Genomic DNA, 57,671 nt, shown 5'->3' on the forward strand with positions numbered 1-57,671 from the left:
CGATCTACAAAAGACGCAAGGAGACGGTCGAGCGTTCCTTTGCCGATGCCAAGCAGCTGCACGGCCATCGCTACGCCCGCTTCCGAAGTCTCATCAAAGTCCGATGCCAGTGCCTGATGGCCGCCGCAGCCCAGAACATCAAGAAGATCGCGATGGCGCTCACAAAGACACCCAAACCGAGCCTCGCATGAATCACAGGAGCAGGACCGATCTCCCTTCAATGCCGCAACCCAGGAAACAAACACACCAGAAATACAAAACCCCGCCAAAATTTGACGGGGTTTGTCAGCAGTCTGACGGCCGGATCGTGAGATCCGGCCGTTTCTGTCCAGAAAGGTTTAGCCGTTCTGAGTGATCGGTGCGATCTGGATCTCCACGCGGCGGTTCTGCGCGCGACCGGCCTCGGTGGCATTGGATGCGACCGGCTGCGACGGACCGAAGCCGATGGCCGACATGCGGCGCTGATCGATACCCTGGCTGCCGAGGTAGGAGGCAACCGATCCGGCGCGGCGCTCGGACAGATCCTGGTTATGCTGCAGGCTGCCGGTCGAATCCGTATGACCGTTGACGTCGATCAGCGTGCGGTTGAACTTGCGCAGAACGATCGCGACGGAATTGAGCGTCGGGAAGAATTCCGGCTTGATCGCATCCTGGTCGATATCGAAGGTGATTGCCGACGGCATGTTGAGGATGATGCGGTCGCCGACGCGGGTCACCGAAACGCCGGTGCCCTGCAGCTGCGCACGCAGCTCGGATTCCTGCTGGTCCATGTAATTGCCGATACCGGCGCCTGCGAGCGCACCGACGCCGGCGCCGATCAGCGCAGCATTGCGGCGCGAGGCCGGCGAATGACCGATCAGAAGACCGGCAACGGCGCCGACACCGGCACCGATCGCTGCACCGCCTGCGGTATTCGATACCTTCTGCTCACCCGTATAAGGGTCGGTGGTCGTGCATGCGTTCAAAAAGGCTGCCGCTAGGGCAAGAATGGCAATTTTCTTGATCATGGAATCGTCGCTCTCCGGTTCGATGGCCGCAGCAGATATGAAGCATTACGGCAATATCATGAAGAGGAATCTTAATCGGGACTTTGTCCCCTGTGCATAGAGCGGCAATGACGCTTTCGATGAAGCTGATTGAAATCCGGATGTGAGGAGCCGTCCATCAACACGGCTCCTCAGACCCCATAGGAGATCAAAAGCTCTTGAGGAGCTGCAGAACCGTATTGTAGCTCGCATTGGCAATCGAGAGCGATTGCAATCCAAGCTGCTGCTGCGCCTGCAGCGCCAGAACCTTGCTCGACTGCTGCTCCATATCGGCATCCACGAGCTTGCCGACACCGCTGGTCAGGGAATCACTCAGATTCTTGGCGAACTCGGTCTGGAGATTGACGCGCGATTCCAAAGAGCCGAAGGCGGATCCGATCGTCTTGAGCTGGTTCAGCATTCCCGTCACGGTATTGACCATGTCGACGACGGCGCCTTGCGTCGTATTCGCATCGAGCGAGATCTCCGCCTGGCCGGTGGTATTGCCGTTCTTGCTGTTGAGCAGCACATAATTTTGCGCGGCACCGGCCGCGGTTGCGAAAGCAGTCGAAGTCAGAACACCATAACCGCCGGCGCCGCTTGACTGATCGTCTATCAGATAACGCGCATCGCTCGAGGTGATGGGGCCGGTCGTCGAGCTTACGCCTTCATAACTCAGCATGCCGATCGTGACGGTTCCGTTCGCACCACGAATAAGGGATCCAGGGATCTCATGTGGCGCAGTGGGATCCGCGCCGTCCTGCAGCACGGTCCAGTTCACGCCGTTGAAGGTCGCCGATTCCCCGATGCTGCGCAGTTGCTCTTTCAGCTGGGTAAGTTCGTCGTTGAGCTTCGTCTTGTCGACACTGGTTTCATAGGCGCTGACAAGCTTGGTCCTGATTTCCGTTACGACGTCGATTGCACTGCTGACGCCCGTGGAGGCGGTGCTGACGGTCGAGACGGCGAGACCGAGCGCATCTTGAACCGACGAAATCGCGCCGATGTCGGTATGCGTCAAAGTCGAGATCTTCCAGTATGTGGCGTTATCTTCCGCCGACTGCACCCGCAGGCCTGACGACATCTGGCGTTGGGCATTGCCCAGCTTGGTCTGGGTGTCCCTCAGCACTTCCAGCGCTGTGTTCACAGAGGGACTGACCCTGATGAAGGTCGAAAAAATACTCACGGCACATGAACTCCGGACGCAACAATACGCAACAGATACAAGGAGACATCGGAACCTTGCCGCGAGCGCTCATGCGCGCGGGCCGAGCGTGTCGGCGAACGGGGAGCAAGGCAAAAACAACACCTTCGCTCCAGCGGTTACAATCGCCATGATTAGCAAACATGCTTAAAAAAACGCTAAGCGAAACGCCTGATTTACCATAATGGGCACAACCTACCTGTCCCGGCCTATTCCGCCGCGCGAAGGTTGGTCAGCTTCGAGCGCAACGCCGCGTCGGACATTTCGTCGTGCAGACGCTGCTCCTCATGCGTCTGCGGTTTTGCAAAACGGGCGATCAGCAGATAGGCGACCGGCGTGATGTAAAGCGTGACGAGAGTCGCGAAACCAAGGCCGCCGACGATCACCCAGCCGAGCGCGATGCGTGCTTCCGCGCCCGCACCCTCCGCAAAGACGAGCGGGACGCCGCCGAGGATGGTTGCGATCATCGTCATCATGACCGGACGCAGGCGCAGCGCGCAGGCCTTTTCGATCGCCTCGCGCACGTTTTCGCCCTTGTCGCGCAGCTGATTGGCGAATTCGACGATCAGGATGCCGTTCTTGGCCATGACGCCGACCAGCAGCACCAGGCCGATCTGGCTGTAGATGTTGAGGCTCGAACCGGTGATGACGAGCGCGAAGATGGCGCAGGCAAGACCAAGCGGCACCGTGGACATGATGATCAGCGACGACAGCACGCTTTCGAACTGCGCCGCGAGCACCAGAAAGATGATGACGATGGCAAAGCCGAAGGTCAGCACCATGCCGCTGGAATTCTCCTCCAGCGTCGCGGCTTCGGCGAGCGGCATCAACCGCGCACCTGGCGGCAACAGCGGCGTGGCGATCCGCGTGACTTCCTCGACGGCTTGCCCAAGCGACATGCCGCTCTTGAGACCGGCGGTGATAGCGACCGATGCCAATTGCTGCTCGCGGGTCAATTGCGGTGCGACGGCGTTCTCCTTCAGCGATGCGATGACCGACATCGGCACGATCTTGCCGTCGCCGGTTTTCAGATAGACGTTTTCAAGATCCGTCGGATCGTCGATCGGCCGGATCGTTGAGGTCAGCAGCACGGGATAGGATTCGCCCGCGACAAAGACGTCGACGACGGAGCGGCCTTCGAGCAGCGACTGCAGCGCCATCGAAAGCCCCGATATGTCGATCCCGAGATCGGAAGCGCGCTCCCGGTCGATGGTGACCGAGACCTGGGCCTGCGTCGGCTCGTTGTTGAGCCGTGGCGTGTCGAACTGCCCTGTCCTGTCGAGCTCCTGCACCAGCTTCAGTGCCGCCTCGGTCAGCACCTCATGATTGTTGCCGACAAGCGCCATCTGCACGCCGCTGCCGGCGCCCCGGATACGCAGGCTGTTGGCCTGGATGACGTTGCCTCGGAGCGCAGGAACGCCGGCCATGGCGCGGTTGATATCGGTGACGATGTCCTGTTGCGTGCGATGGCGCTCGCTCCAGGGTGCCAGGGTCAAGACCATGAAGCCGCTGTTTTTCTGGCTGCTCATGCCTGAGATAGCGTAGGTATTTCTGATGTCGCCGCTGTCCATCAGCGGCTGCAGCCGCTCCTCGACCCGCTGCAGCTGGTCCTTCGTGTAATCCAGGCCAGCGCCCTGCGGCGTGGTGAGACGCAGCATGACCATCGCCCGGTCCTCGCTCGGCGTCAGCTCGCTTTTGACATTCACGAAGGCGAGAACAGCAGCAGCCGAAAACAGCGCGCAGAAGACGATGACGACAAGCGGTGCGTTGAGACATGTCCGGAGCGTGCGGCGATAGACGCCGGCAAAAAGCTCACCGAAACGGCCGAGTGCGCCATGCTCTTCGCGCATTTCCTTGGTCAGCATGCGAGACGCAAGCATCGGGCAGAGCGTCAGCGCCACGATCGACGACAGCCCGACGGAGAAGGCAAGCACGAAGCCGAATTCGCGGAACAGGCCGCCCACCTGCCCCGGCAGGAAGGACAGCGGAATGAACACGGCGGCAAGCGTTGCCGTCGTCGCAATGACGGCGAAGAAGACTTCGCGCGTACCGAGTACGGCAGCCGCGCGCGGCCCGATCTTCTCGGCTCTACGACGCACGATATTTTCGAGCACGACGATGGCGTCGTCGACCACGAGGCCGGTCGCAAGTACGATCGCCAGCAGCGTCAGGATATTGACCGAGAAGCCTACCATATAAAGCGCGGCGAGCGTGCCGATGAGCGCCACCGGCATAGTGACGACCGGTATCAGCGTCGCCCGCCAGTCGCGCAGGAAGAGATAGATGACCACCGTGACGATCAGCGCCGACAGGACGAGCGCCAGCACGACTTCGTGGATCGCGCCCTGAATGAATAAGGCATCGTCGCTGGTGATGACGATACGCGTACCCTCGGGCAGCGATTTCGACAGCTGCGCGACGACGGCCTTCACGCCTTCGGAAATATTCAAGGTATTCGACTGCGCCTGGCGGATGATGCCGAGGCCGACGCCCTGTACGCCGTTCGAGCGCAGCGCGGTCGTGCCGTCCCTCGGTCCGAGCGTCACGGTCGCGACATCGGAGAGCCGCACGCGGTTCTTGATGATCAGCCGGGAGAAATCCTCCGGCGTCTGCAGCGCCGCCGTGGCACGCACGACGATATCCTGGCGCGCACTCTTCAGCGATCCGGCCGGTACATCGAGCGCTGCGGTCGCAAGCGCCGTCGTCAGGTCGCCGATAGTGAGGCCTCGGCTCGCAAGGGCGGCCTGATCGACGTCGATGCGGAAGATTTTCTCCTGATCGCCGTAAAGCTCGACATCGGCAACGCCTTCGACCGAAGCCAGCCGGTCAGTGATCTCCTTATCGACCAGCTGCGTCAGGTCGTCCATCGTCATGGTGCTCGAGGTGACGGCAAGGCGCATGATCGGCTGCGAATCCGAATCCGCCTTGACGATCTGTGGCGCATCCGCCTGATCGGGCAATTGTTCGGCGATGCGACCGATGGCATCGCGAACATCGTTGGCGGCAACCGAAAGATCGGTCGCGTCGGAAAATTCGAGCGTTACGCGGCTCTGCCCGAAGGACGAGCTGGAGGAGACCGATTTCAGGCCGCTGACGCGGGCGACCGCCCCTTCGATGATCTTCGTCAGCTCCTGATCCACCGTCTGGGGAGAAGCGCCGTCAAACACGGTTCTGACCGTCACGACGGGACGATCGACATCAGGCAGTTCGCGCACTTCGACGCCGAAATAGGCTGCAAGACCGGCAACGACCAGCAGCGTATTGAAGACCAGGGCCAGGATCGGCCGGCGCACGAAAAGTGCCGTGAAGGATTGCCTGGTCGCTGCCGAGCTGGCATCCGTCGCGTCATCACCATGAGATGTCATTGGGTGATGACCTCCCTGGCCTCGGCGACATCACGGGCAAAGCGGACTTCGCCACCTTCGGTCATACGCTGCAATCCTTCGATGACGATGAGATCGCCATTGCGGAGATCGCCGCGGACCAGTACCGCATCCGGATTGCGCTGCACGATGCTGACGCGCACCTTCGAGGACTTGCCGTCGACAACGCGCCAGACATGAGCACCGGCGCCATCCCATTGCACGGCGAGCGGATCGACGGAAGGATAGGTCTCGCCGGCAAAGCGCATGCCGACATTGAAGGACATGCCGGCCCGCAATTCGTCGGAGGCATTGTCGATGCGGGCGCGCACGCGCAGCGTCCGGCTGGCGCCATCGACGCGATTGTCGACCGCCTCGACGGCGCCAGAGAATATACGCCCCGGCAGCGCGACCGAGGTCGCTTCCACCGGCTGATCGACCTTGACAGTGTTGGCGAAGCGCTCTGGCACCCAGTAATCCACCAGGATTTCCGAGCGATCGTCCAGCATCACGATATTGGTGGTCGTGGTTACGTTGTCGCCGACCACAACGGGCACGATGCCGACGATCCCGTCGATCGGCGCGACGATATCGCGGCGCTTCAGCGCCAGCTCCGCCGATTGCAGCGCCAGCTTCGCCCCCTGCTCTGCGATCTCGGCATCGAAAACATCGATGCGCGACACGCTGGATTTGATGTTGCGATAGAGCTGGGATTTCTCCGCTGCGCTCTTCAGCGCTACCTCCGCCTGGCCGCGGGCAATGATCTGCTCGTCGTCGTCGAGACGAGCCAGTACCTGGCCTTGGCTGACCCTGTCGCCGGACTTGATGAGGATTTCCCGGATCGTGCCCGTCGCCTGCGGCATGACGACGACCGAGCGAATGGCGTCACCGGTGCCGATCGCGCTCAGGCGATCGTTGACGACGCCGTTGACGACGGCTTTCGTCACGACAAGCGGCACATTCCGGGCGCGCCGAGCGCCGGCTTCGACCGCATTGCCGCTCTTCTCCGCCTTGGCATCGTCATCATGTGTGATTGCTGCGACGATCGTCTGGGGAACACCGGCCTTCCGCAAGATGCCGGCTGCGCCGGGCGCAAGGGCCACGACAGCGGCAATGCCTGCCACCAGCAAGAGAAAAGACAAGGAAAGCTGCTTCCAGGCGGTCATGCACGTCTCCGGCTCGTTATGTCAGAGGCGATGAAATCGCGTCGTTGGTTTGCACAGGCCCCCCACACACCCAGCGCACTTATTGAGGCCTCATTCGGTCCGGGCGGCTCTATAATGCAAGATTGTGCCCGATTTGCTGCAATATCGTGTTTTTGGGCATAAGCAGCAAGCTTCGACGCATATTATGACAAAGTTGTAATCTTGACCGTGACAACGAGACGTTTCACTGGCATTCGCACATCTCTGTTTGGACGCGGAACGTGCCGCGTTATCAACGTCTTTATGCCGCGAATGTGCACTTTTTGTTCTAGTTTCGGCCCGTTTCTTTTGCCTTTCGGGGTAGAATCATTACATTGGGCCGCATGACCATTGGACATGACGATATCCCCTTCTTTGACGAGGAGCCGGAGCACATCGCGCCGCGCCGTTCGGCGCCGGCTGCCGGCAGCACCAGCGGCGGCATCGCTGCCCGCGCCATGGCGGCACGCGACAGCGGCCGCCGGCCGGATTATCTCGCCGGCCTCAATCCGGAACAGACGGAAGCAGTCGAAACGCTTGACGGCCCCGTTCTGGTGCTTGCGGGCGCCGGCACTGGCAAGACGCGCGTGCTCACAACCCGCATCGCTCATATCCTCTCTACCAACCGCGCCTTCCCCAGCCAGATTCTCGCCGTCACCTTCACCAACAAGGCGGCCCGCGAGATGAAGGAGCGTATCGCACTGCTCGTCGGCGGCGCCGTCGAAGGCATGCCCTGGCTCGGCACCTTCCACTCGATCGGCGTCAAGCTGTTGCGCCGTCATGCCGAGCTGGTCGGCCTCACCTCCAGCTTCACCATTCTCGATACCGACGATGTCGTCCGCCTGATCAAGCAGCTGATCCAGGCGGAAGGGCTCGACGACAAGCGCTGGCCGGCCAAGCAGTTCGCCGGCATGATCGACACTTGGAAGAACAAGGGCCTCAGCCCCGCCGATATTCCGGAAGGCGATGCCCGGGCCTTCGCCAACGGCAAGGGCCGCGAACTCTATGCCGCCTACCAGAACCGCCTGAAGACACTGAACGCCTGTGACTTCGGCGATCTTTTGCTCCATCCGATCAATATGTTCCGGCAGAATCCTGATATCCTCAAGGACTATCACCAGCGCTTCCGCTACATCCTGGTCGACGAGTATCAGGATACCAACACGGCGCAGTATATGTGGCTTCGCCTGCTGGCGCAGAGGCAGAAGGGCGAGCCGCAGAATGTCTGCTGCGTCGGCGACGACGATCAGTCGATCTATGGCTGGCGCGGCGCCGAAGTGGACAATATCCTGCGCTTCGAGAAGGATTTTCCAGGCGCCAAGGTCATCAAGCTCGAGCGCAACTACCGCTCCACCGAGCATATTCTCGGTGCCGCCGCGCATCTGATCGCCCATAACGAAGGCCGGCTCGGCAAGACGCTGTTCACCGACCGCTCCGACCCCGACGACATCAAGGTGCAGGTGCATGCCTCCTGGGATTCCGAGGAGGAAGCACGCGCGATCGGCGAAGAGATCGAGCAGCTGCAGCGCAACAAGCACAATCTGAACGACATGGCGATCCTCGTGCGTGCCTCGTTCCAGATGCGCGAGTTCGAAGACCGTTTCGTCACCCTCGGCCTGAACTACCGCGTCGTCGGTGGTCCTCGTTTCTATGAGCGCCTCGAAATCCGCGATGCCATGGCCTATTTCCGTCTCGTCTGCCAGCCGGCCGACGATCTCGCCTTCGAGCGCATCATCAATACGCCGAAGCGCGGCCTCGGCGACACCACCGTTCGAGCGCTGCATGATTACGCCCGTGCGCGCGATATCCCGATGTTGGCGGCAGCGGCCGATATCATCGAGACGGATGAGATGAAGCCGAAGGCGCGCAAGGCGCTGTTCGATGTCGTGCAATCCTTCCGCCGCTGGCAGGGCCTGCTCGAAAATACCCCGCATACCGAGCTTGCCGAGCAGATCCTCGAAGAGTCCGGCTATACGGACATGTGGAAGAACGACAAATCGGCCGAGGCGCCTGGACGCCTGGAAAACCTGAAAGAGCTCATCCGCTCGATGGATAGTTTCGAATCCATGCGCGGCTTCCTCGAACACGTCGCCCTCGTCATGGATGCCGAGCAGAACGAAAATCTCGACGCCGTCTCCATCATGACGCTGCATTCCGCCAAGGGTCTGGAATTCGATACGGTGTTCCTGCCCGGCTGGGAGGAAGGCCTTTTTCCGCATCAGCGCTCGCTCGATGAAAGCGGCCGCGCCGGTCTCGAAGAAGAGCGTCGCCTCGCCTATGTCGGCATCACCCGCGCCAAGCGCCGCTGCCACATCTGGTTCGTCTCCAACCGCCGCATCCACGGCCTGTGGCAATCCACAATCCCCTCCCGTTTCCTCGACGAACTGCCGGAAACGCATGTCCAGGTCGCCGAAGTCGAGCAATCCTATGGCGGGTATGGCCGCGGCGGTTACGGCCAATCACGCTTCGACAAGGCCGATCCCTTCGCCAACTCTTATTCCACGCCTGGATGGAAGCGCGCACAAGCCAACCGCAACGATGCGACCCGCGACAACTGGGGCAGCCGCTCCGGCCACGCCGTCGAACGCATCGGCTACGGCGAAAGCGGCCCGAAAGTGCGCACCATCGACGGCGAGCTGGTGGCTAAATCCACCTCCACCGAACCCTCCAAATTCTCAATCGGCGACCGCGTCTTCCACATCAAGTTCGGCAACGGCAATGTCTCGGAGATCGAGGGCAACAAGCTGACCATCGAATTCGACCGCGCCGGGCAGAAAAGGGTGCTTGATGGGTTTGTGGAGCGGGTTTGAGGGCACAAGGCCGGCTGTCTGATTTGGAGCGGCGGGTGCCCATCAGTGCAACCGCAAAGATGAAGGAGCTGATTGTGTGGCCTCCGTCCTCCCCCGCGCTCCGTCATCCTCGGGCTTGACCCGAGGATCCATGCACAAGGGTTTCAATCAAATGCGTTATGCCCTGTTTGGAACCGTCAATGCAGGGCGGACGGTCGTAGAGGCTGTCATCATTGTCATAGGCTTGTGTCTGGATCCTCGGGTCAAGCCCGAGGATGACGGAGCGTGGGGTATGATAGGGTGGCAAACGCAAGCGCTATTCTTTGCGAAGCAGCTCACCTCCCGCCAATAGTCTCTTGACGCTCATCATCTCCACCAGCATCATACACGCATGGGTGGATATACCTACATCATCACTAACCACAAGCGAGGTACGCTCTATATCGGCGTCACCGCCGATATAGAGCGCCGCATCTACGAACATCGCGAAGGCCTGACGCCTGGCTTTGCTTGGAAATACGGGTGCACGCGGTTGGTCTGGTATGAGGACCACGCCGACATCGTTTCAGCCATACAACGGGAAAAGTCCCTGAAACGCTGGTATCGGCAATGGAAGATCGAGCTGATCGAAAAGACAAATCCGGATTGGCGGGACTTATACTACGAGCTCTGGTAAAGCCTCACGCTCCCCCGGTCGCCTGCGCATCCCGGTCCTTTAGCCATAGCCCATAAATCCATCGCGGAAAAAGGATTGGCATTCGACTGGGACCGGCACGCCGTAAGAGGAAAGCCATCGCAAGACACAGATGGTCTGGCGATGGTGCCATTCGATATCGCGCTACTTCTGACGATAAAGGATCATACCGCCGTGATGAAGCACGTCGTCGATGAAATCTCCATCGGCGGTAAAGCCGGTATCGTCCCAGTAATCGATGTGATTGCCGCGAACCTCATAGCGCCCCTGATAGGCGCTCTCGCGCCGGCCGCGCGCTTCGTCATAGCGGCCGTTCGGCAGCAGATTGTGGCGCACATAACCATCGGCGGTAACCCACATGCCGACATAGGGATGACTTTGCTGGCTGGTCGCGGATGCGTTGGGTTTGTTGTTCATGGTAGCGTAGACCTTTGATGTAACGATAAACATATCGCCGGCGGCAAGAGCCAGGGCGAGACTTCGGACCAAAGCCTTCTCCACCGCCTACGTGTTGGCCGTCGGGCGTATGACGATCTCGTTGACGTCGACATCCTCGGGCTGTTCGATGGCAAAACGCACGGCGCGGGCAATGGCATCGGGTTTGAGAGCGATGGCGCGATAAGTCTTCATCGCTTCCGCCGCGATTGGATCGGTGATCGTATCGGCAAGCTCGCTTTCGACGACGCCGGGATGGATACAGGTGACGCGCAGCGTCTTGTGCTCCTGCCGTAGTCCGTCCGAGATCGCCCGCACCGCATATTTCGTGGCGCAATAGACCGCCGCGGTCGGGGAGACCGCAAGCGCTCCGATCGACGCAATATTGATGATCTGGCCGGAGTTACGTCCAATCATCTCAGGCAAAACCGCAGCGATGCCGTACAGCACGCCCTTGATGTTGACATCGATCATCCTGTCCCATTCTTCCACCTTCAGCGATGCCATGAGGGAGAGCGGCATCACGCCGGCATTGTTGACGATGACATCGACGCGCGCCCATTTCTGTCGAGCGGCGCTGACGAAAGCCCCGAAGCTTCCGCGATCCGTCACATCGAGGGAATGGGCAAGCACGGTGCCGCCCGCCGCATGCAATTCGGTGGCCAGCGCTTCCAGACGTTCCACGCGCCTCGCACCCAGCGCCACTTTCGCGCCAGCAGCGGCAAGTTCGCGAGCAATGCCCTCCCCGATTCCGCTCGAAGCGCCCGTGATCAGAATGACCTTATCCATCGGCATGACCTCATCCTTTCTCCGTGCATGTCATGAGGCCTTGACTGTAAGGACCGGTTATTGTTTCGATAAGCCGTCATCTCCTTGCCAAATTGGAAAGAAAAAATAACCAATGGAGGCGGATCTGAATGCGCTCGCCGTCTTCGCGCTCGTTGCGGAAGAACGGAGCTTTAGGGCGACAGCGACACGGCTCGGCGTGACCCGCTCCGCCGTCAGCCAGACAATTCGCCGCCTTGAGGAAAATCTCGGCATCGCGCTCGTGCTGCGCACGACACGCAGCGTCAGCCTGACGGAAGCCGGCGAGCGGCTCTATGAGAGGGTCGCTCCCGCCGTGGCGGAGATGCGCGCGGCGCTGGAGAAGACCGAGGCGCTGACAGAGCTTCCGCGCGGCCGCCTGCGGCTTGCGGTCTCCTCGATCGCCGAGCGCTTTCTGGCCGGGCCGCTCCTTGCCGGTTTCGTGCGTCAATGTCCTGAGGTGGAGCTGGATATCACCGTCACGGACGAGGAATTCGACATCGTCGCGGAAGGCTACGACGCAGGCGTGCGGCTCGGAGAAGTCATCGCGCAGGATATGATCGCCGTGCCGGTCGCGGGCGCCGAGCGACAACTGGCTGTCTGCGCCCCATCCTATCGCGAGCGTTCCGGCGTGCCGTCACACCCGGCAGACCTTGCCGGGCATGCCTGCATCGGCTGGCGTCCTTCTCCGAAATCGGCGCCCTATCGCTGGGAATTTGCCGAAGCGGGCAAGGAATTCAGCGTCGCGGTGCCGTCGACGATCACGACCAACGACATGGGCCTGATGATCAAGCTTGCCGTCGCCGGCGCCGGCATCTCCTTCGGGATGGAGGAAAGCTTCCGCCCCTTCATCGGTCGCGGGGAACTGCTGCCGATTCTGGAGGATTACTGCCCCTATTTCGCGGGCTTCTATCTCTATTATCCGAGCCGGCGAAACACCGCTCCGAAGCTTCGCGCACTGATCGAGCATGTCAGACGCTTTCCCGCCGGCGATGAAGCGCGCGAAAGCGGCAAACGAATGGGCTAAGCTCATTTGCCACCTCGAGTGATGACCGATTCAATTGCGCCCGCCATTCGCGCGGATGACCTGGCCGTTGATCCAACCGCTTTGAACGCTGGCGAGAAACGACACGATCTGGGCGATCTCCTCCGGCAGGCCGAGACGGCCGAGCGGAATGTCGTTGATCAGCCGCTGGATCAGCGCCTCCGACCGTCCCCTGAACAACAACTCCGTGGCGATCGGCCCGGGCGCGACCGCATTGACCGTTACGCCGCGCGTGCCGAGTTCCTTGGCGAGCGTATGCGTCATGGCTTCCACACCTGCCTTCGTCGCTGCGTAGACGCCGTTACCTGGAGAGTAATGGCCGATGATGCTCGTTGACAGGTTGATGATGCGGCCACCATCCCGCACCCGGCTTGCCCCCTCACGCATTCCGTTGAACGTGCCTGTGAGGTTGACGGCAATCTGCTGCTGAAAATCCTCATCGCTCACTTCAGACAGGGGCGAGAATTTGCCGATCCCGGCATTGTTGACGAGCACGTCGACCTTGCCGAACTCGGCTTCGGCACGATCGAACAATGCCGTAACAGCCGAAGCATCGGCCACATCCGCACGGACCGCAATCGCACGGCCGCCCGTCGCTTCGATGCCGGAGACGATATCCCCAGCCTCACGGGAACTCGATGCATAGTTGACGACGGTCTGGAAACCATCGGCGGCAAGCTGCCTCGCAATGGCGGCGCCGATGCCCTTCGATGCTCCGGTCACGATTGCGGTTTTGATTTCGCTGGACATGCATTTGTCTCCATTTCTCTCTCCGGCCCGAACGGCAAGCGTCACGCAGGCACGCGCTTGCGAACACGCCGAGGGAATTCGATCCTCGGATGTCGCGGAAACGCTTGTTTCGCTGGGCCTTGACCAGTAATATGAGCGATAATTCACTTTTTACTACTCGCATTCCACGCACATGTCCGAGAGCCCTCTGAAAAGCCGCCCCGCGCCCAGAAAAGCGCCGAAACAAGCCCGTTCGCTCGCGACCGTCGAGGCGATCGTCGAGGCTGCGGCTCGCATTTTGGAAGAGCGCGGCCATGAAGCCTTCTCCACCAATGCCGTGGCGGAAAGGGCCGGTGTCAGCGTCGGTTCGCTCTATCAGTATTTTCCGCGCAAGGACGCGCTGATCGGAGCGCTGATCCTCAGGGAAACGCGCCGCCTCGTCGAGGAGGCGGAAAGCGCAGCAGGCAAGCCCACCGGCAGGGAGGCTTTGTCAGCACTCATCCTCCCGTGTGTCGAGCAGCAACTTCGCCGGCCAGCCCTCGCCCGCCTGCTCGACTTCGAAGAAGCACGCCTGCCGTTGGATACCGCCACCGAAAGGGTGAAGATGCGTTTCTTCGAACTCACGCGCGCAGCTTTGCTGCGGCCGGACCTGCCGATGCAGGCTGATATCGATATCGCAAGCCGGGATGTGGTGGCGATCATCAAGGGAATGGTCGACGCCGCCGGAGAACATGGCGACGAAGACAAAAGCCAATTGGCTCGCCGTGTACAGCGTGCCGTCCTCGGCTATCTGAACGGTGGCTGACCCGCCCGGGCGATAGGCAGCTAGGAAAACCTGATTGCTTTCCTCAACGTCTTCGCGATTGCAGCAAATCGCATTGCTGCATTGCAGAATCCGCATTCCTAGCAAGCTACCAATAATGATCCAATCGATTATATCGATTGAAGCGGCTTCGGGATTCCGCGCTTCTTGCGGGCATCTCGGCAAGCCGCTGCCAGTCCTTCCGGCCCGTTCGGGCTTTTCGCCCGGGTCGAATCTCAAAGCCTGGCAACAACAAGAACCGAGGATAAAAAGTGGCTGGCTCAGCAACAAGCTCTGCGCCCACCAGCGCCCGTGCATCCGCACGCCAAGGCCAGGGCAATTACCAATTCGCGCTTATCGCACTCACCTCACTCTTTTTCATGTGGGGTTTCATCACTTGCTTGAACGATATTCTGGTCCCGCACCTGAAAAGCGTCTTTCAGCTCAATTACACCCAAGCGATGCTCATCCAGCTTTGCTTTTTCGGCGCATATTCCATCATATCGCTGCCGGCCGGCACGCTCGTAAAGCGCATCACCTACAAATGGGGCATCGTCGTCGGCCTCGCGATCGCAGCTGTCGGCTGTGCCCTGTTCATTCCGGCCGCCACTTACCGCGTCTACGCCCTGTTCCTGGGCGCGCTCTTCGTGCTCGCCACCGGCATCACGATCCTGCAGGTTGCCGCCAACCCCTATGTCACCGTGTTGGGACCTCCGGATACGGCTGCAAGCCGCCTGAACCTGACGCAGGCCTTCAACTCCCTTGGCACGACGATTGCCCCCTATTTCGGCGCGATGTTGATCCTGTCTGCCGCGACTGTTGCAGCCACCAACGCTACGCCGGAACAGCTCGACGCCATGCGGCTTGCCGAAGCCGGCGCGGTCAAATTCCCCTACCTGCTTCTTGCCGCAGCCTTCCTGGTGCTCGCCGCCGTCTTTGCCGCATTGAAGCTGCCCGAAGTCGAAGATGAGGAGACCATCGAGCCCATGCGCGGCGGCGGCTCCGCCTGGCAGTACCGCCATCTCGTGCTCGGCGCTGTCGGCATCTTTCTCTATGTCGGCGCCGAAGTCAGCGTCGGCAGTTTCCTGGTCAACTTCCTGAGTCAGCCGGATATCGCCCATCTCTCCGAGGCGGATGCCGCGCACTACGTCTCCTACTTCTGGGGCGGCGCAATGATAGGACGCTTCATCGGTTCGCTGATCATGCGTCATATCGATGACGGCAAGGCGCTGGCGTTCAACGCTGCCGCGGTCATCATCCTGCTCGTGGTCACCGTGCTGACAACGGGCCATGTCGCCATGTGGTCGGTATTGGCGATCGGCCTGTTCAACTCGATCATGTTCCCGACGATCTTCAGCCTGGCACTGCACGGCCTCGGCAAATATACGAGCCAGGGCTCGGGCATTCTGTGCCTTGCCATCGTCGGCGGCGCGATCCTGCCTGTTATCCAGGGCGGCCTTGCCGATACGATCGGTATTCACCTCGCCTTCCTGATGCCGATCATCTGCTACGTCTACATCGCCTTTTACGGGCTCAAGGGCCACAAGCCGGCCTGAAACTGACATGAGCCTTGCGCTCCGCCGGTTTTCCAAGCGGAGCGTAAGGGGCTTGATCCGCGGCACACCGCTTGGCATCGTGCGGCGCAACAAAACGGGAAGGACAGGCCTCATGAAAGCGCTGCTGCTCATCGACATCCAGAATGGCTTCTGCCCCGGCGGAAATCTCCCCGTGCCGGATGGGGATCAAGTCGTGCCCATCGCCAACAAACTCATCGACAGCGGCAAATACGATCTGATCGTCGCTTCGCAGGACTGGCATCCGGCCGGCCACGGCAGCTTCGCCTCCTCCCATCCCGGCAAGAAACCCTTCGAAATCGGCACGCTTTCGGGCAAGCCGCAGATGATGTGGCCAGACCATTGCGTCCAGAACACCAAGGATGCCGAGTTCCACCCTGCCCTCCATCTGGATGCCGTCGATTTCATCCAGCAGAAGGGCCAGAATCCCGCGGTCGACAGCTATTCCGCCTTCCGTGACAATGATCAGGCAGCCCTTATCGGACTGGCGGCTTACCTGCGCGACAAAGGCGTCACCGAGCTCGATCTTTGCGGGCTGGCAACGGATTATTGCGTGAAGTTCTCCGCGATCGACGCCGTCGAGATGCTACCCGATGTCACCGTCCGCTTCATTGAGGATGCGAGCCGCGGCATCGATCCTGCCGGCGTCGCTGCGGCAATCGACGACATGCGAGCCCGCGGCGTTGCCGTGATCAGCAGCAAGGACGCGCTTGCGTAAAATCGCGCGAGCCCAGCTAAACCTTCTCTAAACAAAATGGTGCAAGCTAATTCCGATCAATAGGATATCGGGACTCTTAGCGTGCAGTCTATTGTCATCAACGGGCGCTTCCTCGGCCAGCCTTTGTCCGGCGTGCAGCGCTTCGCGCGCGAACTGACGCTGTCACTCGATCGCAAGATCTCCTCGGGTGCTCTGCCCGCCTCGCTGAAAGGCACGCGCTGGCGTCTGGCCGTACCGCGCAACACGCCCATCGATATCAGGCTCTCGGCAATAGAAATCGATCGCTTCGGCTCCGGCCCCGGGCATATCTGGGAGCAGACATCGCTGCTTTCACACTCGCGCGGCAGCCGGCTCATCGGCTTCGGCGGCAGCGGCCCGCTCCTTCATCGCCGCCAGGCGGTCGTCATCCATGACGTGACGATCTTCCGCCATCCACAATCCTTCAAGCGCAGCTACCGCCTGCTGCATGGTGCGCTCGGCACAGTGCTGACGCGCACCGCCAAGATCGGTACCGTTTCCGAATTCTCGCGGCAGGAGCTCGCCTCCGTATTCCGTGTTCCCTCAGGCGGCATCGACGTCGTCTATAATGCCGTCGATCATTATGCCACGATCGAGCCGGACGAGGCCGTGATGCAGCGCCTTGGCCTGAAGACGAACGGCTTCTTCCTTCTTGTGGGAACAATGAAACCCAACAAGAACCTCAATTTCGCCATCCGCGCTTTCGAGGCGCTGAAAGATGACAACCAGAAGCTCGTGGTCGTCGGCGGCTCCGCGCCGACCGTCTTCAAATCGGATGACCAGCAGTCAAACGGCAGCATGCTCTTTCCAGGCAGGCTTACGGACGCTGAGATCGCCGCTCTGGAGCGACATGCCACTGCCTTCGTCTTCCCGAGCCTCTATGAAGGTTTCGGCATACCGCCACTGGAAGCGATGACGCAGGGTTGTCCGGTGCTCGCTGCTGATATCCCCGCCGTGCGCGAGGCATCGGGCGACGCCGCGCTCTACTTCGACCCATTCCGACAGGATGAACTCGTTGCCGGCATGAGGCGGATCGCGACGGACAATGCATTGCGCCAGGATCTGCGCCGGCGCGGCCATGAGAATGTCACCCGCTTCTCCTGGGACGCCAGCGCCGACCGCGTGCTCTCTATTCTCGAAGATCTCTGAGAGACTTCAGGATCGATTCTGCGGCCGGAACATGGTAACGAAGTAGCTATAGAGGCCGAGCAGGCAAAAGAGCGTGCCGCCGACCACGCCAAGCGACACCGATATCCAGAGCGAATAACCAAAGCCAGCCGTCGCCAGCACCGGCACCGCCAGCCCGATGGCGGAGAAGACGACCGGCGGCCAGACAAAATCAAAGGAAAGAGACGCCATCACCTTCACGCCAATCGCCATGGCGCACATGGCGCCGATCATGCCGCCGGCCATGAGCGCGGCATCGCTGTGGGAACCGAGGTAACCGCCGGCCAGCGTGCCGGCATTCAGCAGCACGCAGTCCAGCACCGCGAGAAGGAAGATCATCAGCAGCCGGTGCTGCAGATGCGCTGGCGTCGGCATCATGTTGGCGGTCAAGGCGCGGCATGTCGCAAGACCGATGACGAAGGGAGCAACGGCAAGAAATTCACTGCGCAAACCGGAGGCAATGACCAATTGGCCGACGGGCTGCAGCACCGCGAAGATACCCGCGGCAGTCATGAGCGTAAGGCCGGTCAGCAGCGAATAATATTCCCCGAGTTGCCTGGCAAAGGCAGGCGTTGCCCCGTCGCGATCAAAGGTATTGACGACATCGGGATATTGAATGGCCTGCAGGGCGGAGACGATGAGTACGAAGGGCCGCTGCAACAGATCGAGCGCCAGCAGCGCACCGGCCGCAGCCCCCGCTCCCAACGTGGCCGTGAGAATAGATTTCAATCCCAACGGCGTCAGCATGCCGATAACGGAGGCGCTGGCCGCAACGCTGCCATAGACGAAGTGCTTGCGAAGCAGCGATGGCTGGAATGGTGCTGCCTCGCGCAGGCTGTTGCGGGTCAGAAAGAGCGCCAGAAGACCGTAAGCGCCGTAGCCCGCCATCAGGCCGATGACAGTACATGTGAAGGTTGGGGCAACGGCGGCACCTGCGAGCGTGCCGGCTGCGAGAATGGTGGCGCGCGAGCCCTGCAGCCGCGAAAAGGCGCGAAATTCCTGGCGAAAGCGCAGCATGGTGAGGTGCAGGTCGCTGCCGCCCTGGAAGATCGCGACCAGACCGCCAAGCACGGCAATCTCCGCCGAGACGGAAAAGAAGATCGAAGCACAAGCAGCAATCAGACAGATCGCCGAGCAGGCCGCAAATTCCACGGTCAGTGCCTTGCGCTCCAATGCCTCGCTTCCCGGACCCTGCCCCGGATAGAAGCGGCTGCAGGCAAAGCGAACCCATTCGAAACAGAAAATCGCCGCGAACTGGCTGATCGAGATGAACAGCGAATAGGCCGCGTAGTCCGCCGGAGCCAGCAGATGCGCCACCACGATCAGCAGCCCGAAGGCAATCGCCGCCTGATAGAAATATGCAGCCAATGCCACGATCTTCGCCATGACTGCAGCTAACAGAAAAAGATTGAGGAAAGCGCTAATCCCGAAGGGGCAATTGCAGCATTCGATAGCGCGACCGCGCGTGATGGGCCGCTTCTGAAAACAGGCGGGCATTTCATTCTTGAAAAACCTGCTCGCAACATCAGGCGAACGGTACGGGCTATCTCCTGCTCGCCTCTTCCCTCATCCAGGCAATGACCTTCTCGAGGGCTGCGGATTTGCGATAACGAGGCCAGACGAGGTAGAAATCGGATGGACCGCTTAGCGACCCCTGGATAACCTGCGTCAAACGACCTTCCACCATATCTCGCGCCACGAAATCACGGTTGGCGAGGACGATTCCCTGCCCTGCGATCGCCGCTTCGATGGCATGCGATGTCTGGTTGAAGCTGATCCCTTTATAGGAGGCGTGAGCCGCCCGCCCGAAATGCTTGTCGATGAATTCGGGCCAGGAATTATGGGCGTCATGGAGAAGCGCGTAGTCGGCGAGCTCCTCTGCAGTCCTCGGCAGCTTTCGGTCCTGCAGCAACGCCGGGCTGCAAACGGCGATGATCTCTTGTTCGAAGAGCAGTTCGGTCGCCAATCCCGGCCCGAAAGGTGGTCGCCCGTAGCGCACTGCAAGATCCACTCCGTCCGCCTGAAAGCCCGACATGCGTTCCGTCGCCAGGATATGAAGATCGAGATCGGGATGACGAGCCGTAAAATCCGGCAGGCGCGGAATCAGCCATTTCGAAGCGAATGTCGGCGTGGTGCTGATGGTGAGCCTGACGGGTTGCGGCTCGAGATTGCCGGTTGCCTGAGCGATAATTTCAAAGGCGCGCCTGATATCGGCGATGTAGCCCCGCCCTTCGCCCGTCAGCAACAAAGACCGCGGCATCCGCTCGAACAGCTTTACGCCCAGCTCGGCTTCCAGCCCGCGAACCTGCTGCGCAACGGCACCCTGCGTAACCCCGAGCTCCTCGGCCGCCAGCCTGAAGCTGCGATGGCGTGCAGCCACTTCGAATGCCTTTAGGCCATTCAGAGAGGGAAGTTTACCGGGCGAACCGTTCATGCGATAGTTTTTCTACTGGCAAACAGGAATTTATCTGCTTCGCTCTCGCGCGGCGATGATGATATTTCATCGGTAATTTCGAAGCAATCGGTTCCAGTGGAACGAGATGAAGGAGGAAGCACCTATGTCGATAGAAAAAGTGGCCGTAATCACGGCGGGCGGCAGCGGTATGGGCGCCGAAAGCGCCAGACGGCTTGCGGCCGATGGCTTCCGTGTCGCCATCCTTTCCTCCTCCGGAAAAGGTGAGGCGCTGGCTCAGGAACTTGGAGGCATCGGCGTCACCGGCTCCAACCAGTCCAACGACGATCTCAAGCGCCTGGTCGATGCGACGATGGAAAAATGGGGGCGCATCGATGTGCTGGTCAACAGCGCCGGCCACGGTCCGCGCGCCCCGATCCTCGAGGTCACCGACGAGCAATGGCACACCGGCCTCGACGTCTATCTCATGAACGTCATCCGTCCGACACGCCTCATCGCCCCCATCATGCAGAAGCAGAAATCCGGCGCGATCATCAACATTTCCACGGCATGGGCATTCGAGCCGTCGCCAATGTTCCCCACTTCGGGGGTATTCCGGGCTGGCCTTGCCTCCTATACGAAGATTTTCGCCGACACCTACGCCGCCGACAATGTGCGGATGAATAACGTCCTGCCCGGCTGGATCGACAGCCTGCCGGCGACCGAAGAACGCCGCGACAGCGTGCCGATGCGGCGTTATGGCACCAGCGCCGAGATCGCCGCCACCGTCGCCTTCCTGGCCTCCGATGGCGCTGGCTACATCACCGGCCAGAACCTCAAGGTTGACGGCGGCCTGACCCGTTCGGTCTGAATTCTGGCTAAATCGAGCTCATGCCGCGTTCGTTCCCTCGGATGATGTTCCCGAGAACGGCAATGAAATCAGATCGAGCCAGCCTCAAGCAACGGTATCCTCCCGGCGGTGCCTGCTGCCCTTGAATTGCCTTTTTGCATCGCACACGTTAGAAGGGCCCGCAAAAAGGGATGAAACGGGCAGTGTAAGGCGGCGCTGCCTCGGGAGGAGTGCCACGATGGACGTCATCAACACGATAGCGGCCCTGCGCGAAAGGCTTGCCGAACACCTTAGGGCTGGCAGGCGCATCGGCCTTGTGCCGACCATGGGCTATCTGCATGCCGGCCATATGGAACTTGTCTCCCGTGCAAAGGCCGAGAACGACGTCGTCGTCACCTCCATTTTCGTCAACCCGCTACAGTTCGGCGCCAATGAGGATCTGGCGAAATATCCGCGCGATCTCGAACGCGACAGCGCCATGCTGCGCGACGCCGGCGTCGATTATCTCTTCGCACCTGGCGTGACGGATATGTATCCGCGTCCGATGGAAACCGTCGTCGACGTGCCGAAGCTCGGTGCGGAGCTGGAGGGCGCGGTTCGCCCGGGCCACTTCGCCGGCGTTGCCACAGTCGTCACCAAGCTCTTCAACATCGTCCAGCCCGACAGCGCCTATTTCGGCGAGAAGGACTACCAACAGGTAGCGATCATCCGCCGCATGGTCGAGGACCTGGCGCAGCCCGTTCGTATCGTGCCGGTGCCGACTATCCGCGACGTGGATGGCCTGGCCCTCTCCTCGCGCAACGTCTATCTCTCGAAAGAGGAACGCGCCGCAGCCACCATCGTCCCTCAAGCATTGGCGGAGGCCGAAAGGCTCTACGATCTCGGGGCGGATAACCCCGCAGCGCTCGAGGAAGCCCTGCGCACCTTCATGGAAAAAGAGCCGCTGGCGACAGTGGAAGTCGCCGCCGTTCGTCATCCCGATACATTGGAGCCGCTAACGACCTTGCAGGGACAACCTATCCTCATCGCGCTTTTCGTGCGCATCGGCACCACCCGCCTGCTCGACAACCGGGTCATCGGCCGCAAGCCGTCAAACAACGAAAAGGCTGCCTGAGATGAGCACTGTCGGACACACCAAGCGCATCACGCCCGCTGCGATCGAAGCGATGAAGGGCCAGCGTCCGATCGTCAGCCTGACGGCCTATACGACGCCGATTGCCCGCCTGCTCGATCCGCATTGCGACCTGCTGCTGGTCGGTGATTCCCTTGGCATGGTGCTCTACGGCATGGACACGACCGTCGGCGTCACGCTTGATATGATGATCGCCCATGGCCAAGCCGTCATACGCGGCACCAAGCATGCCTGCGTCATCGTCGATCTGCCCTTCGGCTCCTACCAGGAATCGAAGGAACAGGCCTTCCGAAGTGCTGCACGCATCCTGAAGGAAACCGGCTGCGATGGCGTGAAGCTGGAGGGCGGCGAGGAAATGGCTGAAACAGTGGCCTTCCTGACCTCTCGCGGTATTCCGGTCTTCGGCCATGTCGGACTGATGCCGCAGCAGGTGAACACGACCGGCGGCTACCGCTCTCTCGGCCGCTCGGACAAGGAAGCCGACAAGATCCGGCGCGATGCCAAGGCGATCTCGGCGGCCGGTGCTTTCGCCATGGTGATCGAAGGCACGATCGAGCCGCTCGCCCGCGAGATCACCGCCGCAGTTGCCATTCCCACCATCGGCATCGGCGCATCCGCCGCCTGCGATGGGCAGATCCTCGTTTCCGACGACATGCTCGGGCTGTTCAACGATTTCAAGCCGCGCTTCGTCAAGCATTTCGCGGAGCTGGCGCCCATGGTCTCGAAGGCGGCCGAAGCCTATGCCGAGGAAGTGAAGGCCCGCGCATTCCCCGCGCTGGAACATACGTTCCAGCCGAAGAAATGAGGCGCTTCAGCTCTTGGCGGGTTCCTTCTCCAGCAGATAGATCGCCTCGCCGAAATCCTCCATCTTGCTCATCAGCGCAGCATGAGCATCCCGCAGACCCTGATTGTAATAATACGGCCCGATCTCGGCGGTGAAGAAATCGAGCAGGAATTCAGCGGGCAAGGTGCCGAGCGTCTGATCCAGCTCGTCGGCGAAATAGCGCTGAAGGCGTGCAACCATCGCTGCCTTCTCCTCCTTCGAAAAGGTGATCTTCTTCATCTTTCCATCTCTCATTTTGCGAGCGGTCTCAAAACGCTGGATCAAGGAAATCAATTGATCCATCAAGGAAATTCAATTGCTGGTTCGGGGCACACAGCTTACACGTCCCGCTATTGAATAGCGCGGAAGCAAATGCGCAAGGGTGCAACGTCGTCGTACCTCTTGCAGGATCCGTGCCCTCGACACCGCATCCAGAGCAAAACCGGTTTTCCATAAAGGACAGAGCGGACCATGAGTCGCGCGGAATTTCTTGACGGGTTGAAGGGCGGCATTCCCGTCGGTCTTGCCGCAGCGCCTTTCGGCGCCCTCTTCGGTGCGTTGGCGCGCGATCAGGGCATGTCCCTTGGCGAACTGACCCTGATGAGCGGCACCGTCTATGCCGGTGCCAGCCAGATGGTGGGAATTGATCTCTTCGGCCACAATGTTCAGGCCTGGCTCATCGCGCTGTCGATCCTCGCCGTGAACTTCCGCCATGTGCTCTACTCGGCGGCGATCGCCCGCTATATCAGGCACTTTTCTGCGGTGGAGAAGTTCTTCACCTTCTTCCTGCTGGTCGATCCGCAATTTGCCGAGACGATCAAGCGCCATGAAAGCGGCAAGCCGGTGACCTTCGCCTGGTACATCGGCTTTGCCGCAGTGATCTATGTTCCCTGGGTGGTGGTGAGCCTGATCGGCGGCCTGCTCGGCAGCCTGATCGGCGATCCCAAAGCCATCGGTCTCGATATCCTGCTGCCGGTCTATTTCCTCGGCATCGTCATGGGCTTTCGCACGCGAGACAATTTCCTGCCTGTTGTCGCCGTCAGCGCAGTCGCATCAACCATCGCCTATCGCTATGTCGGCTCGCCCTGGCATGTCAGCATCGGCGCATTGGCGGGCGTCGCGCTTGCGGCAATGCTGCCGCCGGTAAAGGCGAATCGCAAGCCTGATATCGCGCACGAAAGCCACGAGGTCTGACCATGTTCGATTTCAATTCGCATATGGTTTTGCTCATTCTGGCCGCAGCCGTGGTGACCTTCCTGACGCGCATCGGCGGCTATATCCTGATCGTCAAGATGACCCGCATTCCGCCACGCGTCGAGGCGGCGCTGAATGCCGTACCCGCCGCCGTGCTGACAACCCTCGTCGCACCCGCCTTCTTCATCGGCGGCTGGGACACAAAGGTGGCGATGCTTGCCGCCCTTCTCGTCGGACTGCGCTATCCTTCGACCTATATGCTGGTCGCAGGATGGGTGGTCGTCATGGCGTGGCGCCATTCCATAGGCGCTTGAGAGGGACCCCATCCCTTTTTCCAGTTGGGATGAGGTCCGTATTTCTCAATGGCTGAGCTCGAGCGTGGCATTTTCCAGCCACGCCCGTATGTCGTGATCATGAATCAGCGGCATCAGCGCCTCGCGCGTCCTAGCGTGATAATCGTTCAACCAGTTTAGCTCTTCATGCGTCAGCAGCTCGACAAGCACCAGGCTGCGATCGATAGGGCAGAAAGTGAGCGTCTCAAAGCCCAACATCGGCATGTCACCGCCCTCAATCTCCTCCGGATCGCGGATGTAGATCAGATTTTCGATACGGATGCCGAAGTGGCCCGGACGATAGTAGCCGGGTTCGTTGGAAAGAATCATCCCGGGAAGCAGTTCCTGCACGGCAAGGCGCGCAATGCGCTGCGGGCCTTCATGGACGGAGAGATAGGAGCCGACGCCGTGGCCCGTGCCATGCGCGAAATCAACGCCCGCCTTCCAGAGCGCGATGCGCGCCAGCGGATCGAGATCGCAGCCGCGCGTGCCCTTCGGGAAGCGCGCCGTGCTGATGGCGATCATCCCCTTCAGGACAAGCGTGAAGAGGCGCTTCTGCTCTTCGGAAACCGCGCCAATACCGACAGTGCGCGTAATGTCGGTCGTGCCGTTGATATATTGCGCGCCCGAATCGATCAGGAACAGCTCGCCTGCCTGGATCAGCCGGTCGCTCGCCGTGGTCACGCGGTAATGCATGATGGCCGCGTGCTCGCCGGCACCCGAGATCGTGTCGAAGGAGATGTCCTTCAGCGGGTTCTGCATGCTTTCGCCGATGCGGGCGCGGCAGGCTTCCAGCCGTTCCGCCGCGGCGATTTCCGTCACCGTTCCAGGCTTGCTTGTCTCCAGCCAGTAAAGGAACTCGACCATGGCGGCGCCATCCTGCAGGTGGGCAGCCGCAGAGCCGTTGATTTCGGCAGCATTCTTGCAGGCGCGCGGCAGCTTGGCGGGATCATTGCCCTCCACGACCTCTCCACCTTCACGACGGATGATGTCGGTCAGAGCGTAGGAGGCAAGATCCGGATCGACCAGGATTCGCCCACCATTCGCTGCCGCAGCGGCGAGACGCTTTGTAAGTTCGGACGGCGGCAGCTGCTTGCAGATCTGTGTGAGATAAGCTTCCGCTTCCACCTTGGTCTTGCGCTTGTCGAGGAAGAGTTCGGCCTCACCCGCCGCATAGATGATGGCGCGCGCCAGGGGATGTGGCGTGTGCGGCACGTCGCTGCCGCGGATATTGAAGATCCAGGCGACAGAAGACGGATCGGTAATCAGCGCCGCCTTGAGGTTATTTTCCTTGAGGCCGTTTGCAATCGTCGCAAGCTTGTCCTTGGCGAGGATACCGGCCTGGGCGATGTTCTGAATGATAACATTGCCCAACGGCTCGGGTGGCCGGTCCGTCCAGAGCCTGTCGAGCGGATTGTGGGGCAGGAAGACGAGCTTGCCGTCGATCTCGGCCAGCGCCTTTTCCAGACGGCGCACTTCCGCACCCGTATGCAGCCATGGATCGATGCCGAGCCGGAAACCTTTCTTTGCATGACGCGGCAGCCAGACATGCGGCGGCTCGTTCACCAGATCGCCTCCGGTAAAGACGCTGCGGTCCACCTGTTCGGCAAGCTGCGTCACATACCGGCCATCCACAAAGATCACGGCGTGGGAGTGTGTGATAAGCGCAACACCTGCCGATCCTGTGAAGCCGGTGAGCCATGCGAGACGCTCCGAGCATTTGGGCACGTACTCGCCTTGATACTCGTCGGCACGTGGCACGAGGAAGCCGTCAATGCCGAGATCGCTGAAGGCAGCGCGCAAACCGGCCACACGCTCGCGACCGAATTGCGGGGTGGAAGTGACGTCGAAAGACTGAAACATGAGCAGATCCGAGACTGGTGGAGATTCCGTGAAACTGAATATTGCCAGTATGTTAGAGCATCACGATCGGAAGTGCGATGTGATTTTCGATCCCTGAGACGATAGGCGCGATTGCGGCAACATCGCACCACATGAGAGCAGTTTATCCCACGTCTGCCCGTTAACGAATCCGCCCATTTCATGAGCATCTCCGCTCGAATATGACAACTTCACGGCAGGAAATATGCATATCGTGCATAGCTCCCATGAAGCTGCCCCCCTGCCACTCCGGCGAGCGAGTCGCTATATCCGCCGCATCAAACGGGGTTCACGAGGAACCCGAACGAACCAAGGACTTGAAGACAATGCCTATCACCCGCTCAGCATATGTTAGCCCGGCGCTGGCTGGCGAGCGTCGCACCGTACGCCATTCCGTCGGCTCGCTTCGTCAGCTCGAAGTCGAAACCGCAAAGGCAATCGGCGCAAGCCGCGGCGGTCGCCGCTAAGAAGTTTAAGAGCTACGCGTTCTATATCGATCGCAATCCGGTTCTCCTCCTCCCTCCCGGATCGCAGTCGGAACGCTTAGAGCCCGCTTGAGCACTCCTCCTCCACACGCTCGCGGGCAAGATCGGTGAAAGCTGATCTCAAGGCGGTGCTTCGGCACCGCCTTTTTTCGTTTCAGTAATTTCAGTTGTGGGAGCTGACCGGCTCAGGGCCGGTCGAGATGGATGGTGACCCAGCCGTTGCGCCAGATCGTGCGCACGTGCCGGAGATTGGCGCCGTTATAGGCGGCCAGAACCTTCCAGCGCTGTTCGGCGAGGATACCCGAAAGAATGACCGAGCCGCCCGGCGCCAGATGTGCCACAAGCTGCGGCGCCATTTTGATGAGCGGCCGCGCGAGAATATTGGCGATGATGAGGTCGAACGGTCCATGACGGGAAAAGGCCGTGGAATGAAAGCCAGGCGCCGTCTCCAGCGCGATACCGGAGGCGATCCCGTTGCTGCGGACATTCTCCCGGGCGACGCGAACAGCGACAGGATCGATATCCGTCGCCAGAACCGGAATATTGCGCAGCTTGCGCACGGCGATCGCGAGCACGCCGCTGCCCGTACCGAGATCGAGCGCATTTCGCACGCGGCGGCTCGCGAGAACCTTCTCGATCGTCTCCAGGCAGCCCGCCGTCGTCCCATGATGGCCAGTCCCGAAGGCCTGTCCCGCTTCGATCTCGATGGCGATGTCGCTGGGGCCGACCTTGTCGCGATCATGCGAGCCATGCACGAGGAAGCGGCCGGCGCGCACGGGTTTTAGCCCTTCCAGCGACTTGGCGATCCAGTCGATGTCCGGAAGCACTTCCCTTTGAATGGGGAGGTCGGCAAAAATGGGCTTCAGGAGCGCTTCGAAGCGATCGCGCACCTCCTCTTCGTCCACGGCATAGAGATAGATCGACGCTTCCCAGATATCGTTCTTTTCGTCGATTTCCGTCGTTGCGATCGGCAACTCCTCGTCTTCGAATACCGGCGTCATCAGGTCCAGAATCTGCTCGGCCTTCTTCTCGGTCGTCGTCACATAAAGGCGGATTTCACTCACTCGTCGCTCTTTCTCGTTCTTATTCGGCCCAATCGATCCAGGGCGGTCTCGGCGTATCATAGCCGGCGACGCTCTGAAGCAACGTCCGACGGGCCGAGCCAAAGCGCAGAAACAGCGGCGCAAACAGATTGCGCGCCGCAATCGCCAGCGGATTTCTCATGGTCACCAGTCGCGTCAGGCCGTAGGTCTGCTTCAATACCAGCTTCACGGCGGGAATTCTCAAGGCCGAATACTCCTCTTCGCGGCCTTCCGCAATGAGCCACGCAAGCCAGCATGCATCTTCGATCCCGAGATTCATGCCGCGCGCGCCGGCTGGCGAATGGATATGAGCGGCATCGCCAACCAGGAAGACATTCCCTTTCGCCATCGGCTCGACATGACGGAAGTTGATGCGAAACTGCGAGGCCCAGACCTTCCCGGCAACGGCAGCCGGATGAACGATGCGGCTTTCGAAATCCTCCAGCGTCGAGATATAACGAAGGATGTCGGCCGTAACAGGCAGGCGCCCGACCATGCCGGGATCGAAGAGCGATATCTCGGCGTAATGGGTATCGACCGGGCCGGCATAACGAAAATCGGCAAGATAGAAATGGGCCTCCAGCGCCTCGCCTGGGAAGCCGGCGCCCATCGCCTTGCGAACCGCCGAATGCGCGCCATCGGCACCGATCAGGATATCCGGCCTTACCGTCTCCGGCACGCCGTTTGCCCGGCGCAACGCGATCTCCGGTTTCCGGAAGTCCGATATGGCCTCCGCGACCACGGCCGTCTGCCATTCGGGCGAGATGCCATAGCCCGAAAGCGCCTCCATCAACAGGCGCTCGGTGACGCCCTGCGACAAGGCGCAAACGGCGCTGAAGCGGCCTTTCACCTCTCGAGTATCCAGCTGGACAAAGATTTTCTTGTTCGAGCGGACACGAAAATGTTCGATCGGCTGGGCGGCAGCGAGGATGCGCTCTGCAACGCCAGACGGAGACAGCAGCGTCAGCGTGCGGGCATTGACACCGAGCGCCCGGCTCTCTTCCGTGGGCGTCGGGCCGGCGCCATCGTCGACGATACGGGGCCTATAGCCGCGTCGGGCGAGTTCAAGCGCGGTCGCAAGGCCGGCCGGCCCTGCCCCTGCGATCAGGATGGATCTGGACTTTCCCTGTTCGCCGAGCCCCTTGCCCATGCAGGCCCTATCCCTTCTTGATCAGGTTCTCCAGCTTCTTCACCGCCACGTCCGGATCCTCTTCATAAGCGATGGTTCCGGCAAAGCGGCCGGCCGAATCCAGCAGGAATACGGAAGCGGTGTGATCCATCGTATAGTCGCCATTCGGCTGCTTTTCGTCTACCGGCACTTTCTTGGCATAGACGCGGAAGCCCTTGACCATGTCCATCACTTTGGCGGGATCGCCGGAGATGCCGGTGATGCGCTTCGACACATTGGAGACATACTGGTCCATGGTGGCGGGCGTATCGCGTTCGGGATCGACGGTTACGAAATAGGCGTTCAGCTTGCTGCCATCGGGATCGACCTTCTGCAGCCAGCCGTTCAGCTCGAACAGCGTCGTCGGGCAGACATCCGGGCAATGCGTATAGCCAAAGAAGATGGCCGACGGTTTGCCGCGAAACGCCTGTTCGCTGATCGGCTGACCGCTTTGAGAAACAAGCGTGAAGGGCACGCCATAGGGACCGGACGCCGCCACCTCGGGCGACTTGCTTCCACCAAAGTTCAGCCAGCCCAATAGTCCGGCCACAATCAACACGGCCACCCAAATCGCAATCCGCACGCTTCTCATGACTGCCTTTCCTCACCAATTCCGGCGACCGCACCCGAAAGGCAGCGCGATCCGCCCATCAGCCGGTGTAATGGCTCGACGTTGAGGACGCAATTCAAGAAGATGTTCGCACGAGGCCGAAATCGTCGCAGCATGCGTTTCAGCCCCCGAAGCCTGACGTGCCTCGTTTCCCTGTCTGACGCGGGCCTGGTCAGACAAAATCTACGATCATGTTAAATCAATCCTAACCTGTCCGCGCCAACATCTCTTTCAAGGTCGAATTCGACTTCGCCCGCCGCCCGAAAACGCGGCAAATTCTTTATTTCAGAAGGGCATGACGCCCGCCGGAACGCCAGGCGTTTTGCGCCGAAGCACCGGATGCTGCCGCTGCCTAAGCCGCTCCAGCCGATCTCTTTTTCAATCGCGAGCGTCGCTTGCCGGCGATGCCAATCGGGAAGTTCTCGAACATGACCAACGCCATCAAGCAATCGGGCGCCTATCTGGAAATCGTCTCCTTCCACCTCGGCGATCAGGAGTTCTGCATCGACATCATGGCCATCCGCGAAATCCGCGGCTGGGCGCCGGTGACGCCGATGCCGCATACGCCGCCTTACGTGCTCGGCCTCATCAACCTGCGCGGCGCAGTGATCCCGGTCATCGACATGGCCTGCCGCCTCGGCATGAAGATGACGGAACCATCCGAGCGTTCGGCGATCATCGTCACGGATATTGCCGGCAAGCTCGTCGGCCTTCTTGTCGAGCAGGTCTCGGATATGATGTCGATCAAGAGCGAAGACCTGCAGCCGGCGCCGGAAATCGTTCCGGAAGCACAGCGCGCCTTCTGCCGCGGCATCGTGGCGCTGGAAAAGACCATGGTCTGCTTCCTCAACCTCGATACGGTTATTGCAGACCAGCTGGCCCAAGCCGCCTGATTTCGACAGGTTAGAATTACCCCTAAAAGATCGCCCTGAAGCTCGGCTCCAGGGCGATCGTTTTTCATATAACCGGCTTTGGCAGGGGTGTAGCCAAGGATGCCGGACTTGCAGGCCGTGAACAGGGGCAAGAGTCGCCTCCGTGTTCGCTTTCAAAATTGCATCAAAAAGGTGCAGACCGAAAGCAACCAGAAGCAATTCGACAACCCAAGAGTACGACTTTTTTTGGTATTATCTCTCCACCAGTTGTGATTGCGGTATCCTGGTAATGGTGATTGATCCCGCGCAGAAGTCGGGTTGCGTCTTAATTGGGCTTGCCCTTCTTCCATGTAACCTGCTGACCAAACAAGGGTATCGTCGAAATCGCCATCTTGGCCGAGCCGTCCGTCAGCTGGCGTGAATGGATGAGGTAGATCAACGTGTCGTTCTTCTTGTCGTAGATCCGGGTGACGACCAGCTTCTTCCAGATGAGAGACAATCCGGCACGAAATACCTCTTCGCCGCTTTGCGACAGGTTGATATCGCCGATTTCGATTGGTCCTGTCTGGCGGCAGGCGATGGAATTGTTGGAGGGATCCTCGAACCAGTTGCCCTTGCGCAGCCGGTCGATAACGCTGCGATCGAAATAGGTCACATGGCAGGTCACGCCGGTGACTTCCGGATCCGGCACGGCATCGACCAGAATGTCATTGCCCGTCCAATCCACGCCGACCTTGCCGACGACCTCAGCGGAAGCGGAAACGGGCGCCATGGCCAGAAGAGACGCAGCAATGGCGGCAAGGAACTTCGGTGAACGCATCAATCATCCTCCAATAACGGCCGCTGGGAGCAAAAGCGGCATGGCTAAGGTAAGATGGCCGATGAACGATGCAAGACAGGGCTGGCAATCCGTATCGGATGCAGCCGGGACGCCGCCGCCAGAGTGCTGGCGTCCCCATGAAAACCGGAGGCGACGCAGCTTACTTCTGGCTGATCGCGACTGCTCCGGTCTCCAGCAGCGATTTGAGGTTCGACAGAATTTTAGGCCAGCCACCCGACACAGCCTCGATGAATTTGGAATTCTCCGCGTCGATCGCGTGGGTGACGGTCAATTTCACGGCATTATCCGCGGGCTCCAATTCCATGACGCAGCGCGACCAGCCTTCGGCTTTCAGCTCGGGGCGAAATTCATTGCGCCATTTGAAAGCCAGGCGCCGAGGCGGATCGAACTCTGCAATCTCGCCGGTGTCGGCGACGCGACCATCCGGAAAGAGCATTCTCCACGGCGCACCGACTTTCCATTCGGTGTCATGGACCATGTCGAACCAATATTGCCTGATGAATTCCGGCGTGGTCAGCGCCGACCAGAGCTTCTCCGGCGTGGTGCGGATGAAGGTGACGTAGACGAATTTGCTTCCGGTCATGTCATTTCTCCTTGCTTGAATGTCTTCTTGTCGCGGTTAGTGACTGTCCTCGTCTTCCAGCGCCTTCTTCAAGGCCGAAAGCGCGCTCAAATGCTGGCGTTCGAACTTGTTGATCCAACGCTCAGCAATGCCGTTGATCGGGACCGCGTTGATGAAATGCAGCTTTTCGCGACCATGCTTCTCTGACGAGACCAAATTGGCCTCTTCCAGAATGGCAAGATGCTTGGCCACAGCCTGGCGGGACATCTCCAGATCTTCGCAGAGCGCGCTCAGCGTTTGTCCGTTGCGCTCATAGAGCCTGTCGAGCAACTGCCGTCGACTAGCATCCGCCAGCGCCTTGAAAACTGCATCATCATCCACGGATACGGAACCATTTAGTTGCCCATTTTCTATATATAGGCAACTAAATGGTTGCCTGTCAAGGTATCGATAGAAAGCAAGCAGAGCGAATTCCACCGGGAATGATTGACAACGGCAGCATCGCATCGGATCATCCGCCCATGATCGCAAATCGGACCACAGTAATGCACCTTCACACCATCTCTCCCCTTGCAGGGCGAGTGGAAGCTGTGTTGCGCTGAGCCGACCGCGATCCATCTCAACCCTGCCGAGGCGAGCAGGGTTGAAGCCTCCTTGCTCTCCTCCCCTGATATCAAAGGAGAGCCCATGAATTCCGACCAGGACGACCCAATCAAGCGACGGCCAGGTAAAATCGGTCCGATCGAGATTCGTGCAACGCGGCCGTCGGATGCCGAAGCGATCGCGGCAATCGCCAATCTTCCCGGTTTCCGCGCCGGTACCTTGCGTCTGCCCTTTCAAAGCCTTGAGGAAACGCGGGAATGGCTGGAAAAGCCCGCCCCTGACTCAACGCGCCTTGTGGCGGAGGTAAACGGTCAGATCGTCGGCAATGCCGGCCTGAAACGTCTTGCCGGCCGGCGGATTCACACCGGCAATATCGGTATGGGCGTGCATGACGATTTCACGGGCTGCGGCATCGGGTCCGCACTGCTGGGCGCTCTGATCGACGCGGCCGATAACTGGCTTGCGATCAAGCGTCTGGAACTGACCGTCTACGTCGACAATGCGCCGGCGATCCGGCTCTACGAGAAATTCGGGTTCCAAACCGAGGGCCGGCTGCGCGCCTTCGCATTCCGCAACGGCGAATATGTCGATGCGTTTACGATGGCACGCCTGAAATTCTGAGCGCCTGAGATTCTGAGTGATCAAGGGCGGCGGATTGCAATTCCGCCGCCTTCCGTCATCCGCCGATCAAAGCCAGCCACTCGTCCTCGGTCATGACCTGGACGTCGAACTCACGCGCCTTGTCAAGCTTCGAGCCGGCGCCCGGTCCCGCCACGACGATGTCGGTCTTTTTGGAAACCGAGCCGGATACTTTCGCGCCGAGACTCTCCGCCTTCGCCTTGGCCTCGTCGCGTGTGAACTTTTCCAGCGAACCGGTAAATACGACCGTCTTGCCGGCCACGGGGCTGCCCGAAGTCACCGGCTGCTCCGCTTCTTGAGGCTGAACCTCCTCCAAGAGCTTTGCGATCACCTGCGTATTGCGCGGTTCCTTGTAGAATTCGACGATGGCTCGCGCGACCACCTCGCCGATGCCCTCGATATTGTTAAGGTCGTTCCAGGCATCGCCGACAAGCGGTGCGGCTTCCTTCATCGCTGTTTCAAAGGCTTGGTAGGTTCCATAGGAGCGTGCCAGCAGCTTGGCGGTCGTCTCGCCGACATGGCGGATACCCAGCGCGAGGATGAAGCGATGCAAGGCGATCTTTCGCCGCTCGTTGATCGCGGCGTAGAGCTTACTGACGCTCACCTTGCCGAAACCGTCAATGTTCTCCAGCTTGGCAAGCGATGCCTGCTGACGCCTCTCCAGGGTGAAGATGTCGGGCGCGGTCTTTATCTGCAGCGCCGGGTCCTCGCTCTCGAAGAAGAAATCGATCTGCTTCGAGCCCAGGCCCTCGATATCGTAGGCGTTGCGCGAAACGAAATGCTTGAGATGTTCGGTCGCCTGCGCGCGACAGATGAAGCCGCCGGTGCAACGCGTGACGGCGTCGACCTTGCCGGTCTTTTCGTTGATATCGCGCACCGCATGGCTGCCGCAGACCGGGCAGACTTTGGGAAATTCGTATGGCACGCTCGACATCTCACGCTTTTCCAGCACGACATCGACGATCTGCGGGATGACGTCGCCCGCCCGCTGTACGATTACCATATCGCCGACACGGATATCGCGGCCGTCGCGGATCGGCTCGCCCTTGTTGCCGATGCCCTTGATGTAATCGGCATTGTGCAGCGTCGCATTGGTCACCACCACCCCTCCGACCGTGATCGGCTCGAGCCGCGCGACCGGCGTCAGCGCCCCTGTACGGCCGACCTGGATGTCGATGCCGACCAGGCGCGTGAAGGCCTGTTCCGCCGGAAACTTGTGCGCCGTCGCCCAACGCGGCGAGCGCGAACGGAAGCCGAGGCGGGCCTGCAGTTCCAGACTGTCGACCTTGTAGACGACGCCATCGATATCGTAATCCAGATCCGGCCGCTGCAGGCCGATCTCCTCGTAGTGACCGAGAATGTCGGCAACCGAACTCAGCCGCTCCATCAGCGGATTCACCGGGAAACCCCAGGATTTGAAGATCTGCACCATGCCGTATTGGGTATCCGCCGGCATGTCCGACATCTCGCCCCACGCATAGGCAAAGAATTTCAGCTTGCGGCTGGCCGTCACCTTCGCATCGAGCTGACGCAGCGAACCGGCGGCCGTATTGCGCGGATTGACGTAGGTCTGCTTGCCCTCGGCTTCCATCTGCGCGTTGAGCGCCAGGAAGTCGCTCTTGGCCATATAGACCTCGCCACGCACCTCGACGACCGAGGGAGCGCCCGCAGGCAAGGTCTGCGGTATTTCCTTGATGGTCCTGATATTGGCCGTGACATTTTCACCGGTGGTGCCGTCGCCGCGCGTAGCCGCGCTCACCATCCGACCATTCTCGTAGCGGATCGACATCGAGAGGCCGTCGATCTTCGGCTCGGCGGTAAAGGCAATGGAATTGTCCGGAAGGCGGCCGAGGAAGCGATAGACGCTGGCGACGAAATCCTCCACATCCTCCTGCGAGAACGTGTTGTCGAGCGACAGCATCGGCCTTGCATGCACGACGGGCGCGAAAGTTTCAGACGGTGCAGCGCCGACCCGGCGCGAAGGGCTGTCGGCACGAATGAGCGCTGGAAACCGGGCCTCGATGGCATCGTTGCGCCGCTTCAGCGCATCGTAATCCGCATCCGAAATCTCCGGCGCATCCTTGCCATGATAAAGCGCGTCATTGCGCGCGATCTCCGCGGCCAGATAGGCAAGTGCCGCGGCCGCCTCCTCTTCGGTCAAATCCTCGACGGGCTTCTGTTCGGTGCTCATGAATCTACACTCCCCGATTTCGGAGATGTTTTAGAGCACTTCCATGAAAACTGCGAAGCGGTTTTTCCGTTCGTGACGCGCAATATAAGGGGAAAAATCCGGCATTCGACGACGACTAAATTCACGAAGTTCAGAATAGCAGTTCGGTGCCGCAATCCAAAATCCGTGTCGGCCGACCTTAGTCATGGCCGGCATCTGCAGCACACGGCCGTAAAATTCCGGCAACCGAAATGTTAGAGATCAGCCGTTGCCGGCGAGCAAGCGCTTGGCAGCCGCCCTCGCCTCTTCCGTCACCGAGGCGCCTGCGAGCATGCGGGCGATTTCCTCGGTGCGGTCCTTCGGCTCCATGGTCGCAACACGCGTGGAAATCTTTTCGGAACCGTCAGCAACCGGGCCTTTGGAGATCAGGAGATGCGTCGCCGCACGGGCGGCAACCTGCGGCGCGTGGGTGACGGAAAGCACCTGGACGCGGTCGGAGAGCCGCTTCAGCCGCTGGCCGATCGCGTCCGCAACCGCGCCGCCGACGCCAGTGTCGATTTCGTCGAAGACGAGCGTCGGCGCCGAGCCGCGATCGGCAAGTGCCACCTTCAGCGCCAGCAGGAAACGCGACAGTTCGCCACCGGAAGCCACCTTGGTGATCGGCCCGGGGCGCGTGCCAGGATTGGTCTGCACATGGAATTCGACGACGTCGATGCCGTCGGCCGTACCGGCCTCTGGATCGCTTGTTATCTCCACCATGAAACGCGCCCGCTCGAGTTTCAGCGCCGGCAATTCGGCCATGACGGCCTCGGCCAAGGCTTCGCCGGCATGGCGCCGCTTTTCCGAAAGGCCGCGTGCCGCCGCATCATAATCTGCCTTGGCGGCGGCAAGCTCGGTGGCTAATCGCGCCAGCCGCTCCTCACCGGCATCGAGATCGGCAAGATCCGAAACCATGCGCTCGGCCAATGCCGGCAGTTCCGTGACCGGCACTGAATATTTCCGCGAGGCGGCCCGCAGCGCAAACAGGCGTTCCTCGACCCGCTCCAATTCGCGCGGATCGTATTCCGTCTTGCGCAGCGCCGCCTCGACTTCCATCTGGGCGTTGGAAAGCTGGTCGAGAGCGGCATCGAGCAGCGCGACCGTATCTTCCAGCAGGCCCGGCGCCTCATGGCTCTTGCGCTCCAGCCGGCGCACCAGCGAGGCAATATGCGGAACGGGTGATGCATTGCCGTTGAGGAATTCCGAAGCCTCGGCAATATCGCCGGCAATACGCTCGGCTTTCATCATTCGCGAGCGCTTTTCAGCAAGCTCATCCTCCTCGCCATCCTGTGGGGAGAGCTTTTCCAGTTCTTCGACCGAGGCACGAAGGAAATCCGCCTCGCGGGCCGCCTTCTCCACCTGCTCCGTATGCTTCTTCAAGGTGCGATCGGTATCGCGCCAGACCCTATAGAGCTTGCCGACCTCCTGCGCCTCGTCGGCAAGACCGGCGAAGGCATCGAGCAATGTGCGGTGCGCGTCGGTATCGACGAGCGCTCGGTCATCATGCTGGCCATGAATTTCGACAAGAAGCTGTCCGATCTGACGCATGAGCTGAACGCTGAGCGCCTGATCGTTGACAAAGGCCTTGGTACGGCCATCGGCGGACTGGACGCGGCGGAAGATCAGATCACCGTCGTCGTCGATGCCGTTCTCGCGCAGGAGCTTGCGGGCGGGATGCTGCGTGCCGACATCGAAAACCGCGGTCACCTGGCCGCGGTCCTCTCCATGGCGCACGAGGCCGCCATCGCCGCGCCCCCCGAGGGCCAGCGACAGGCTGTCAAGCAGGATGGATTTGCCCGCGCCCGTCTCGCCGGTCAGCACCGAGAGCCCGGATTCGAAGACAAGATCCAGCCGCTCGATCAAAACGATATCGCGGATCGAAAGCTGGATCAGCATCTGCGCTCAATCTCACGTCCCAAGAAGAAGTTTCTTGCCCGCCCTGGAAATCCACGAGCCCGAGTTTTCGCTCGGCTCCACGCCACCCTTCTGCAGCAGCTGATAGGAATCCTTATACCAGCGGCTGTCCGGATAGTTGTGGCCGAGAACGGCGGCTGCCGTCTGTGCTTCCTGGACGATACCCATCGCATAGTAGGCCTCGACCAGGCGCGCCAGCGCTTCTTCGATCTGGTTGGTGGTCGGATATTGCTCCACGACGATGCGGAAGCGCGAGATTGCCGCGAGGTAATCCTTACGCTCCAGATAGTAGCGGCCGATCTGCATTTCCTTGCCGGCGAGCTGGTCGCGGGCGAAGCGAATCTTCTCCTGCGCGTCGCTGACATATTGCGACTTCGGATAATTGTTGACGAGCTTGGTCATCGCCTCGATCGTCTGTTGTGCCGCGCGCTGATCCTGCGTCACGTCGACGATCTGCTTGGCAAAGGACGCACCGACCAGATACTGGACATAGTCGGCATCTTCCGAGCCGGGATATTGCTTGAGATAGCTGTTACCCGTCTGTACCGCATCGTCGTAACGACCCGTGCGATATTTGACGAATGTGCTCATGACAAGAGCTTTGCGCGCCCATTCGGAGAATGGCTGCTGCTGGTTGATGGCGTCGAACTTCTTGCCGGCTTCCGTCATGTTGCCGGCCTTGATGTTGGCAAGGCCCTGATTATAGAGCATTTCCGGGGGATCGGTCTCGACACCGAGCTTGGTGATGTCGATATCCTTTTTGGTATTACAACCCGTCACCACCGCACCGGTACCGGCCAGAAGGAACGATACGAGCAAAGCCCGTGCTGTGATATTCATGCGTTCAGACCTTGCAAAACCCATCGGATGACTGTCCCACTAGCCGTCGTTGCGGAGACGGCGTTCTCTCGCTGGCGTTTCTAGCCGCAAAAACACCATCAGGGCAACGCATTGATGATGCATTAACGCATTTTTGTGGCAAAAGGCGCATATCCGCAGTCTTTAATGCCTGTTTTAACAGGGAATTCTCATATCGGCCCGCGCGTGCTCTCCGTCTTGCGAAGGCTGACGGCAAACCGCGTGAGTCGCCTGCCAAAAAAAGAGCCGCCCCTCATCGGAGCGGCACCTTTCTCATTCAAATTCCGCAGCGTTACGCCGACCAGGGAGCGAACTCAGGCGCATTGACCGGCACGAATTCGCGGCTGTGAGCGCGCTGTCGCGGAGCCGACGTTTCGACGACGTCATAGGCGCTGGCATCGCTGAGCAATGCCTTCAGGGCATTCGCGTTCATGCGGTGGCCACCACGGTAAGAGCGGTAGCAGCCGATGAACTGCGCGCCGGCCAGCGCCAGATCGCCAACGGCATCCAGCGTCTTGTGACGGACGAATTCGTCCTTGGCGTAACGCAGGCCCTCGACGTTGATAACGGTGTTGTCGTCGGAGATGACGACGGAGTTTTCGAGCGACGAACCCAGCGCATGACCCGACGCCCAGAGACGTTCGACATCGCGCATGAAGCCGAAGGTACGGGCGCGCGACAATTCGGTCTTGAAGGTCTCGGCGGTCAGATCGCCTTCCCACTTCTGCCGGCCGATCAGCGGGCATTCGAAATCGATCTCGACTTCGAAGCGCGTGCCGTCATACGGGCGGAATTCGCACCAGGAACCGCCGGCTTCGATGCGAACCGGCTTGGTGACACGGATATAGCGGCGCTTGACGCCGAGCGACACGATGCCGGTCTGCTCGATCGCCTCGATGAAGGGATAGGAGCTGCCATCCATGATCGGCATTTCAGCGCCGGTCACTTCGACAACGACGTTATCAAGGCCGATCGCATAGATCGCGGCCATCACATGCTCGACCGTGGCAACGGAACGCGCCGGAGAGAAACCAAGAACGGTGCAGAGATCCGTGTTTCCGACTTGCGATGAAACGGCGCGCAGTTCGGTCACATCGCCATTGTCGTGCAGGCGCTGGAAAACGACACCGGTGCCGGCTTCGGCCGGATAGAAGGTGATCGACACATTAGCGCCGGAATGAACGCCGATACCCGAAAGTGTCACAGGGTTTGCAATGGTGGTCTGAAAACCAAGCAATCCGATTGCCATATAGTTCTGCCTTCGTCTGTCTGATCCAGGCCGGGCGGTCATCTTCGGACGCTTACCCTTATCGCCGGTTCAGTCTGTTAACTATGCCACGCACCTCACATACATTCGTCTCCGAATGTGATTCAGCGGGCTTGCTTGGTATTTACATACGCGTCGAGACACCGCATTCCAAATCACTGTTTCTTTCGTTTTGTTACGAAAGCAGCCAATTGATTTTGTTGGATAATTTTAAATAAGACAATGGTTATAAAATAAGAAAATCCGGAACCTTTCGGCCCCGGATTTCCTCAATATGGTTAGCAACCTATTAAAGGTCTGCCTGCTGCGGCTCAGTTCGACTGGCGGCGCAGGAAGGCCGGAATCTCGAGCTGATCGTCCTCATGGTTTGCCATGCGCGCTTGCGGAACCTGACGACCCTGATCGTCGAGCGTGCCGCGACGCGGAGCGTAGAGGCTGGCCTCCGGCGACGGCGCGCGGCGCTGCGGAGCCGCGTTGTTCGTCGAAGCCATCATATCGTCGAAAGCCGGGTCTTCTTCGCGGCGGCCGAGCGAATTGGTGATTCGCTTCAGCAGACCCATCGGGCCACGCTCCTCCGTAGCCTGGGCGGCTGCCGGCTGGGCGCGGTGTTCCATCTCGGCCTTAACGACCGGCGGGAAATCCTCGACCTTCGGCATGCGGACCTGCTCGGGAGCCTGACGGATGACCGGCTGCTGATGCATGACCGGCGCCTGCTGCTGAGGCTGCGGCTGAACCGGAGCCTGACGGACCGGCTGAGCTTCCGGGGCTGCTGCGAAGATGCGGCTCTGCGGACGGAAGTTATCTTCCGGCGCTGCGGCCTGCGGCATCACCGGCTGCTGCTGGACATGAGCCTGACGACCCATCTGGAATTCCAGTTCGCGCTCGAGATCGGCCTCTGCTGCACGAATGGTCTGGGCAACCGGATCGACAGTGCGAGGAGCCGGAGCGGCAGCCTGTGCGGTCTGGGCCTGCGCGACGTGGGCAGGCTGAGCTGCGGCCGCTGCCGGAGCGGCGGCCGCGGAAGGACGCATAGCCGGCTTCGCGGCAGGGCGGAATTCCATGCCTCTGTCGCCTGCTTCGTTCATCGCGCGGTCGATACCGGTCGCGACGACGGAAACGCGGATGATGCCTTCGAGCGATTCGTCGAAGGTGGCGCCGAGAATGATGTTGGCATCGGGATCGACTTCTTCGCGGATGCGGGTCGCAGCTTCATCGACTTCGAACAGGGTCAGGTCACGGCCGCCGGTGATCGAGATCAGCAGGCCCTGGGCGCCCTTCATCGAGGTTTCGTCGAGCAGCGGGTTGGCAATGGCGGCCTCAGCGGCCTGCATTGCGCGGCCCTGGCCGGAAGCCTCGCCGGTACCCATCATGGCGCGGCCCATTTCGCGCATGACCGAACGGACGTCGGCGAAGTCGAGGTTGATGAGACCTTCCTTCACCATCAGGTCGGTGATGCAGGCAACGCCCGAATAGAGAACCTGGTCGGCCATCGAGAACGCGTCGGCGAAAGTCGTCTTGTCGTTGGCGATACGGAACAGATTCTGGTTCGGGATGACGATCAGCGTGTCGACCGACTTCTGCAGTTCCTGGATACCCTGCTCGGCGAGACGCATGCGGCGGCCGCCTTCGAAGTGGAACGGCTTGGTGACGACGCCGACGGTCAGGATGCCCTTGTTGCGAGCCGCCTGCGCGACGACCGGTGCTGCACCCGTACCCGTGCCGCCGCCCATGCCGGCGGTAACGAAGCACATATGCGTGCCGTTGAGATGATCGATGATTTCATCGATGCATTCCTCGGCGGCTGCTCGGCCGACTTCCGGCTGCGAACCGGCGCCGAGACCTTCCGTGACGTTGACGCCGAGCTGGATGATCCGCTCTGCCTTCGTCATGGTCAACGCCTGAGCGTCAGTGTTGGCGACGACGAAATCGACGCCCTGCAAGCCTGCCGTGATCATGTTGTTGACGGCATTGCCGCCACCGCCACCAACACCGAACACGGTGATTCGCGGCTTAAGCTCGGTGATATCTGGCTTATGCAGCTTGATAGTCATTGTACCCGTTCCTTCTCTTGATGGCCGCATCGCCACGCCGGCCAATTCACTCGATTTCACTTGCCTGACGCTTACCCGGAGAACCTCTCCGGATCAGGCACTCAAAAACTCTCCTTCAGCCATTGGCCGACACGGCCGATCCGGCTGTTGTTACCCCCAAACGACGAGAGCAGACCGCTGCTCGGCGCATGTGTCTCCATGTCTGCGACCTGCGGATAGATCATCAGTCCCACAGCCGTCGAAAAAGCCGGCCCCTTGGCCGCCGTCGGCAGGCCGGACACGCCCATCGGGCGGCCGATGCGGACATTGCGGGCAAGAACGCGACGCGCCACTTCGGGCAGGCCGGTCAGCTGGCTGGCACCACCCGTCAGGACGACGCGCTTGCCGACGATCGGGCTGAAGCCCGAACGCTGGATACGATCGCGAATGAGCTCGAGGGTTTCCTCGATGCGAGCCTTGACGATGCGCGACACAAGCGCCTTCGGCACCTGCGTCGGCTGATCGCGCTCGTCTTCGCCGATCGGCGGGATGGAAATCAGTTCACGCTCTTCCGAAGAATTCGCGAGCGCCGAGGCATGGACCACCTTCAGCCGCTCCGCATCCTCGATGCGGGTGGAAAGGCCACGGGCAAGGTCCGTTGTGACGTGATGGCCGCCAAGGCTGACGGCATCGGTGTGCACCAGCTTGCCCTCGGCAAAGACCGAGATCGTCGTCGTGCCGCCACCCATGTCGATCGCGGCGCAGCCCAGTTCGACTTCGTCATCGACGAGAGCGGCAAGGCCGCTGGCATAAGGCGTCGCCACCATGCCCTCGACCGAAAGATGGGCACGGTTGATGCAGAGCTCGAGATTGCGCAGCGCTGAGCGCTCCGCGGTCACCACATGCATGTCGACACCAAGCGCATCACCGAACATTGCCAGCGGGTCGCGGATGCCGCGCTCGCCATCAAGCGAGTAACCGGTCGCCAGCGAATGCAGCACGGCGCGTTCCTGGCGGATCGATTGCTGGCAGGCGGCGGCCAGAACCTTCTTGAGGTCATTGGCCTCCACTTCCTGACCGCCAAGATCGATGGTCGCGGTGTAGATGTCGCTGCCGAGACGGCCCGCCGAGACATTGACGATCAGGCTGTCCACGGTCAGCCCAGCCATGCGCTCGGCCGCATCGACGGAGAGCCGGACGACGCTTTCCAGCGCGTCGAGGTCAGCGATGACGCCGGTCTTGATGCCGCGCGAGCGCTGGTGGCCGATGCCGATGATCTCGATATTGTGCGTGCGGTTCGGAAGAACCTGGCTCTCCTCGCGCGGCGTCAGCCGACCGATCATGCAGACGACCTTCGTCGAGCCGATGTCGAGGACCGACACGATGTGCGACCGCTTCGAAGACAACGGCTTCAAGCGAGGCAGGCCGAAATGGGACGAACCGAATAAGCTCATGTATCCTGCCCTGCTTTCTTCAAAGCCTTGTTTCTTGCATCGACGGCAGCCTGACGACGAACTGCGGCATCCGGGGTTAATTCTATTGCCGTGCGATCATCGAGACGGAGATCGACCGCAGCGATATCGCGCTCGAGAAGATTTTCGTCCTTGTCGAGCTTGGTGAGACGCGCGAGCGCGCCATCGATATTGTCTTCCGGCAATTTGATGATCACGCCATTGTCGAGATAGAGATCCCAGCGACGGCCAGCGACGCGGACGAAAGCCTTCACATGACCACGGATATCCGGCCACTTGGCAAACTCGTCCTCGACGGATGCCGCTGCAGTTTCAGCATCACGACCAACGAAGAGCGGCAGCTTGGCGAACTTATTGTCGCGCAGCGGCGCGATCACGCTGCCGTCCTTCTGGATCAGCGAAAGCTCGGAGCCGTGCTGCCAGATGGCGTAAGCCTTGCGCTCCGTCAGCTTCACCTCGACCGCCCTCGGATAGACCTTGCGAACTTCCACATTTTCGACCCAGGGCAGGTTCGCGATCTTCAGGCGAGCCGCATCGGCATCAAGGGCGACGAGCGAGGTCGTGCCGTCGAGGCCAAGCAACTGCAGGATCTCGATTTCCGAGGTCTCGTCATTACCGGAAACCTTGACATCCTCGATCGCGAACCCGGCAGCGGAGGTCGTCGCCTCCGCAACAGCCTGGCTGTGACCGCCGATAGACATGCCGTAGAGGCCAGTCGCCGCAAAGAGAGCGAGAACTGAAACCGTACCCGTGTGCGCGGGAATATTGATGCGACCCGAGCCGAGGCTGACCAGGAAGCGCACCGCGCGGCGCAGCGGACGCGGCAGGACGAATGCGTCCTCGACATCGTCGATGGCGAGCGGGACGCGATGACGGGACCGCCTCATATTTTTGACCGTCAGCGCAAACAAGACGCGTCCTCCACCATCCACCGGAGAAATTCACCAAAAGAGTAGCCGGCATGCGCCGCCATTTCAGGCACCAGGGAGGTAGGAGTCATGCCGGGCTGGGTATTGATCTCCAACCAGACAAGTTCGCCCTCTTCGGAAAAGCGATCGTCAAAACGGAAGTCAGATCGACTAACACCGCGGCAGCCGATAGCTTCATGCGCCCTTAACGATAATGTTTGTATGTTTTGGTAAAGATTCGGTGAAATTTCCGCCGGCAAGACGTGTTTTGACCCACCCTTGGCGTACTTGGCGTCATAGTCATAGAAGCTGTGACCAAGCGGCACGATCTCGGTAACGCCGAGAACCTTGCCATCCATGACACCGCAGGTCAGCTCCCGTCCATAGACGTAGCGCTCGACCAGCACCTCGTCGCCGTAGCGCCATTCGGATGACGTGACGATCTGCGGCGGATGCGCTTGATCTTCCTTGACGATCACGACGCCGAAGCTCGAACCCTCGCGCACCGGCTTGACGACGTAAGGCGGCTCCATCGGGTGCTCGTTGACGATGTCGAAGCGATTCATGACGATCGAGCCCGCCACCGGAATACCGGCCGCGGCGGCAACCGTCTTGGCGCGCGACTTGTCCATCGCAAGCGCCGAGGCAAGCACGCCGGAATGCGTATAGGGAATCTGCAGATATTCGAGGATGCCCTGGATCGTGCCATCCTCACCAAAGGGACCATGCAGCGCATTGAAGACGACGTCGGGCTTCACTTCGGCCAGACGGCTGGCAACATCATGCCCTACATCGATACGGGAAACCTGAAAGCCTTCGGCTTCGAGGACATCGGCGCATGCCTTTCCCGAAGAAAGGCTGACAGGCCTCTCCGAGGAAAATCCGCCCAAAAGGACAGCCACATGCTTGCCACCCATCAATACCCCCGACTTCACGGTCTCTGCTCTGCGTTTGCCGGGCCTCGCCTAACAGCGATTCTCGCCCCGCTTTCAATAGGCTGATTAGAACGACATTAAGGTTAATGAAGCGTTTACTTTCGTTAACTTTCGGCCGCTCCGCCGATGATCGAATGGTTCGAATCAAACCGACCCAAAGAATTCTGCCATTAGAATCAGAGAGTTGCTACTTTTGAAATCGCTACATTTAGATTTTTTTAAACAAAGAGGCCCGCATCGGGTGTCCCGATGCGGGCCTGAAGGTATTAAAATTGCTCCGCTTTCACTCGCTGTCGTCGACCAGTTTCCAGACGAGTCCGCCCAATGCTCCGCCGACGATGGGAGCCATCCAGAACAGCCAAAGTTGCTGCAATGCCCAGCCGCCGACGAACAGTGCCTGCCCTGTCGAACGGGCCGGATTGACCGATGTATTGGTGATCGGGATGGAAATCAGATGGATCAGCGTCAGCGTCAGGCCGATGGCGATCGGCGCGAAACCGGCCGGCACCTTGCTGCTCGTCGAGCCGAGAATCACGACGAGGAAAAACAAGGTCAGCACGATCTCGGCCACCAATGCCGAGACCAGGGAATAGCCACCCGGCGAATGTTCGCCATAACCATTCGCCGCAAAACCGCCGAGTTGGAAATCGGCCTTGCCGCTGGCGATCAGATAAAGCACGGCTGCTGCCACGATGGCACCGACAACCTGCGCGACGATATAAGGAATGAGTTGCCCGCCCGGAAAGCGGCCAGCCACTGTCAGACCCACCGAGACGGCTGGGTTGAAATGACCGCCTGAAATGCCGCCGACGGCATAGGCCATCGTCAGCACGGTCAGACCGAACGCAAAAGCAACACCCAGAAAGCCGATACCGAGGCTCGGAAATGCCGCAGCGAAGATTGCGCTGCCGCAGCCACCAAATACGAGCCAGAATGTCCCAAGAAACTCAGCGATGAGTTTTTTCTGCATGAAAGCCTTCTCCTTTGCCCTCAACCAAAACGAAAATCGGCCATCCATGAAAAAAACTCCGGGGAGGGATTCGCCCGAAGCACACCCACTTGAACGGCAAACGTTCGCCCAATTGTTTGCGAATCAACAATTGCGGCTAAATAGTAGCACACAACCGCTGATTTCTTGCGCATTTGGCGTTTGCGCTGAACAAAAATTGCGCTAAGGACACGCCTTACCTAATAAGGAAACCTTAGCATCCTCTAAATTGGTGGGATTATGACTGACGCGATATCTCCTTTATCGCCGAGCCCCTCGTCATCGAACAATGCTGTTGCGAACTCCCCGGCACGTGTTCTGATCGCGAGCCTTATCGGCACAACGATCGAATTTTTCGATTTCTATGTTTATGCAACGGCGGCGGTTATCGTCTTCCCGAAGCTGTTCTTTCCGGCAAGCGATCCGACCTCGGCAACGCTGCAGTCCTTCGCGACCTTCTCCATCGCCTTCTTCGCGCGTCCGATCGGCGCGATGATCTTCGGCCATTTCGGCGACCGGATCGGCCGCAAGGCGACGCTTGTCGCGGCTCTGATGACCATGGGTCTCTCGACAGTCGTGATCGGCATGCTGCCGACATACGAATCGATCGGCGTTCTCGCACCCGTGCTGCTGGCGCTTTGCCGCCTCGGTCAGGGTCTCGGTCTCGGCGGCGAATGGGGCGGCGCGGTGCTGCTGGCGACGGAAAACGCGCCTGAAGGCAAGCGCAGCTGGTACGCCATGTTCCCGCAACTCGGCGCGCCTATCGGTTTCATCCTGTCGGCCGGCCTTTTCCTCATCCTGCGCGAAACCATGGCCGATGCGGACTTCCTCAACTATGGTTGGCGCGTCCCCTTCCTGATCAGCATCGTGCTTGTTGCCGTCGGCCTCTATGTCCGTCTGAAGATCACGGAAACCCCGGAATTCCAGCGCGCCATCGAAAAGGAAGAGCGCGTTTCCGTTCCGATCGCGGTCATCCTCCGCTCGCATTTCCGCAGCCTGATTCTCGGCACCATCATTGCCGTTGCGACCTTCGTGCTGTTCTATCTGATGACGGCATTTACGCTGAGCTGGGGTACTCGTCCCCCGGGCAACGGTCCGCTTCCCGCCGGTCTCGGCTACTCTCAGGGCCAGTTCCTCGTCGTCCAGCTCGCCGGCGTCGTCTTTTTCGGCCTGATGATCCCGGTCTCCGGCCTGTTGTCGGACCGCTATTCGCGCCGGCTGGTTCTGATCCTGACAACGATCGGCATCTTCATCTTCGGCCTGTTCTATTCGTCACTGCTGACGGCTGGCCTTGCCGGTGCCTTTGCCTGCTCGATCATCGGTCTTGCCCTGATGGGCTTTACCTATGGCCCGATCGGCGCAGCTCTGGCGGCGCCCTTCCCGACCACCGTGCGCTATACCGGCGCGTCCATGACGTTCAATCTCGGTGGCATCGTCGGTGCATCCCTGGCGCCCTACATCGCCACATGGCTTGCGACGACCTATGGCCTGGTCTATGTCGGCTATTACCTGGCGGCCGCCGCGCTGCTCTCGCTGATCGGCATCCTGCTCTCGGGCAGTGACGAAGTCTGAGGATTTCGCGATAACCAATTAAAAAGGCCGGGTGAAAACCCGGCCTTTTTATTGAATCATTTTCCGAAGTCCGGAGCCTGTAACAGGCCACTCCTTACTCCGACGTGACACCCTGGAACGGGCGAACCTCCCGGCCGGGCATGAAGTAACCGAGACGCTTGATCTCCCACTCCAGCTTGATGCCGGATTTCTCGAAAACCTCGCGGCGCACCTGCTCACCCAGATATTCCAGATCGTAGCCTGTCGCCTGCTCCATGTTGATCATGAAGTTGCAATGCAACGACGACATTTGCGCGCCGCCGATGACGAGACCGCGGCAGCCCGCTTCATCGATCAGCTTCCAGGCGGAATGGCCTTCCGGATTCTTGAAGGTCGAGCCGCCGGTCTTTTCCCGAATCGGCTGCACGGTTTCGCGATGGGCGCGCACGGCATCCATCTCGGCGCGAATCTTGGCGCGATCTTCGGGATAGCCCTCGAAAAGGACATGCGTGAAGATCAGGTCTTCCGGGGCATCCGAATGCCGGTAACTGTAGCCCATCTCGGCATTGCTAAGCACATGCTTGTCGCCCTTGCGGTCGATCGCATGCACCTCGACGACGCGCTCGCGCGTTTCGGCGCCATTGGCGCCTGCATTCATCCGCGCGGCACCGCCAACGCTGCCCGGAATGCCGTAGTAGAAATGAAAGCCGCCGATGCTGTTGTCCATCGCCATGGCCGCGACATGCTTGTCGGGGCAAATAGCGCCTGCCAGGATGCGATTTTCGCCGGCAAGCTCGACGGAGCCGAAACCCTTGGCCGAAAGCCTGAGGACGACGCCCGGAATGCCGCCGTCGCGCACCAGTATGTTCGAGCCCACTCCGACGACCGTTAGCGGTACATCTTCCGGCAATATTTTCAGGAAGGCGACAAGATCGTCCATGTCATGCGGCTGGAACATCAGTTCCGCCAGTCCGCCGGCGCGGAACCACGTAACACGATCCATCGGCGCGTCCGGCGTCAGCCGGCCCCTGATGTTCTTTACACTGTCGCCGAGCGACGCGAGAAGCTTTTCCCCATTTACCTGTTTCATGCGGACTTACCCGAGAGGCCTTCCAATTCCTTTGGCAATGACGCTGCCCAATATGTGATGCTGCCAGCCCCCAACAAAACCACAAAATCACCCGGTCGCGCAATCTCTGCAACCATGGCGGCAAGATCTTCCTGCGATGGAAGATAGCGCGCGTCGCGATGACCGCTAGCCTTGATGCGCGAAACCAACGTCTGCGAATCGGCACCCTCGATGGGATCCTCGCCAGCCGCATAGACAGGCGCCAGGAAAATGCTGTCGGCATCGTTGAAGCAGGCCGCGAATTCCTCGAAGAGGCTCGACAGGCGCGTATAACGGTGCGGCTGATGAACGGCGATGATGCGCCCCTTGCAGGCTTCCCGCGCGGCCTTCAGCACCGCCTTGATTTCAACCGGGTGATGACCGTAATCGTCGAAGACCTTGACCCCGTTCCATTCGCCGGTCAGCGTGAAGCGGCGCTTGACGCCGCCGAAGGATGCGAGCCCTTTGGCGATCGCCTCGCTGGAGATCCCCAGCCGGTTGGCAACGGCAACGGCCGCCGTCGCATTGGAAATATTGTGGCGGCCCGGCATCGGCATGACGAGATCCTTGATCTGGATCACCTTGCCCGTGCGGCGCCTGCGGATTTCGATGTCGAACAGCGAGCGCGTGCCGTCGATGCGCACATTCGAGAAACGCACATCTGCCTGCGGGTTTTCGCCATAGGTGATGACCTTGCGGTCCTCGATGCGCCCGACCAGCGACTGCACTTCCGGATGATCGATGCACATGACGCCGAAACCGTAGAACGGCACATTCTCGACGAACTGCCGGAAGGCGGCACGGACTGCATCGAAATTGCCGTAATGATCGAGATGCTCCGGATCGATATTCGTGACAACGGCCACATCGGCCGGCAGTTTCAGGAAAGTACCATCCGATTCGTCGGCCTCGACCACCATCCACTCGCCGGCGCCCATGCGCGCATTGGTGCCGTAGGCATTGATGATGCCGCCGTTGATGACGGTGGGATCAAGTCCGCCGGCTTCGAGCAGCGTCGCCACGAGTGACGTCGTCGTGGTCTTTCCATGCGTGCCGCCGATGGCGATGGCGCTGCGGAAGCGCATCAGTTCAGCCAGCATTTCGGCTCGGCGCACGACCGGCAGCAGCTTTTCGCGTGCGGCGACGAGCTCGGGATTGCTCTTCTTGATTGCGGTGGAGACAACAACGACTTCGGCATCGCCGAGGTTTTCCGCCTTGTGGCCGATATGAACCGGAATACCCTTATCGCGCAGCCGCTGCACGTTGGCGCTTTCCGATTGATCGGAACCCTGCACGCGATGGCCGAGGTTATGCAACACCTCGGCAATGCCGCTCATTCCGATACCGCCTATACCGATAAAATGCACAAGGCCGATAGCCTTCGGCAGCTTCATGCGCCTGCCCCCTTGAATTGCTGAATTGAACGTCCCGCGGCAATAACCTCAACCATGTCGGCAAGCAAGTTTGCCGCATCCGGCTTGCCTGCCTGCTTGGCTGATGCCGCCATCTTTGCGAGCTTTTCCGGCATGGTCATGGCGCCGCGCAGGATGGTGGAAAGCTTTTCCGGCGTCAGTTCCGATTGCGCGATCACCTTGACGCCGCCGGTTGCCGCCAGCGCAGCCGCATTGGCTGCCTGATCGTGATCGAGCGCATGCGGATAAGGCACGAGAATCGCCGGGCGCCCGATAACCGCAAGCTCGGAGACCGTGGAGGCACCTGAGCGGCAGAGAACCAGATGCGCGGCGCCGATGCGCTCGGCCATATCGGTGAAGAACGGTGCGACATCAGCCCCCATGTCAAGCTTTCTCGTGCAGCTGTTGACTGTCTCCATATCTTCCGGGCGCACCTGCTGGGTAATGCGCAGGCGCTTGCGCAGCGGCTCCTCAAGCAGACTGATTGCCGTAGGCACGGCCTTCGAGAAATACTGCGCACCCTGACTGCCGCCGAAAACGACCAGATTGAACGGATCGTCCAGTCCCGACGGCACATAGGGACGCTTGGCAGCATCGATGACGGCCGGGCGCACGGGGTTTCCCGTCGTGACCGTCTTTTCCGCAAATGCGCCGTTATCCGTGAGGAACCCGCCCGCAATCGCACGGACGCGCGTCGCCAGCATCTTGTTGGCGCGGCCCATGACGGCATTCTGTTCATGCAGCATGGAGGGCACACCCATGCGCGTGGCGGCAAGAAGCGGCGGCACCGTCGGATAACCGCCGAAGCCGACGACGCAGACGGGCTTCAGTCTCTGGATCAGCTTCCGCGCCGCGCGCATGCCGCTCCACAGTGTCCAAAGCGCGCTTGCAACCTTCAGCGGATTCTTCGACCCGATCGTCGCCGAGGGTACGACATGGATTTCTTCAGCCGGAAATTTGCCGGCATAGCGTTCGGCGCGGCTGTCGGTGACGAGGTGCACGGAATAGCCGCGCTCCTTCAATTTATAGGCCAGCGCCTCGGCCGGAAATACGTGACCGCCGGTTCCGCCGGCGGCTAGAAGGACAATGCCTTTACTCATAATTTTCGCTCCCGCGAACACCCCACTACTCGGGGCATCTCCCTAATATAGGAAGCCGCCACGGCCGCGTCATCGACCCAGGCCAAGCCCCCCTCATAGACCGCCGCTTCCTGAAAAGCGACCGGAGAATGAGGGATAGCCAGGAGATATCGAGAGCAAATGGCAGATAGTCCCAAGACGATCACTCCGCCGGCAGCCCGTGCGTCACGCGGAACAGGGTGCGATCCTGCGCGCGCTTTTCCGGCCTGTGACGCGTCAACGCCAGGATGAAGCCCGCCGTCACGCAGATCGCGGTCATCGATGACCCACCATAGGAGATCAGCGGCAGCGTCATGCCCTTGGCCGGCAGCAGCTGCAGGTTCACGCCGATATTGATGATCGATTGAATGCCGATCTGCAGCACGAGGCCCGCAACGGCGAAACGGTTGAAATCGTTCTTTTCCTTATAGGCATGCGACAGGCCGCGCAGCACCAGGAAGGCAAAGATGAGCACAAGCACCATGCAGAAAATGACACCGAACTCTTCGGCGGCCACCGAGAAGATGAAGTCGGTATGGGCATCCGGAATGATACGCTTGACGATGCCTTCACCGGGGCCAACGCCGAACCAGTTGCCGTGAACGATCGCTTCCTTGGCGGTATCGACCTGGAAAGTATCGCCCTCGCCCGTCATGAACTTGTTCACGCGTTGCGCCACGTGATCGAAGACGTAATAGGCTGCGACGAAACCGCCGGCGCCAAGACCGCCGAGCACGATGATCCACAGCCAGGGCATGCCTGCCATGAAGAACATGCCGCCCCAGACGGCGGTCGTCAGGATGGTCTGGCCAAGGTCAGGCTGGGCGACGAGCAACGCGACGACGATGCCGAACAGGATGATGGCGAAGAGATTGCCGGGGATTTCCGGCTGGCGTGCATGTTCGGAAAACAGCCAGGCGCAGACGACGACGAAAGCCGGCTTCATGAATTCCGAAGGTTGGATCGACAGGGCGGCGATATTGACCCAGCGCCGCGATCCCTTGACCTCGATGCCAAAGAAAAGCGCAAAAAGCATCATCGCCAGCGAGACGACGAGCAGGATGACAGCCGTCCTTCGCACCTGCCTCGGCGACATGAAGGAAATGCCGATCATCGCCGCAATCGCCGGGATGAGGAACAGGGCGTGGCGTTTGACGAAGTGGAATGGCTCAAGCCCGATACGCTCCGCCACCGCGGGTGAAGCCGCGAAGGAAAGCATGAAACCGATGCCGATCAACAAAATGAAAAGGGCGAGAAACACGCGGTCGATGGTCCAGAACCATTCGGCCAAGGCCCCACGTTCAACGCGGCTTACCATATCATTTGCCTCCAGCTGCTGAACCGATCAGCATGGTGACACCCTCGATCGCAGCCACATGGCTGACGAAGGCGTCGCCCCTGACCTCGAAATTCTTATACTGATCGAAACTTGCGCAAGCCGGTGACAACATCACCGCCGCGGATGCATGTTCATCCCTGTCTGCATCGGCTGCCGCATGCGCGACGGCCCGTTCCAGCGTACCGGAAATTTCGTAGGGCACCTGCTCCCCGAGCGTTGCGGCAAAGGCAGGTGCGGCCTCGCCGATCAGATAGGCCTTGGCGATGCGCGGAAAGAGCGGCGCAAGCGTCGTGATCCCGCCCTCTTTCGGCAGGCCGCCGGCAATCCAATAGATATTCTCGTAGCTCGAAAGCGCAGGTGCCGCCGCATCGGCGTTAGTCGCCTTGGAATCGTTGACGAAGACCACTCGGCCGCGCTTTCCCACAGGCTGCATGCGATGCTTGAGGCCGGGGAAGGATTTCAGCCCAGTCCGGATTTCCTCGGCCGAAACGCCGACGGCAAGGCAGGCGGCGATTGCCGCCGCGGCATTCTGTGCATTATGGCCGCCGCGCAAGGTCTGGATCCCGTCGAGATCGGCAATCTCGCGTGCAGCACCGCTCGCTGCCTGCATGATGCGGCTGCCCTCCGCATAGAGGCCATCCGCCAAGGCATGCCGGCGCGAAATCCGGGTCACTTTTCCACCGGCACGCTCTACGCGATCGGCGATCAAGGAGGAATGACTGTCATCGACGCCGACGACGGCCACGCCGCTGCCCGCGACCAGCCGCTCCTTGATGTCGGCATAGTGCTGCATCGTGCCATGCCGATCGAGATGATCGGGCGTGAGGTTCAGCAGAATGCCGGCCGAAGGGTTGAGTGTCGGCGCCAGATCGATCTGGTAGGAGGAGCATTCGACCACATAAAAGCGCCCGGCCTTCGGCGGATCAAGCGTCAGGACGGCCGTCCCGATATTGCCACCGAGCTGCGTGTCGCGGCCGCTCGATTGCAGGATATGGGCGATCAGCGCAGTCGTCGTCGATTTGCCGTTCGTGCCGGTAATGGCGATGAACGGGCAATCGGGGACATGCGCCCGCCGCTCCCTGACGAAAAGCTCGACATCACCGATGATCTCGACACCGGCGGCATGAGCGAGATCGACGGTCCAATGGGGCTTCGGATGCGTCAGCGGCACGCCTGGCGACAAAACGAAGACGGACTGGCTGTTCCAGTCGATCGTCCTGAGATCGGCAACCGCTATTCCCTCCGCTGCCGCCTTGGCCACGCTATCCGGATTGTCATCCCAGGCCGTGACCTCGGCGCCACCGGCGACGAGCGCTCGCGCCGTGGCGAAGCCCGAGCCGCCGAGGCCGAAGAGAGCGACCTTCTTTCCGTTCAGCGTGGTGACGGGGATCATCGGCGCCTCACCGCAGCTTCAGGGTGGACAGGCCGATCATCGCCAGGATGACCGCAACGATCCAGAAACGCACGACGACCTGGCTTTCCGTCCAGCCCTTCTTTTCGAAGTGATGGTGGATGGGTGCCATGAGGAAGACACGGCGTTTGGTCATCTTGAAGAAGCCGACCTGAATGATGACGGAAAGCGCTTCCAGCACGAAAAGACCACCGATGATCGCCATGACGATCTCGTGCTTGGTGGCGACAGCGACAGAGCCGATCATGCCGCCGAGCGCCAGCGAACCGGTATCGCCCATGAAGATGGCGGCCGGCGGCGCGTTGAACCAGAGAAAACCGAGACCCGCTCCGATAACCGCGCCAAGGACCACGGCCAGTTCGCCCGTACCGGGCACGAAATTGATCGCGAGATAGTCGGCGAAAACGAAGTTTCCGGCCAGATACGAGATGATGCCGAAGGAGGCGGCCGCGATCATGACCGGCACGATAGCAAGCCCGTCGAGACCATCGGTCAGGTTGACGGCATTCCCAGCGGCTACGATGACGAATGCACCGAAGAACACGAAGAACATGCCGAGATTGAGCAGCAGGCTCTTGAAGAAGGGGAAGGCGACAGACGACCCGAAGGTCGAACCGGCCGGGCCGGAAGATAGCGCGGTCGTCATCATGAAGTAGACGGCGATAGCCGCGATGATGAATTCGATGCCGAGGCGCGCGCGGCCGGAAAAGCCCTTGTCGCTCTGCTTGGTCACCTTGAGATAGTCGTCATAGAAGCCGATCGCGCCGAAGCCGAGCGTCACCAGCAGGGTGGCAACGACATAGACATTGGCAAGATCGGCCCAAAGCAGCGAGGAGACGACGATGCCGGCCAGAATCATCAGCCCACCCATCGTCGGAGTGCCGGCCTTCTTGAAATGCGTCTGCGGACCGTCGGCGCGGATCGGCTGCCCCTTGCCCTGGCGCACGCGCAGGGAGGAGATGATTCGCGGCCCGAAGAGGAAGACGATCAACGCTGACGTGAACAGGGCACCGCCGGTACGGAACGTGATGTATCTGAACAGATTGAGGAATCTGAAATGAGTACTGAAAAAATGAATATGGTCCGACAGTTCGGCAAGCCAGATCAGCATAAGAGCCCTTTCTAAAGCCCCTGATGGGTGTGGGGCCCCGTGTCGGAAAATGCGGGAAACTTGTCAAGCAAGCCCGCCACGATCTTTCCAAATCCCAGCCCCAGCGACGATTTCACCATCAAGACGTCGCCAGGGGCGACTGAATTGAGCGCGAATTCCGAGAGCTCCTCCGTCGTCTCGCGATATTCGACATGAACACTTTCCGGCAGCTCATCTCTCAAAGCCGCCATCTCCGGACCCGCCAGCCAGACATGCTCGATGCCGGCCGCCAGCAGCGGTCCGGCAAGGTTGGCATGCACGCGCTGGGCGTAATCCCCCATCTCCAGCATATCGCCGAGAACGGCGATCCGCCTGCCCAGCCGCCCGCCCGGACCCGCATGCGGCGAGGTCGTCGCCAGCAGCGCGATAGCCGCGCGCATGGATGCTGGGTTGGCGTTGTAGCTTTCGTCGATCAGCGTGAAATAGCCGTTGCCGATCGCGCGCTTGTGGCGCTGTCCCCGGCCCTTTTCCGGCTGCAGATCCGCCAGGGCATCGACCGCCTCGTCGAGATCGGCCTCCACCAGCATGACAGCACCGAGCACGGCAAGCGCGTTTTCGGCGATATGGCGGCCGGGCGCGCCGAGCGCCACCTCCATGGTCTCGCCGCCGATCGTCAGCCAAAGCGTCGAATTTTCTTCCGAGGCATTGAATTCCGCAAGGCGCACATCGGCCTTCGCATGCTGGCCGAAACTGTGCACATGCTCGATGCCTGCCTCCAATGCGGCATGTTCCAGCATCTCGAACTGATCGCTGTCGTGATTGAGAATGGCATGGCCGCCCGGCACGACACCCTCGAAAATTTCCGCCTTCGCGGCTGCGATTTCACTGATGCTGTTGAAATTGCCGAGATGTGCCGGGGCAATCGTGGTGATGATCGCCACATGCGGCTGCACCATCTTGACCAGCGGGCGAATTTCACCGGGGTGGTTCATGCCGATTTCGAAAACGCCGAAATCGGTGTCTTCGGGCATGCGGGCCAATGTCAGCGGCACGCCCCAGTGATTGTTGAAGGAAGCAACGGAGGCATGCACTTTGCCAGAAGGCGTCAGCGCCCGGCGCAGCATCTCCTTGGTCGTCGTCTTGCCGACCGAACCCGTGACGGCGATGATCTTGGCCTGTGTACGCTTGCGGGCGGCGGCACCGAGCCGTGCAAGCGCCGCCAAGACGTCATCCACGACTACCTTCGGCACAGCCAGGCTGCCCATGGCCGGCAGCCGTGCCTCACTAATCACGATGAAAGCGGCGCCGTTCGCCATGGCGATATTGGCATAATCATGGCCATCGACACGATCGCCCTTGATGGCAAAAAAGGCTTCGCCCGGCTGGATGGAACGACTGTCTATGGAAATGCCCGTAATGCCCTCAGGCAGCGATCCGACGAAGCGGCCCGAGATTGCAGCGATCAGATCCTCAGTTGTCCATAACCAGCTCAAGACTTCAACTCCTCCAATGCTTTGCGCAATTCGGCATGATCGGAGAACGGCAGCGTCACGCTGCCGATCGTCTGACCTTCCTCATGCCCCTTGCCGGCGACGATCAGCGTGTCGCCGGATGTCAGCATGCCAACCGCCGTGCGGATTGCTTCGGCGCGATCGCCGATCTCCATCGCACAGCTGGCCGCCGCCATGATCTCCGCGCGGATCGTTGTCGGATCCTCGGATCGCGGATTGTCGTCGGTAACGACGACGACATCGGCGAGACGGCAGGCAATCTCGCCCATGATCGGGCGCTTGCCGCGATCCCGATCGCCGCCGCAACCGAAGACGACGATGACACGGCCCGTCGTGAACGGCCGCACCGAATTCAGAACGTTCTCGAGCGCATCGGGCTTGTGAGCGTAGTCGACATAGGCCAGCGCACCGTCATGCGTGTGACCGACAAGCTCCAGGCGACCGGATGCGCCAACGAGCTTTTCCAGTGCCGCCATGGCGATCGGCGCCGCGACCCCGGTCGAAATGGCAAGGCCAGCGGCAACAAGCGCATTGGCGATCTGGAAATCCCCGGCCAACGGGATATGAACTTCGAAGATATCGTCGCCGACATGTACCTCGGCGATCTGCTTGTGGCGGAAATGCTCGACGCGCTTCAACGTCAGGAAATCACCCTTGCGTCCGACGGTACGCACATCCTGCCCTGCCTCGCCGGCGGCGGCGATGGCCTGTGCCGACCAGGCATCATCGGCAAAGATCACGGCCGGCGAACCCTTCGGCAGCAAATCCCTAAACAGCCGCATCTTGGCGGCCATATAATCCTCGACTGTCGGATGGTAATCCATGTGATCACGGCCGAGATTGGTGAAGGCAGCAGCAGCGAGCTTCACGCCATCGAGCCGGAACTGATCGAGGCCGTGACTGGAAGCCTCCATGGCCGCATGCGTGACACCTTCGTTGGCGAGTTCGGCCAGCAGCTTGTGCAGCGACACCGGATCGGGCGTCGTCAGGGCGCCATATTCGTTGCGGGTCGGCGAAACAACGCCGGTCGTGCCGATCATGGCAGCCGGATGACCGGCATAGGCCCAGATCTGACGTGTGAAGGAGGCAACGGAGGTCTTGCCCGCGGTCCCCGTCACCGCCACCATCGTTTCCGGCTGCCGTCCGTAGAAGCGCGACGCCGAGACGGCAAGAAAACGGCGCGGCTCGGAAACCGAGAGCACGGGTACGCTGCCGGCATCGGCCCCATGACCCGCAACCACGACCGATGCCCCGCGCGCAACGGCATCGGCGATAAAGCTCGCCCCATCAGCTTTGGTACCGGCCACAGCGACGAAAGCCATGCCAGGCGACACCTTCCGGCTGTCGGCGGAAATTCCGATTATCTCAAGATCGCCAAGCGTCCCGCCAATCTGTGTGTTGAGTTCCGGAAATCCATTTCCGGCAATGTCCCGCAAATTCATCGAATGTACTTTTCGCCTTCTCGATCAGTCCGCCCCTCGCGAATCGACGTGTGTATTCTTTCACGCTTAATAAGACACCAGCAAGGCCGAGTTGC

At 60.5% G+C, this 57,671-nt stretch carries 53 protein-coding genes (1 of these 53 running past the window's edge); 17 read left to right on the forward strand and 36 right to left on the reverse strand.

All coding sequences use genetic code 11. From position 1 onward, the window contains the following. On the forward strand, window positions 1–191 hold a 191-nt coding region (locus tag PH552_RS28085), incomplete at its 5' end, for a transposase (protein ID WP_285166448.1). A gap of 147 nt (window positions 192–338) precedes the next feature. Here PH552_RS28085 and PH552_RS28090 read toward each other — a convergent pair. The 4 genes from PH552_RS28090 to PH552_RS28105 form a co-directional block, all read right to left on the reverse strand. Continuing rightward, window positions 339–1,007 (reverse strand): YiaD family glycine zipper/OmpA-like lipoprotein, encoded by a 669-nt coding sequence (locus PH552_RS28090; protein ID WP_112343884.1) that lies wholly within the window; start codon window positions 1,005–1,007, stop codon window positions 339–341. 187 nt (window positions 1,008–1,194) lie between these two features. After that, window positions 1,195–2,208 carry a flagellin N-terminal helical domain-containing protein gene (locus tag PH552_RS28095; RefSeq protein WP_112343883.1) on the reverse strand — a complete coding sequence of 338 codons (1,014 nt, stop codon included), beginning with the start codon at window positions 2,206–2,208 and terminating at the stop codon, window positions 1,195–1,197. A 227-nt stretch (window positions 2,209–2,435) separates the two neighbouring features. Beyond that, window positions 2,436–5,591 (reverse strand): efflux RND transporter permease subunit, encoded by a 3,156-nt coding sequence (locus tag PH552_RS28100; RefSeq protein ID WP_285166450.1) that lies wholly within the window; start codon window positions 5,589–5,591, stop codon window positions 2,436–2,438. Continuing rightward, entirely contained in the window at window positions 5,588–6,754 is a 1,167-nt protein-coding gene (locus PH552_RS28105) for an efflux RND transporter periplasmic adaptor subunit (protein ID WP_113249356.1), read from the reverse strand. Before PH552_RS28105 ends, PH552_RS28100 begins: the two co-directional genes overlap by 4 nt. Before the next feature lie 362 nt (window positions 6,755–7,116). On the opposite strand from PH552_RS28105, the gene PH552_RS28110 reads away from it, so the two are divergent. Then, window positions 7,117–9,582, forward strand: coding sequence for an ATP-dependent helicase (locus PH552_RS28110; protein WP_113249434.1), 2,466 nt, complete (start codon window positions 7,117–7,119; stop codon window positions 9,580–9,582). Window positions 9,583–9,952: 370 nt separating this feature from the next. Continuing rightward, on the forward strand, window positions 9,953–10,237 hold the full coding sequence (locus PH552_RS28115; RefSeq protein WP_113249358.1) for a GIY-YIG nuclease family protein: 285 nt from the start codon (window positions 9,953–9,955) through the stop codon (window positions 10,235–10,237). A gap of 162 nt (window positions 10,238–10,399) precedes the next feature. On the opposite strand, the gene PH552_RS28120 is transcribed toward PH552_RS28115, so the two are convergent. Together PH552_RS28120 and PH552_RS28125 are read right to left on the reverse strand one after the other, a co-directional pair. Continuing rightward, complete coding sequence (locus tag PH552_RS28120; RefSeq protein WP_169645099.1) at window positions 10,400–10,672, reverse strand: Atu4866 domain-containing protein; 273 nt, start codon at window positions 10,670–10,672, stop codon at window positions 10,400–10,402. 87 nt (window positions 10,673–10,759) lie between these two features. Beyond that, complete coding sequence (locus PH552_RS28125; RefSeq protein ID WP_113249359.1) at window positions 10,760–11,485, reverse strand: SDR family oxidoreductase; 726 nt, start codon at window positions 11,483–11,485, stop codon at window positions 10,760–10,762. A 106-nt stretch (window positions 11,486–11,591) separates the two neighbouring features. On the opposite strand from PH552_RS28125, the gene PH552_RS28130 reads away from it, so the two are divergent. Then, complete coding sequence (locus tag PH552_RS28130; protein ID WP_113249360.1) at window positions 11,592–12,521, forward strand: LysR substrate-binding domain-containing protein; 930 nt, start codon at window positions 11,592–11,594, stop codon at window positions 12,519–12,521. 30 nt (window positions 12,522–12,551) lie between these two features. Here the strand turns inward: PH552_RS28130 and PH552_RS28135 are convergent, their stop codons facing one another. Continuing rightward, window positions 12,552–13,289 carry an SDR family oxidoreductase gene (locus PH552_RS28135; protein ID WP_112343877.1) on the reverse strand — a complete coding sequence of 246 codons (738 nt, stop codon included), beginning with the start codon at window positions 13,287–13,289 and terminating at the stop codon, window positions 12,552–12,554. A 172-nt stretch (window positions 13,290–13,461) separates the two neighbouring features. On the opposite strand from PH552_RS28135, the gene PH552_RS28140 reads away from it, so the two are divergent. The 4 genes from PH552_RS28140 (at window position 13,462) to PH552_RS28155 (ending at window position 17,529) form a co-directional block, all read left to right on the forward strand. Then, on the forward strand, window positions 13,462–14,073 hold the full coding sequence (locus tag PH552_RS28140; protein WP_113249361.1) for a TetR/AcrR family transcriptional regulator: 612 nt from the start codon (window positions 13,462–13,464) through the stop codon (window positions 14,071–14,073). Window positions 14,074–14,342: 269 nt separating this feature from the next. Then, window positions 14,343–15,626, forward strand: coding sequence for a sugar MFS transporter (locus PH552_RS28145; RefSeq protein ID WP_113249362.1), 1,284 nt, complete (start codon window positions 14,343–14,345; stop codon window positions 15,624–15,626). Window positions 15,627–15,738: 112 nt separating this feature from the next. After that, complete coding sequence (pncA, locus tag PH552_RS28150) at window positions 15,739–16,362, forward strand: bifunctional nicotinamidase/pyrazinamidase (protein ID WP_113249436.1); 624 nt, start codon at window positions 15,739–15,741, stop codon at window positions 16,360–16,362. 81 nt (window positions 16,363–16,443) lie between these two features. Then, entirely contained in the window at window positions 16,444–17,529 is a 1,086-nt protein-coding gene (locus tag PH552_RS28155; protein ID WP_113249363.1) for a glycosyltransferase family 4 protein, read from the forward strand. A 6-nt stretch (window positions 17,530–17,535) separates the two neighbouring features. Here PH552_RS28155 and PH552_RS28160 read toward each other — a convergent pair whose 3' ends face one another. Next, a complete protein-coding gene (locus PH552_RS28160; RefSeq protein ID WP_285166451.1) occupies window positions 17,536–18,921 on the reverse strand; it encodes a polysaccharide biosynthesis protein in 1,386 nt (461 codons plus the stop codon). Between the two features lie 169 nt (window positions 18,922–19,090). Beyond that, entirely contained in the window at window positions 19,091–19,981 is an 891-nt protein-coding gene (gene gcvA, locus PH552_RS28165; RefSeq protein ID WP_112343872.1) for a transcriptional regulator GcvA, read from the reverse strand. 124 nt (window positions 19,982–20,105) lie between these two features. Here gcvA and PH552_RS28170 point away from each other — a divergent pair, with 124 nt between their 5' ends. From PH552_RS28170 to panB, 3 genes are all read left to right on the forward strand, one after another. Beyond that, window positions 20,106–20,810, forward strand: a complete 705-nt coding sequence (locus PH552_RS28170; protein ID WP_113249364.1) for an SDR family oxidoreductase — start codon at window positions 20,106–20,108, stop codon at window positions 20,808–20,810. Between the two features lie 217 nt (window positions 20,811–21,027). Next, the gene (panC, locus tag PH552_RS28175) at window positions 21,028–21,903 is read left to right on the forward strand and encodes a pantoate--beta-alanine ligase (RefSeq protein WP_113249365.1); all 876 of its coding nucleotides are present in this window, start codon (window positions 21,028–21,030) and stop codon (window positions 21,901–21,903) included. Between the two features lies 1 nt (window position 21,904). Next, a complete protein-coding gene (gene panB / locus PH552_RS28180; protein ID WP_113249366.1) occupies window positions 21,905–22,726 on the forward strand; it encodes a 3-methyl-2-oxobutanoate hydroxymethyltransferase in 822 nt (273 codons plus the stop codon). Window positions 22,727–22,732: 6 nt separating this feature from the next. Here the strand turns inward: panB and PH552_RS28185 are convergent, their stop codons facing one another. Beyond that, the gene (locus PH552_RS28185; RefSeq protein ID WP_112344054.1) at window positions 22,733–22,984 is read right to left on the reverse strand and encodes a DUF2164 domain-containing protein; all 252 of its coding nucleotides are present in this window, start codon (window positions 22,982–22,984) and stop codon (window positions 22,733–22,735) included. A 231-nt stretch (window positions 22,985–23,215) separates the two neighbouring features. Here PH552_RS28185 and PH552_RS28190 point away from each other — a divergent pair, with 231 nt between their 5' ends. Further along, the gene (locus PH552_RS28190) at window positions 23,216–23,938 is read left to right on the forward strand and encodes an AzlC family ABC transporter permease (protein WP_285166452.1); all 723 of its coding nucleotides are present in this window, start codon (window positions 23,216–23,218) and stop codon (window positions 23,936–23,938) included. Between the two features lie 2 nt (window positions 23,939–23,940). Beyond that, on the forward strand, window positions 23,941–24,252 hold the full coding sequence (locus PH552_RS28195) for an AzlD family protein (RefSeq protein WP_113249368.1): 312 nt from the start codon (window positions 23,941–23,943) through the stop codon (window positions 24,250–24,252). A 45-nt stretch (window positions 24,253–24,297) separates the two neighbouring features. Here PH552_RS28195 and PH552_RS28200 read toward each other — a convergent pair whose 3' ends face one another. Beyond that, the gene (locus PH552_RS28200; protein ID WP_113249369.1) at window positions 24,298–26,133 is read right to left on the reverse strand and encodes an aminopeptidase P family protein; all 1,836 of its coding nucleotides are present in this window, start codon (window positions 26,131–26,133) and stop codon (window positions 24,298–24,300) included. A 344-nt stretch (window positions 26,134–26,477) separates the two neighbouring features. Between PH552_RS28200 and PH552_RS28205 the strand changes: the two genes are divergently transcribed. Next, complete coding sequence (locus PH552_RS28205) at window positions 26,478–26,618, forward strand: hypothetical protein (RefSeq protein WP_169644998.1); 141 nt, start codon at window positions 26,478–26,480, stop codon at window positions 26,616–26,618. A 203-nt stretch (window positions 26,619–26,821) separates the two neighbouring features. Here the strand turns inward: PH552_RS28205 and PH552_RS28210 are convergent, their stop codons facing one another. From PH552_RS28210 to PH552_RS28225, 4 genes are all read right to left on the reverse strand, one after another. Continuing rightward, window positions 26,822–27,700, reverse strand: coding sequence for a 50S ribosomal protein L11 methyltransferase (locus tag PH552_RS28210; protein ID WP_112342788.1), 879 nt, complete (start codon window positions 27,698–27,700; stop codon window positions 26,822–26,824). A gap of 19 nt (window positions 27,701–27,719) precedes the next feature. Then, complete coding sequence (locus tag PH552_RS28215; protein WP_113249370.1) at window positions 27,720–28,868, reverse strand: FAD-dependent oxidoreductase; 1,149 nt, start codon at window positions 28,866–28,868, stop codon at window positions 27,720–27,722. Window positions 28,869–28,875: 7 nt separating this feature from the next. Next, window positions 28,876–29,478, reverse strand: coding sequence for an SCO family protein (locus PH552_RS28220; protein WP_113249371.1), 603 nt, complete (start codon window positions 29,476–29,478; stop codon window positions 28,876–28,878). A gap of 212 nt (window positions 29,479–29,690) precedes the next feature. Then, window positions 29,691–29,945: a hypothetical protein gene (locus tag PH552_RS28225; protein WP_145644383.1), complete on the reverse strand. Its 255-nt coding sequence runs from the start codon at window positions 29,943–29,945 to the stop codon at window positions 29,691–29,693. Here PH552_RS28225 and PH552_RS28230 point away from each other — a divergent pair. Beyond that, window positions 29,925–30,389, forward strand: coding sequence for a chemotaxis protein CheW (locus PH552_RS28230; RefSeq protein WP_112342785.1), 465 nt, complete (start codon window positions 29,925–29,927; stop codon window positions 30,387–30,389). The genes PH552_RS28225 and PH552_RS28230 overlap by 21 nt on opposite strands. Window positions 30,390–30,693: 304 nt before the next feature. On the opposite strand, the gene PH552_RS28235 is transcribed toward PH552_RS28230, so the two are convergent. The 3 genes from PH552_RS28235 to PH552_RS28245 form a co-directional block, all read right to left on the reverse strand. Beyond that, window positions 30,694–31,188 carry a CreA family protein gene (locus PH552_RS28235; RefSeq protein ID WP_112342784.1) on the reverse strand — a complete coding sequence of 165 codons (495 nt, stop codon included), beginning with the start codon at window positions 31,186–31,188 and terminating at the stop codon, window positions 30,694–30,696. Window positions 31,189–31,348: 160 nt separating this feature from the next. Beyond that, window positions 31,349–31,792 (reverse strand): SRPBCC family protein, encoded by a 444-nt coding sequence (locus tag PH552_RS28240; RefSeq protein ID WP_113249372.1) that lies wholly within the window; start codon window positions 31,790–31,792, stop codon window positions 31,349–31,351. 36 nt (window positions 31,793–31,828) lie between these two features. Further along, on the reverse strand, window positions 31,829–32,152 hold the full coding sequence (locus PH552_RS28245; protein ID WP_113249373.1) for an ArsR/SmtB family transcription factor: 324 nt from the start codon (window positions 32,150–32,152) through the stop codon (window positions 31,829–31,831). Between the two features lie 306 nt (window positions 32,153–32,458). Here PH552_RS28245 and PH552_RS28250 point away from each other — a divergent pair, with 306 nt between their 5' ends. Then, on the forward strand, window positions 32,459–32,995 hold the full coding sequence (locus tag PH552_RS28250; RefSeq protein ID WP_113249374.1) for a GNAT family N-acetyltransferase: 537 nt from the start codon (window positions 32,459–32,461) through the stop codon (window positions 32,993–32,995). A 55-nt stretch (window positions 32,996–33,050) separates the two neighbouring features. Here the strand turns inward: PH552_RS28250 and ligA are convergent, their stop codons facing one another. The 9 genes from ligA to aqpZ all read right to left on the reverse strand — a co-directional run bounded on the left by ligA (window position 33,051) and on the right by aqpZ (window position 45,576). Further along, window positions 33,051–35,204, reverse strand: a complete 2,154-nt coding sequence (ligA, locus tag PH552_RS28255; protein WP_113249375.1) for an NAD-dependent DNA ligase LigA — start codon at window positions 35,202–35,204, stop codon at window positions 33,051–33,053. Window positions 35,205–35,444: 240 nt separating this feature from the next. Beyond that, on the reverse strand, window positions 35,445–37,118 hold the full coding sequence (gene recN, locus PH552_RS28260; RefSeq protein WP_113249376.1) for a DNA repair protein RecN: 1,674 nt from the start codon (window positions 37,116–37,118) through the stop codon (window positions 35,445–35,447). Window positions 37,119–37,130: 12 nt separating this feature from the next. After that, entirely contained in the window at window positions 37,131–38,000 is an 870-nt protein-coding gene (locus PH552_RS28265; RefSeq protein WP_181592369.1) for an outer membrane protein assembly factor BamD, read from the reverse strand. A gap of 286 nt (window positions 38,001–38,286) precedes the next feature. Further along, window positions 38,287–39,243, reverse strand: coding sequence for a UDP-3-O-acyl-N-acetylglucosamine deacetylase (gene lpxC / locus PH552_RS28270; protein ID WP_113249377.1), 957 nt, complete (start codon window positions 39,241–39,243; stop codon window positions 38,287–38,289). Between the two features lie 329 nt (window positions 39,244–39,572). Continuing rightward, window positions 39,573–41,312, reverse strand: a complete 1,740-nt coding sequence (gene ftsZ / locus PH552_RS28275) for a cell division protein FtsZ (RefSeq protein ID WP_113249378.1) — start codon at window positions 41,310–41,312, stop codon at window positions 39,573–39,575. A 101-nt stretch (window positions 41,313–41,413) separates the two neighbouring features. Further along, window positions 41,414–42,745 (reverse strand): cell division protein FtsA, encoded by a 1,332-nt coding sequence (ftsA, locus tag PH552_RS28280; protein ID WP_112342775.1) that lies wholly within the window; start codon window positions 42,743–42,745, stop codon window positions 41,414–41,416. Then, complete coding sequence (locus tag PH552_RS28285) at window positions 42,742–43,674, reverse strand: cell division protein FtsQ/DivIB (RefSeq protein ID WP_113249379.1); 933 nt, start codon at window positions 43,672–43,674, stop codon at window positions 42,742–42,744. The genes ftsA and PH552_RS28285 overlap by 4 nt, the downstream gene beginning before the upstream one ends. After that, the gene (locus PH552_RS28290; RefSeq protein ID WP_113249380.1) at window positions 43,662–44,588 is read right to left on the reverse strand and encodes a D-alanine--D-alanine ligase; all 927 of its coding nucleotides are present in this window, start codon (window positions 44,586–44,588) and stop codon (window positions 43,662–43,664) included. The genes PH552_RS28285 and PH552_RS28290 overlap by 13 nt, the downstream gene beginning before the upstream one ends. Before the next feature lie 301 nt (window positions 44,589–44,889). Beyond that, entirely contained in the window at window positions 44,890–45,576 is a 687-nt protein-coding gene (aqpZ, locus tag PH552_RS28295; protein WP_113249438.1) for an aquaporin Z, read from the reverse strand. A 258-nt stretch (window positions 45,577–45,834) separates the two neighbouring features. Between aqpZ and PH552_RS28300 the strand changes: the two genes are divergently transcribed. Continuing rightward, window positions 45,835–47,166 (forward strand): MFS transporter, encoded by a 1,332-nt coding sequence (locus tag PH552_RS28300; RefSeq protein ID WP_113249381.1) that lies wholly within the window; start codon window positions 45,835–45,837, stop codon window positions 47,164–47,166. Between the two features lie 94 nt (window positions 47,167–47,260). Here the strand turns inward: PH552_RS28300 and murB are convergent, their stop codons facing one another. The 9 genes from murB to PH552_RS28345 form a co-directional block, all read right to left on the reverse strand. Beyond that, window positions 47,261–48,235 carry a UDP-N-acetylmuramate dehydrogenase gene (murB, locus tag PH552_RS28305; protein WP_112342546.1) on the reverse strand — a complete coding sequence of 325 codons (975 nt, stop codon included), beginning with the start codon at window positions 48,233–48,235 and terminating at the stop codon, window positions 47,261–47,263. Further along, window positions 48,232–49,647 (reverse strand): UDP-N-acetylmuramate--L-alanine ligase, encoded by a 1,416-nt coding sequence (gene murC, locus PH552_RS28310; protein ID WP_112342547.1) that lies wholly within the window; start codon window positions 49,645–49,647, stop codon window positions 48,232–48,234. Before murC ends, murB begins: the two co-directional genes overlap by 4 nt. Further along, complete coding sequence (murG, locus tag PH552_RS28315) at window positions 49,644–50,765, reverse strand: undecaprenyldiphospho-muramoylpentapeptide beta-N-acetylglucosaminyltransferase (RefSeq protein ID WP_112342548.1); 1,122 nt, start codon at window positions 50,763–50,765, stop codon at window positions 49,644–49,646. Before murG ends, murC begins: the two co-directional genes overlap by 4 nt. Window positions 50,766–50,946: 181 nt before the next feature. Beyond that, window positions 50,947–52,101 carry a putative lipid II flippase FtsW gene (gene ftsW / locus PH552_RS28320; protein ID WP_112342549.1) on the reverse strand — a complete coding sequence of 385 codons (1,155 nt, stop codon included), beginning with the start codon at window positions 52,099–52,101 and terminating at the stop codon, window positions 50,947–50,949. Window position 52,102: 1 nt separating this feature from the next. Further along, complete coding sequence (gene murD / locus PH552_RS28325) at window positions 52,103–53,515, reverse strand: UDP-N-acetylmuramoyl-L-alanine--D-glutamate ligase (protein WP_113249382.1); 1,413 nt, start codon at window positions 53,513–53,515, stop codon at window positions 52,103–52,105. A gap of 7 nt (window positions 53,516–53,522) precedes the next feature. Beyond that, window positions 53,523–54,644, reverse strand: a complete 1,122-nt coding sequence (gene mraY / locus PH552_RS28330; protein ID WP_112342551.1) for a phospho-N-acetylmuramoyl-pentapeptide-transferase — start codon at window positions 54,642–54,644, stop codon at window positions 53,523–53,525. A gap of 11 nt (window positions 54,645–54,655) precedes the next feature. After that, window positions 54,656–56,116 (reverse strand): UDP-N-acetylmuramoylalanyl-D-glutamyl-2,6-diaminopimelate--D-alanyl-D-alanine ligase, encoded by a 1,461-nt coding sequence (locus PH552_RS28335; RefSeq protein WP_112342552.1) that lies wholly within the window; start codon window positions 56,114–56,116, stop codon window positions 54,656–54,658. Next, the gene (locus tag PH552_RS28340; protein WP_113249383.1) at window positions 56,113–57,576 is read right to left on the reverse strand and encodes a UDP-N-acetylmuramoyl-L-alanyl-D-glutamate--2,6-diaminopimelate ligase; all 1,464 of its coding nucleotides are present in this window, start codon (window positions 57,574–57,576) and stop codon (window positions 56,113–56,115) included. The genes PH552_RS28335 and PH552_RS28340 overlap by 4 nt, the downstream gene beginning before the upstream one ends. Window positions 57,577–57,642: 66 nt before the next feature. Further along, on the reverse strand, window positions 57,643–57,671 hold the final stretch of the coding sequence (locus tag PH552_RS28345; RefSeq protein ID WP_113249384.1) for a peptidoglycan D,D-transpeptidase FtsI family protein. The gene runs 1,723 nt beyond the window's last position; 29 of the gene's 1,752 nt are visible here — the last part of the coding sequence; the start codon falls outside the window, past its right edge; it ends in the stop codon at window positions 57,643–57,645.

Source organism: Rhizobium aureum, assembly GCF_030182495.1.
GTDB lineage: Bacteria > Pseudomonadota > Alphaproteobacteria > Rhizobiales > Rhizobiaceae > Rhizobium > Rhizobium tropici_C.

Coding starts and splice junctions, on each gene's coding strand:
- PH552_RS28090 (WP_112343884.1), bottom strand. CDS start 1,007: ATGATCAAGAAAATTGCCATTCTTGCCCTAGCGGCAGCCTTTTTGAAC.
- PH552_RS28100 (WP_285166450.1), bottom strand. CDS start 5,591: ATGACATCTCATGGTGATGACGCGACGGATGCCAGCTCGGCAGCGACC.
- PH552_RS28105 (WP_113249356.1), bottom strand. CDS start 6,754: ATGACCGCCTGGAAGCAGCTTTCCTTGTCTTTTCTCTTGCTGGTGGCA.
- PH552_RS28110 (WP_113249434.1), top strand. CDS start 7,117: ATGACCATTGGACATGACGATATCCCCTTCTTTGACGAGGAGCCGGAG.
- PH552_RS28115 (WP_113249358.1), top strand. CDS start 9,953: ATGGGTGGATATACCTACATCATCACTAACCACAAGCGAGGTACGCTC.
- PH552_RS28120 (WP_169645099.1), bottom strand. CDS start 10,672: ATGAACAACAAACCCAACGCATCCGCGACCAGCCAGCAAAGTCATCCC.
- PH552_RS28125 (WP_113249359.1), bottom strand. CDS start 11,485: ATGCCGATGGATAAGGTCATTCTGATCACGGGCGCTTCGAGCGGAATC.
- PH552_RS28130 (WP_113249360.1), top strand. CDS start 11,592: ATGGAGGCGGATCTGAATGCGCTCGCCGTCTTCGCGCTCGTTGCGGAA.
- PH552_RS28135 (WP_112343877.1), bottom strand. CDS start 13,289: ATGTCCAGCGAAATCAAAACCGCAATCGTGACCGGAGCATCGAAGGGC.
- PH552_RS28140 (WP_113249361.1), top strand. CDS start 13,462: ATGTCCGAGAGCCCTCTGAAAAGCCGCCCCGCGCCCAGAAAAGCGCCG.
- pncA (WP_113249436.1), top strand. CDS start 15,739: ATGAAAGCGCTGCTGCTCATCGACATCCAGAATGGCTTCTGCCCCGGC.
- gcvA (WP_112343872.1), bottom strand. CDS start 19,981: ATGAACGGTTCGCCCGGTAAACTTCCCTCTCTGAATGGCCTAAAGGCA.
- PH552_RS28170 (WP_113249364.1), top strand. CDS start 20,106: ATGTCGATAGAAAAAGTGGCCGTAATCACGGCGGGCGGCAGCGGTATG.
- panC (WP_113249365.1), top strand. CDS start 21,028: ATGGACGTCATCAACACGATAGCGGCCCTGCGCGAAAGGCTTGCCGAA.
- panB (WP_113249366.1), top strand. CDS start 21,905: ATGAGCACTGTCGGACACACCAAGCGCATCACGCCCGCTGCGATCGAA.
- PH552_RS28185 (WP_112344054.1), bottom strand. CDS start 22,984: ATGAAGAAGATCACCTTTTCGAAGGAGGAGAAGGCAGCGATGGTTGCA.
- PH552_RS28190 (WP_285166452.1), top strand. CDS start 23,216: ATGAGTCGCGCGGAATTTCTTGACGGGTTGAAGGGCGGCATTCCCGTC.
- PH552_RS28195 (WP_113249368.1), top strand. CDS start 23,941: ATGTTCGATTTCAATTCGCATATGGTTTTGCTCATTCTGGCCGCAGCC.
- PH552_RS28200 (WP_113249369.1), bottom strand. CDS start 26,133: ATGTTTCAGTCTTTCGACGTCACTTCCACCCCGCAATTCGGTCGCGAG.
- PH552_RS28205 (WP_169644998.1), top strand. CDS start 26,478: ATGCCTATCACCCGCTCAGCATATGTTAGCCCGGCGCTGGCTGGCGAG.
- PH552_RS28215 (WP_113249370.1), bottom strand. CDS start 28,868: ATGGGCAAGGGGCTCGGCGAACAGGGAAAGTCCAGATCCATCCTGATC.
- PH552_RS28220 (WP_113249371.1), bottom strand. CDS start 29,478: ATGAGAAGCGTGCGGATTGCGATTTGGGTGGCCGTGTTGATTGTGGCC.
- PH552_RS28230 (WP_112342785.1), top strand. CDS start 29,925: ATGACCAACGCCATCAAGCAATCGGGCGCCTATCTGGAAATCGTCTCC.
- PH552_RS28235 (WP_112342784.1), bottom strand. CDS start 31,188: ATGCGTTCACCGAAGTTCCTTGCCGCCATTGCTGCGTCTCTTCTGGCC.
- PH552_RS28240 (WP_113249372.1), bottom strand. CDS start 31,792: ATGACCGGAAGCAAATTCGTCTACGTCACCTTCATCCGCACCACGCCG.
- PH552_RS28250 (WP_113249374.1), top strand. CDS start 32,459: ATGAATTCCGACCAGGACGACCCAATCAAGCGACGGCCAGGTAAAATC.
- ligA (WP_113249375.1), bottom strand. CDS start 35,204: ATGAGCACCGAACAGAAGCCCGTCGAGGATTTGACCGAAGAGGAGGCG.
- recN (WP_113249376.1), bottom strand. CDS start 37,118: ATGCTGATCCAGCTTTCGATCCGCGATATCGTTTTGATCGAGCGGCTG.
- PH552_RS28265 (WP_181592369.1), bottom strand. CDS start 38,000: ATGGGTTTTGCAAGGTCTGAACGCATGAATATCACAGCACGGGCTTTG.
- lpxC (WP_113249377.1), bottom strand. CDS start 39,243: ATGGCAATCGGATTGCTTGGTTTTCAGACCACCATTGCAAACCCTGTG.
- ftsZ (WP_113249378.1), bottom strand. CDS start 41,312: ATGACTATCAAGCTGCATAAGCCAGATATCACCGAGCTTAAGCCGCGA.
- ftsA (WP_112342775.1), bottom strand. CDS start 42,745: ATGAGCTTATTCGGTTCGTCCCATTTCGGCCTGCCTCGCTTGAAGCCG.
- PH552_RS28290 (WP_113249380.1), bottom strand. CDS start 44,588: ATGGGTGGCAAGCATGTGGCTGTCCTTTTGGGCGGATTTTCCTCGGAG.
- aqpZ (WP_113249438.1), bottom strand. CDS start 45,576: ATGCAGAAAAAACTCATCGCTGAGTTTCTTGGGACATTCTGGCTCGTA.
- PH552_RS28300 (WP_113249381.1), top strand. CDS start 45,835: ATGACTGACGCGATATCTCCTTTATCGCCGAGCCCCTCGTCATCGAAC.
- murB (WP_112342546.1), bottom strand. CDS start 48,235: ATGAAACAGGTAAATGGGGAAAAGCTTCTCGCGTCGCTCGGCGACAGT.
- murC (WP_112342547.1), bottom strand. CDS start 49,647: ATGAAGCTGCCGAAGGCTATCGGCCTTGTGCATTTTATCGGTATAGGC.
- murG (WP_112342548.1), bottom strand. CDS start 50,765: ATGAGTAAAGGCATTGTCCTTCTAGCCGCCGGCGGAACCGGCGGTCAC.
- ftsW (WP_112342549.1), bottom strand. CDS start 52,101: ATGGTAAGCCGCGTTGAACGTGGGGCCTTGGCCGAATGGTTCTGGACC.
- murD (WP_113249382.1), bottom strand. CDS start 53,515: ATGATCCCCGTCACCACGCTGAACGGAAAGAAGGTCGCTCTCTTCGGC.
- mraY (WP_112342551.1), bottom strand. CDS start 54,644: ATGCTGATCTGGCTTGCCGAACTGTCGGACCATATTCATTTTTTCAGT.
- PH552_RS28340 (WP_113249383.1), bottom strand. CDS start 57,576: ATGAATTTGCGGGACATTGCCGGAAATGGATTTCCGGAACTCAACACA.